The 57,671-nt window shown below is 43.1% G+C and carries 57 protein-coding genes, 1 tRNA gene and 1 rRNA gene (2 of these 59 running past the window's edge); 24 read left to right on the top strand and 35 right to left on the bottom strand.

Features of this window, described 5'->3' with window-relative positions; genetic code table 11:
* Window positions 1–303, bottom strand: a 16S ribosomal RNA gene (locus Q7U10_06835) (it extends 1,252 nt beyond the left edge of the window).
* Between the two features lie 375 nt (window positions 304–678).
* Here Q7U10_06835 and hrcA point away from each other — a divergent pair.
* From hrcA to Q7U10_06795, 8 genes are all read left to right on the top strand, one after another.
* Window positions 679–1,710 carry a heat-inducible transcriptional repressor HrcA gene (hrcA, locus tag Q7U10_06830; GenBank protein MDO8282324.1) on the top strand — a complete coding sequence of 344 codons (1,032 nt, stop codon included), beginning with the start codon at window positions 679–681 and terminating at the stop codon, window positions 1,708–1,710.
* A gap of 13 nt (window positions 1,711–1,723) precedes the next feature.
* Window positions 1,724–2,293, top strand: a complete 570-nt coding sequence (gene grpE, locus Q7U10_06825) for a nucleotide exchange factor GrpE (protein MDO8282323.1) — start codon at window positions 1,724–1,726, stop codon at window positions 2,291–2,293.
* A 36-nt stretch (window positions 2,294–2,329) separates the two neighbouring features.
* Window positions 2,330–4,255: a molecular chaperone DnaK gene (dnaK, locus tag Q7U10_06820; protein ID MDO8282322.1), complete on the top strand. Its 1,926-nt coding sequence runs from the start codon at window positions 2,330–2,332 to the stop codon at window positions 4,253–4,255.
* 12 nt (window positions 4,256–4,267) lie between these two features.
* Window positions 4,268–5,362, top strand: coding sequence for a molecular chaperone DnaJ (gene dnaJ / locus Q7U10_06815; protein ID MDO8282321.1), 1,095 nt, complete (start codon window positions 4,268–4,270; stop codon window positions 5,360–5,362).
* Between the two features lie 65 nt (window positions 5,363–5,427).
* Window positions 5,428–6,168, top strand: a complete 741-nt coding sequence (locus tag Q7U10_06810) for a 16S rRNA (uracil(1498)-N(3))-methyltransferase (GenBank protein ID MDO8282320.1) — start codon at window positions 5,428–5,430, stop codon at window positions 6,166–6,168.
* A 190-nt stretch (window positions 6,169–6,358) separates the two neighbouring features.
* Entirely contained in the window at window positions 6,359–6,931 is a 573-nt protein-coding gene (locus Q7U10_06805) for a YcbK family protein (GenBank protein ID MDO8282319.1), read from the top strand.
* A 142-nt stretch (window positions 6,932–7,073) separates the two neighbouring features.
* Window positions 7,074–8,084, top strand: a complete 1,011-nt coding sequence (locus Q7U10_06800) for a sensor domain-containing diguanylate cyclase (protein MDO8282318.1) — start codon at window positions 7,074–7,076, stop codon at window positions 8,082–8,084.
* 158 nt (window positions 8,085–8,242) lie between these two features.
* Window positions 8,243–8,443, top strand: coding sequence for a cold-shock protein (locus tag Q7U10_06795; protein MDO8282317.1), 201 nt, complete (start codon window positions 8,243–8,245; stop codon window positions 8,441–8,443).
* A 176-nt stretch (window positions 8,444–8,619) separates the two neighbouring features.
* Here Q7U10_06795 and rpsU read toward each other — a convergent pair whose 3' ends face one another.
* From rpsU to Q7U10_06780, 3 genes are all read right to left on the bottom strand, one after another.
* Window positions 8,620–8,817 (bottom strand): 30S ribosomal protein S21, encoded by a 198-nt coding sequence (gene rpsU, locus Q7U10_06790; protein ID MDO8282316.1) that lies wholly within the window; start codon window positions 8,815–8,817, stop codon window positions 8,620–8,622.
* 134 nt (window positions 8,818–8,951) lie between these two features.
* Entirely contained in the window at window positions 8,952–10,151 is a 1,200-nt protein-coding gene (locus Q7U10_06785) for a L,D-transpeptidase family protein (protein MDO8282315.1), read from the bottom strand.
* Between the two features lie 95 nt (window positions 10,152–10,246).
* A complete protein-coding gene (locus Q7U10_06780) occupies window positions 10,247–12,055 on the bottom strand; it encodes a LysM peptidoglycan-binding domain-containing protein (protein MDO8282314.1) in 1,809 nt (602 codons plus the stop codon).
* 184 nt (window positions 12,056–12,239) lie between these two features.
* Between Q7U10_06780 and Q7U10_06775 the strand changes: the two genes are divergently transcribed.
* The 3 genes from Q7U10_06775 (at window position 12,240) to Q7U10_06765 (ending at window position 15,088) form a co-directional block, all read left to right on the top strand.
* Window positions 12,240–12,734: a hypothetical protein gene (locus Q7U10_06775; protein ID MDO8282313.1), complete on the top strand. Its 495-nt coding sequence runs from the start codon at window positions 12,240–12,242 to the stop codon at window positions 12,732–12,734.
* Window positions 12,735–12,765: 31 nt separating this feature from the next.
* A complete protein-coding gene (locus Q7U10_06770) occupies window positions 12,766–13,341 on the top strand; it encodes a Maf family protein (protein MDO8282312.1) in 576 nt (191 codons plus the stop codon).
* 130 nt (window positions 13,342–13,471) lie between these two features.
* A complete protein-coding gene (locus tag Q7U10_06765) occupies window positions 13,472–15,088 on the top strand; it encodes a CFI-box-CTERM domain-containing protein (GenBank protein ID MDO8282311.1) in 1,617 nt (538 codons plus the stop codon).
* Window positions 15,089–15,106: 18 nt separating this feature from the next.
* On the opposite strand, the gene dusB is transcribed toward Q7U10_06765, so the two are convergent.
* Entirely contained in the window at window positions 15,107–16,102 is a 996-nt protein-coding gene (gene dusB, locus Q7U10_06760) for a tRNA dihydrouridine synthase DusB (GenBank protein MDO8282310.1), read from the bottom strand.
* A 46-nt stretch (window positions 16,103–16,148) separates the two neighbouring features.
* Window positions 16,149–18,008, bottom strand: coding sequence for an ATP-binding cassette domain-containing protein (locus Q7U10_06755; GenBank protein ID MDO8282309.1), 1,860 nt, complete (start codon window positions 18,006–18,008; stop codon window positions 16,149–16,151).
* Between the two features lie 106 nt (window positions 18,009–18,114).
* Here Q7U10_06755 and Q7U10_06750 point away from each other — a divergent pair, with 106 nt between their 5' ends.
* The 5 genes from Q7U10_06750 to Q7U10_06730 all read left to right on the top strand — a co-directional run bounded on the left by Q7U10_06750 (window position 18,115) and on the right by Q7U10_06730 (window position 22,012).
* Complete coding sequence (locus tag Q7U10_06750; GenBank protein MDO8282308.1) at window positions 18,115–18,714, top strand: DUF3786 domain-containing protein; 600 nt, start codon at window positions 18,115–18,117, stop codon at window positions 18,712–18,714.
* 129 nt (window positions 18,715–18,843) lie between these two features.
* Window positions 18,844–19,119, top strand: a complete 276-nt coding sequence (locus Q7U10_06745; protein MDO8282307.1) for a hypothetical protein — start codon at window positions 18,844–18,846, stop codon at window positions 19,117–19,119.
* 31 nt (window positions 19,120–19,150) lie between these two features.
* A complete protein-coding gene (locus tag Q7U10_06740) occupies window positions 19,151–19,795 on the top strand; it encodes a TIGR00730 family Rossman fold protein (GenBank protein MDO8282306.1) in 645 nt (214 codons plus the stop codon).
* Between the two features lie 59 nt (window positions 19,796–19,854).
* On the top strand, window positions 19,855–20,700 hold the full coding sequence (locus Q7U10_06735; protein MDO8282305.1) for a restriction endonuclease: 846 nt from the start codon (window positions 19,855–19,857) through the stop codon (window positions 20,698–20,700).
* Between the two features lie 67 nt (window positions 20,701–20,767).
* Entirely contained in the window at window positions 20,768–22,012 is a 1,245-nt protein-coding gene (locus Q7U10_06730) for a class I SAM-dependent RNA methyltransferase (protein ID MDO8282304.1), read from the top strand.
* An 11-nt stretch (window positions 22,013–22,023) separates the two neighbouring features.
* Here the strand turns inward: Q7U10_06730 and Q7U10_06725 are convergent, their stop codons facing one another.
* The gene (locus tag Q7U10_06725) at window positions 22,024–22,839 is read right to left on the bottom strand and encodes a YihY/virulence factor BrkB family protein (protein MDO8282303.1); all 816 of its coding nucleotides are present in this window, start codon (window positions 22,837–22,839) and stop codon (window positions 22,024–22,026) included.
* Window positions 22,839–24,161: a ribosome biogenesis GTPase Der gene (gene der / locus Q7U10_06720; GenBank protein ID MDO8282302.1), complete on the bottom strand. Its 1,323-nt coding sequence runs from the start codon at window positions 24,159–24,161 to the stop codon at window positions 22,839–22,841. Before der ends, Q7U10_06725 begins: the two co-directional genes overlap by 1 nt.
* A 137-nt stretch (window positions 24,162–24,298) precedes the next feature.
* On the opposite strand from der, the gene Q7U10_06715 reads away from it, so the two are divergent.
* From Q7U10_06715 to Q7U10_06700, 4 genes are read left to right on the top strand one after another with little or no spacing between them, the layout of a single operon-like run.
* Window positions 24,299–25,951, top strand: coding sequence for a CFI-box-CTERM domain-containing protein (locus Q7U10_06715; protein MDO8282301.1), 1,653 nt, complete (start codon window positions 24,299–24,301; stop codon window positions 25,949–25,951).
* A gap of 47 nt (window positions 25,952–25,998) precedes the next feature.
* A complete protein-coding gene (nadA, locus tag Q7U10_06710) occupies window positions 25,999–26,982 on the top strand; it encodes a quinolinate synthase (protein ID MDO8282300.1) in 984 nt (327 codons plus the stop codon).
* A 22-nt stretch (window positions 26,983–27,004) separates the two neighbouring features.
* A complete protein-coding gene (locus Q7U10_06705) occupies window positions 27,005–28,918 on the top strand; it encodes a diguanylate cyclase (GenBank protein ID MDO8282299.1) in 1,914 nt (637 codons plus the stop codon).
* Window positions 28,919–28,968: 50 nt separating this feature from the next.
* Window positions 28,969–30,096 carry an SAM-dependent methyltransferase gene (locus Q7U10_06700; GenBank protein MDO8282298.1) on the top strand — a complete coding sequence of 376 codons (1,128 nt, stop codon included), beginning with the start codon at window positions 28,969–28,971 and terminating at the stop codon, window positions 30,094–30,096.
* A 43-nt stretch (window positions 30,097–30,139) separates the two neighbouring features.
* Here the strand turns inward: Q7U10_06700 and Q7U10_06695 are convergent, their stop codons facing one another.
* Together Q7U10_06695 and Q7U10_06690 are read right to left on the bottom strand one after the other, a co-directional pair.
* A complete protein-coding gene (locus Q7U10_06695; protein MDO8282297.1) occupies window positions 30,140–30,928 on the bottom strand; it encodes a sugar phosphate isomerase/epimerase family protein in 789 nt (262 codons plus the stop codon).
* Window positions 30,929–30,935: 7 nt separating this feature from the next.
* Complete coding sequence (locus tag Q7U10_06690; protein MDO8282296.1) at window positions 30,936–31,220, bottom strand: zinc ribbon domain-containing protein; 285 nt, start codon at window positions 31,218–31,220, stop codon at window positions 30,936–30,938.
* A 123-nt stretch (window positions 31,221–31,343) separates the two neighbouring features.
* Between Q7U10_06690 and nifU the strand changes: the two genes are divergently transcribed.
* The 3 genes from nifU (at window position 31,344) to Q7U10_06675 (ending at window position 33,842) form a co-directional block, all read left to right on the top strand.
* Window positions 31,344–32,177 (top strand): Fe-S cluster assembly protein NifU, encoded by an 834-nt coding sequence (nifU, locus tag Q7U10_06685; GenBank protein ID MDO8282295.1) that lies wholly within the window; start codon window positions 31,344–31,346, stop codon window positions 32,175–32,177.
* Entirely contained in the window at window positions 32,174–33,331 is a 1,158-nt protein-coding gene (gene nifS, locus Q7U10_06680) for a cysteine desulfurase NifS (GenBank protein MDO8282294.1), read from the top strand. Before nifU ends, nifS begins: the two co-directional genes overlap by 4 nt.
* A gap of 91 nt (window positions 33,332–33,422) precedes the next feature.
* Complete coding sequence (locus tag Q7U10_06675; GenBank protein ID MDO8282293.1) at window positions 33,423–33,842, top strand: hypothetical protein; 420 nt, start codon at window positions 33,423–33,425, stop codon at window positions 33,840–33,842.
* 36 nt (window positions 33,843–33,878) lie between these two features.
* Here Q7U10_06675 and Q7U10_06670 read toward each other — a convergent pair whose 3' ends face one another.
* The 7 genes from Q7U10_06670 to Q7U10_06640 all read right to left on the bottom strand — a co-directional run bounded on the left by Q7U10_06670 (window position 33,879) and on the right by Q7U10_06640 (window position 42,623).
* Window positions 33,879–35,246: a sigma-54 dependent transcriptional regulator gene (locus Q7U10_06670; protein MDO8282292.1), complete on the bottom strand. Its 1,368-nt coding sequence runs from the start codon at window positions 35,244–35,246 to the stop codon at window positions 33,879–33,881.
* Window positions 35,247–36,677, bottom strand: a complete 1,431-nt coding sequence (locus Q7U10_06665; GenBank protein MDO8282291.1) for an ATP-binding protein — start codon at window positions 36,675–36,677, stop codon at window positions 35,247–35,249.
* A gap of 58 nt (window positions 36,678–36,735) precedes the next feature.
* The gene (locus tag Q7U10_06660; GenBank protein ID MDO8282290.1) at window positions 36,736–39,480 is read right to left on the bottom strand and encodes a transglycosylase domain-containing protein; all 2,745 of its coding nucleotides are present in this window, start codon (window positions 39,478–39,480) and stop codon (window positions 36,736–36,738) included.
* Between the two features lie 80 nt (window positions 39,481–39,560).
* Entirely contained in the window at window positions 39,561–40,229 is a 669-nt protein-coding gene (locus Q7U10_06655; protein MDO8282289.1) for a hypothetical protein, read from the bottom strand.
* Between the two features lies 1 nt (window position 40,230).
* Window positions 40,231–40,878, bottom strand: coding sequence for a L,D-transpeptidase (locus tag Q7U10_06650; GenBank protein ID MDO8282288.1), 648 nt, complete (start codon window positions 40,876–40,878; stop codon window positions 40,231–40,233).
* A 2-nt stretch (window positions 40,879–40,880) separates the two neighbouring features.
* Window positions 40,881–41,978, bottom strand: a complete 1,098-nt coding sequence (locus tag Q7U10_06645; protein ID MDO8282287.1) for a L,D-transpeptidase — start codon at window positions 41,976–41,978, stop codon at window positions 40,881–40,883.
* 48 nt (window positions 41,979–42,026) lie between these two features.
* Window positions 42,027–42,623: a hypothetical protein gene (locus Q7U10_06640; protein MDO8282286.1), complete on the bottom strand. Its 597-nt coding sequence runs from the start codon at window positions 42,621–42,623 to the stop codon at window positions 42,027–42,029.
* A 550-nt stretch (window positions 42,624–43,173) separates the two neighbouring features.
* Here Q7U10_06640 and Q7U10_06635 point away from each other — a divergent pair.
* Window positions 43,174–44,157, top strand: a complete 984-nt coding sequence (locus tag Q7U10_06635) for a D-alanyl-D-alanine carboxypeptidase family protein (GenBank protein MDO8282285.1) — start codon at window positions 43,174–43,176, stop codon at window positions 44,155–44,157.
* 32 nt (window positions 44,158–44,189) lie between these two features.
* Here Q7U10_06635 and Q7U10_06630 read toward each other — a convergent pair whose 3' ends face one another.
* The 18 genes from Q7U10_06630 to Q7U10_06545 form a co-directional block, all read right to left on the bottom strand.
* Window positions 44,190–45,785: an AAA family ATPase gene (locus Q7U10_06630; protein ID MDO8282284.1), complete on the bottom strand. Its 1,596-nt coding sequence runs from the start codon at window positions 45,783–45,785 to the stop codon at window positions 44,190–44,192.
* Window positions 45,786–45,819: 34 nt separating this feature from the next.
* The gene (locus Q7U10_06625; GenBank protein ID MDO8282283.1) at window positions 45,820–46,686 is read right to left on the bottom strand and encodes an RluA family pseudouridine synthase; all 867 of its coding nucleotides are present in this window, start codon (window positions 46,684–46,686) and stop codon (window positions 45,820–45,822) included.
* Window positions 46,687–46,792: 106 nt separating this feature from the next.
* Window positions 46,793–47,251: a CBS domain-containing protein gene (locus Q7U10_06620; protein MDO8282282.1), complete on the bottom strand. Its 459-nt coding sequence runs from the start codon at window positions 47,249–47,251 to the stop codon at window positions 46,793–46,795.
* Between the two features lie 240 nt (window positions 47,252–47,491).
* A complete protein-coding gene (locus Q7U10_06615; protein MDO8282281.1) occupies window positions 47,492–48,280 on the bottom strand; it encodes a prepilin peptidase in 789 nt (262 codons plus the stop codon).
* Window positions 48,280–48,594: a hypothetical protein gene (locus tag Q7U10_06610; GenBank protein MDO8282280.1), complete on the bottom strand. Its 315-nt coding sequence runs from the start codon at window positions 48,592–48,594 to the stop codon at window positions 48,280–48,282. The genes Q7U10_06615 and Q7U10_06610 overlap by 1 nt, the downstream gene beginning before the upstream one ends.
* Before the next feature lie 76 nt (window positions 48,595–48,670).
* Window positions 48,671–50,797 (bottom strand): ATP-dependent DNA helicase RecG, encoded by a 2,127-nt coding sequence (gene recG / locus Q7U10_06605; protein ID MDO8282279.1) that lies wholly within the window; start codon window positions 50,795–50,797, stop codon window positions 48,671–48,673.
* On the bottom strand, window positions 50,784–51,914 hold the full coding sequence (gene nusA, locus Q7U10_06600; protein MDO8282278.1) for a transcription termination factor NusA: 1,131 nt from the start codon (window positions 51,912–51,914) through the stop codon (window positions 50,784–50,786). The genes recG and nusA overlap by 14 nt, the downstream gene beginning before the upstream one ends.
* Window positions 51,914–52,381 (bottom strand): ribosome maturation factor RimP, encoded by a 468-nt coding sequence (gene rimP, locus Q7U10_06595; protein MDO8282277.1) that lies wholly within the window; start codon window positions 52,379–52,381, stop codon window positions 51,914–51,916. Before rimP ends, nusA begins: the two co-directional genes overlap by 1 nt.
* Window positions 52,382–52,534: 153 nt before the next feature.
* Window positions 52,535–52,611 (bottom strand) — tRNA-Pro (locus tag Q7U10_06590).
* 101 nt (window positions 52,612–52,712) lie between these two features.
* A complete protein-coding gene (locus Q7U10_06585) occupies window positions 52,713–53,054 on the bottom strand; it encodes a MerR family transcriptional regulator (GenBank protein ID MDO8282276.1) in 342 nt (113 codons plus the stop codon).
* Window positions 53,055–53,059: 5 nt separating this feature from the next.
* On the bottom strand, window positions 53,060–53,338 hold the full coding sequence (locus Q7U10_06580; GenBank protein MDO8282275.1) for an integration host factor subunit alpha: 279 nt from the start codon (window positions 53,336–53,338) through the stop codon (window positions 53,060–53,062).
* A gap of 80 nt (window positions 53,339–53,418) precedes the next feature.
* Window positions 53,419–54,444 carry a deoxyguanosinetriphosphate triphosphohydrolase gene (locus Q7U10_06575; GenBank protein ID MDO8282274.1) on the bottom strand — a complete coding sequence of 342 codons (1,026 nt, stop codon included), beginning with the start codon at window positions 54,442–54,444 and terminating at the stop codon, window positions 53,419–53,421.
* A gap of 6 nt (window positions 54,445–54,450) precedes the next feature.
* A complete protein-coding gene (locus Q7U10_06570; GenBank protein ID MDO8282273.1) occupies window positions 54,451–54,729 on the bottom strand; it encodes a hypothetical protein in 279 nt (92 codons plus the stop codon).
* 32 nt (window positions 54,730–54,761) lie between these two features.
* Window positions 54,762–56,018: a DNA recombination protein RmuC gene (rmuC, locus tag Q7U10_06565; GenBank protein ID MDO8282272.1), complete on the bottom strand. Its 1,257-nt coding sequence runs from the start codon at window positions 56,016–56,018 to the stop codon at window positions 54,762–54,764.
* Between the two features lie 81 nt (window positions 56,019–56,099).
* A complete protein-coding gene (gene sixA, locus Q7U10_06560; protein ID MDO8282271.1) occupies window positions 56,100–56,567 on the bottom strand; it encodes a phosphohistidine phosphatase SixA in 468 nt (155 codons plus the stop codon).
* A gap of 162 nt (window positions 56,568–56,729) precedes the next feature.
* Entirely contained in the window at window positions 56,730–57,404 is a 675-nt protein-coding gene (locus tag Q7U10_06555; GenBank protein ID MDO8282270.1) for an ABC transporter ATP-binding protein, read from the bottom strand.
* Window positions 57,405–57,428: 24 nt separating this feature from the next.
* Complete coding sequence (locus Q7U10_06550; protein MDO8282269.1) at window positions 57,429–57,605, bottom strand: hypothetical protein; 177 nt, start codon at window positions 57,603–57,605, stop codon at window positions 57,429–57,431.
* A 20-nt stretch (window positions 57,606–57,625) separates the two neighbouring features.
* Window positions 57,626–57,671, bottom strand: partial view of a lipoprotein-releasing ABC transporter permease subunit gene (locus tag Q7U10_06545; protein MDO8282268.1) — the final stretch only. 1,223 nt of this gene lie beyond the right edge of the window; only the last 46 of its 1,269 coding nucleotides appear in the window; its start codon lies beyond the right edge, outside the window; the stop codon is at window positions 57,626–57,628.

The following is a 57,671-nucleotide window of genomic DNA, read 5'->3' as shown; positions in this document are numbered from 1 at the left end:
GCCTTGGTGAGCCATTACCTCACCAACTAGCTGATAGGACACAGGCACATCCTCAGGCGCCACGATTGCTCGCAGCTTTGATTCCAAGGCATTTCACCTCGGAATCATATTCGGTATTGAGCCCGATTTCTCGGGAGTATCCCAATCCTAAGGGCAGATTTCCTATGCGTTACTCACCCGTTCGCCACTAGGTCATAGCGATCCACCAACCGAAGTCAGCTTTTCCCTATAACCCCGTTCGACTTGCATGTGTTAGGCGCGCCGCCAGCGTTCATTCTGAGCCAGGATCAAACTCTCATTAATTAATTGACTTGTAGACCTACTTTTTAAAGTTCTCAAAGAGCGGTCTGTCTTTTAGTGATACTCTTAAGACAGCTTAGTAATATAGCACATAAAAAAATTAACGTCAATGGCAAATAAAAAAAATATATTTAATTTAAAAAGTAGACAACAAATAAATGGAAAAATCAGACAATTCAAACAAGGCGGTGAACATCAACAATAAAACAAATTACTATAGAAACATTTACTTATTGCTTCTTATTATATAACTCAGGTATAAGTTTTTGCTTAATGTTAGGAAAGTTAATGGCAAAAAGACGGCCCCTGCACTTCTTGACACTCATTAATATTAGTTGTTATAATCTTAGCACTCTAACATAAAGAGTGCTAATCAATATGGACGAACTCAGCGAAAGAAGTAGAAAAATCCTCTGGGCAATTATACAAAGTTATACCACGTTAAATGCTCCTGTAGGTTCAATAAAAGTTACTCAGCAGTTCTCTTTTGGCCTTTCACCTGCCACTGTCAGGAGCATTATGGCATCTCTGGAAGATATGGGATATGTAAAACAGCCTCATACTTCAGCAGGCAGAATACCTACTGAAAGAGGATACAGACTTTATGTCAATTCATTACTAAAGGAACGCAAGTTAGCTGTAAGCAAGACTATATTTGATAACCTAACGAAGAGGCTTCTATTTATCCAAGATGATGCGACTCAACTCATCAAAGAAGCGGCAAAATCGCTATCATTATACTCCAGATACCTTTCCATTGCTACACAATCAATAGCAGAACAGCTGCTGATAAAACATATTAAACTTATCAAGTATGAGGACAACAAGGTCTTGTGCATTTTGATAGCAGATGATGAGAGCGTAAGAAGCAACTTCTTTAATTTCAGTGGACCACTCTCACAAAGTGACCTAGATGTATTATCAGGTTACCTAACTAACCTGATCAAAGGCCTTTCTTTCAGTAAGGCAAAAGAACAGTTATCATTACGACTAAAGGATGAAGAATCAAGGAATGAATATATTGAAGACATACTGACTCAGTGCAAAGATTTCATAAGCAATGAATCCGACAACCTTGACATAAATGAACTTGCTGGCACATCTTATCTGCCCGACTTCGCCAATCTGAAACAGATAAAAGAGATTCTGCAGGCTATTGAAGACAGACATCTGTTTTTAAAGATGCTGCAGAAGGTCAGCAATTCCGAAGGCGTCCAGGTGTTTGTCGGAATGGAGAGTGTTTTCCCAACTATGAAAGAGTTAAGCATGGTCGCTTCTACCTACAGAGATAATAAGGATACACTTGGTACCATTGGTATTATCGGCCCTACAAGTATGAATTACAAAAAACTGATACCTATGGTTGCCCATACAGCCAAAACACTGACAGAAATCATGTCTGACGCATAAGGAGAAACAATTCATGACTGAAGAAGAAAAGAAGGAACGCACTGAAAATACTGTATATAATAATGTTTACAACCCTGACACAGAAGGTTCTGAAGAAACGAGTATCCAGAAACTTGAGGAGTCACTTGCTGAATCGAATAACAAATATATCAGGCTATACGCTGATTTTGAAAACTATAAGAGGATTGCAGAAAGGAACAGGCAGGAGTTTCTCAAATACGCAAACGCAGGAATAATTGAAGACCTCCTCAGTGTTATTGACCATCTGGAACTTGCGCTTCAGCATTCATCAGATGAACAAAATTCACAATCACTGTCAAAAGGAGTAGAATTAACTTTAAAGGATTTAAAGACCATTTTAGAAAAGTTCGGGTTAACTGTTATCGAAGCAAAGAATAAACCTTTTGACCCAGCTGTTCACCATGCAATATCTCAGATAGAGACAGATGAGGTTGAGGAAAACATTGTGGTAAAAGAGCACAGAAAAGGGTATATGTTAAAAGACAGATTGCTTAGAGCATCATTAGTGGAAGTTTCGAAAAAACCTTCTCAAGCTAAAGAAACTGAGTTGAAACAAAAATAATCCAACAATATTAATAAACAGGAGGAGTAAAGAAAGATGGGAAAAGTAATAGGTATTGACCTTGGAACTACCAACTCGGCAGTAGCAGTTATGCAGGGCGGTGAGCCAACAATAATAGCAAACCAGGAAGGAAACAGGACAACACCGTCAATAGTCGCTTTCACAGATAAAGGAGAGAGGCTGATAGGCCAGATTGCAAAAAGGCAGGCAATAACAAACCCTGAAAATACCATATTCTCGATCAAAAGACTTATGGGAAGAAAGTTTGATTCCAACGAATCAAAACAGGCAATAAAAAAACTACCATATAAAATAGTCAAAGCATCAAACAATGATGCACATGTAGAGGCGCACGGAAAGACCTATTCCCCGCCTGAGATATCAGCCATGATCCTCCAGAAATTAAAACAGGCTGCTGAAGATTATCTTGGCGAAACAGTGACAGATGCGGTCATAACAGTTCCTGCATACTTTGACGACAGTCAGCGTCAGGCAACAAAAGATGCAGGAAAGATAGCAGGCCTGAATGTCCTTAGGATAATAAATGAACCTACCGCAGCAGCGCTTGCATATGGCATGGACAAAAAGAAAGAGGAGATGATCGCAGTCTATGATCTCGGTGGCGGAACGTTTGACGTATCTATCCTTGAGATCGGTGAAGGAGTTGTTGAGGTTAAATCCACTAACGGTGATACCTACCTTGGCGGTGATGACTTTGACCTGAAGATCATGGACTGGCTTGTTGATGAGTTTAAAAAAGACTCAGGGATCGACCTTCATAATGATAAGATGGCACTGCAAAGACTTAAAGAGAATGCTGAAAAAGCCAAGATTGAGCTTTCTACGGCTATGGAGACAGAAATAAACCTTCCGTTCATTACCGCCGATGCTAGCGGGCCGAAACATCTTGTAATAAAGCTGTCACGCGCCAAGCTTGAACAGCTTGTTGGTGACCTTATCGACAGAACGATAGGGCCTTGCAAAACCGCTCTTGCCGATGCCGGCCTTAAACCAAGCGACATACATGAAGTAATACTTGTCGGCGGGCAGACCAGAACTCCAAGAGTTCAGCAGATAGTCAAGGATTTCTTTGGAAAAGAGCCTTCAAAAGGTGTTAATCCTGATGAAGTAGTTGCTGCCGGAGCTGCTATTCAGGGAGGCGTGCTTAAGGGTGACGTAAAGGATGTGCTGCTCCTTGATGTAACCCCTCTTTCACTCGGCATTGAGACATTAGGAGGCGTATTTACTAAGCTCATTGAAAAAAATACCACCATCCCGGCAAAGAAGAGTCAGGTGTTCTCTACTGCGGCGGACAACCAGCCTGCTGTTTCGATAAAAATATGCCAGGGAGAGAGGGAGATGGCAAATGACAATAAGCTTATTGGTAATTTTGAGCTTGCTGGTATCCCCCCTGCCCCAAGAGGCGTTCCTCAGATAGAGGTAGCTTTTGACATAGATGCAAATGGAATACTGCATGTAGCTGCAAAAGACAAGGGCACCGGCAAGGAACAGTCTATCCGAATCACAGCCACAAGCGGATTATCTGAGGAAGAGATAAAGAAGATGACCGTTGACGCAGAATCTCATGCTGAAGAGGATAAAAAGAGGCGCGCACTTGCAGAGGCAAAGAACGAGGCTGATACACTTGTCTATTCTGTAGAGAAGTCAGTTAAAGAGCATGGGGACAAGATATCAGAGGAAGAGAAGAAGAAGCTTAATGACGCAATTGATAAATGTAAAAACCTGAAAGAGACTACGGATAACGCTGACAAGCTGAAGGAAGCGGTTGAAGAACTGACTAAGGCATCGCACAAACTTGCTGAAGAGATATATAAGACAACCTCTGCAGGAACAGAACAGGCAGGTGCTCAGCATGGAGGAAATCAGGAAGCTTCTTCAGATCAAGGGCAAAAAGATGATGTTGTTGACGCAGAATTTGAAGAAACTGATAAAGATAAATAAGGAAATTAACAATTGAGCGAAGACTACTACAGTATTTTAGAAGTTGAGAGAAGCGTATCAGCAGATGAATTAAAAAAAGCTTACAGGAGACTTGCGCTCAAGTACCATCCTGACAGAAACCCGGGTGACAATGCGAGCACAGAGAAGTTCAAGAAAATCAATGAGGCTTACTCATGCCTCAGTGATCAGAATAAGAGAGCCAATTATGACCAGTTCGGCTCAGCAGAGGGCATGGGTGGCGGTTTCAACGGATCGTCTGATTTTGGAGACATTTTTGGAGACATATTCGGAAGCTTTTTTGGCGGTACTGCAGGCGGAAGAACACGGCCTACAAAGGGACATGACCTTAGATATGACCTTGACTTGACCCTGCATGAAGCAGTATACGGTGTTGAGAAAGAGCTGAATCTGCCGAGATGGGAAACATGCCGGTCTTGTAATGGCTCCCGTTCTAAACCTGGAAAAAAACCTGAAACTTGCTCAACATGTAAAGGCACTGGAGAAACAAGAATTCAGCAGGGATTCTTCACAATGGCAAGGACATGCGGCCAATGTAAAGGCGAAGGATCGATCATCACAGACCCGTGTTCTGAATGCAAAGGCATCGGCAAGATAAAAAAGAAGAGCTCGATCAACCTGAAAGTGCCGGCAGGAGTGGATACAGGTATAAGGCTCAGAGTGTCAGGAGAGGGTGATCCGGGGATTCATGGAGGGCCTAACGGAGATCTTTATGTCATTATAAATGTAGAGCCCCACCCTTTCTTTAAGCGTAAAGGTAACGATCTCCATTGTGAGGTTCCCGTCTCATTTGTCAAGGCTGTTCTTGGCTCTGAAATAGAAGTGCCTACGATAGACGGTAAAGAGCAATTAAATATCCCTTCAGGAACACCTTCGGGCAAGATATTCCATTTGCGGGGAAAGGGTGTCCCAAAGCTGGGCGGTTACGGCAAAGGTGACCAGTACGTAACCATAGTAGTGGATGTGCCCAAGAAAATAACCAAACGGCAGAAAGAACTTCTTAAAGAGTTTGCAGAGATCAGCGGGGATGATATATCTAAAAAATTCATGGACAAAGTAAAAGATATCTTTGGCAAGCATCAGGCGTAAGAATAATTATCAATTATGGAAATATCTTTCCTAACTTATTCTTACTTTATTACTCATAATTAGTTATGGCTCGAATATTCCTCCCACCTGAACAGCTTCTCTCAAAAGAGATCATCATCACAGGGGAAAACGCAAGATATCTATCTCTTGTATTAAGAGCTAAACCAGGTGAATTTATTACCATTCTCAACGGAAATGGGAAGAGATATATCTGCAAGATTATAACTGTTCATAAAAAAGCAATAACTGTTGAAAATATCAAAGAAGAATTGTATTCATCAGAATCTCCAATCTCAATCACCCTTATCCAAGGGCTCCCTAAAGGGGACAAGATGGATCATATAATCCAGAAATCAACAGAACTTGGGGTAAACAAAATTGTTCCTCTGATTACCGAAAGGTCTCAGATAAGAACTAGCGACAAAGTCTCAAGATGGAGAAAGATCGCCCTGTCTGCTTCGCAGCAGTCAGGAAGAGAGATTGTCCCTGAGATTATTGAACCTATTGATTTTAATAAATTATGTGATACCCAACCTAACACTGCAGAAGATATCGGATCTTTAAAGCTTCTCTTCTCTGAATCTTTAGAAGAAAGAAATTTAAAACAAGTTTTGAATAATTGTCACAAAATTAAAAACATTACAATCCTTGTGGGGCCTGAAGGCGGGTTCTCAAAACAAGAGATATCTATCGTTGTTGCTAAAGGATTCACTGAGGTATCGCTTGGCCCAAGGACACTCCGGACTGAAACATCTCCAATAACGGCAATAAGCATAATCCAGTATGTCTTGGGGGATGTCGGCTGATGAATGATACTCAAATTATAATTAGCCTATAATTCAAGGAGTTACCATATTTACATCCTTAACGGGCAACTGTGCTTTCCATTTTTTGGTTGCATTTTAAATTATTTTTCTTTAAAATCTTAATACCATACTTTCAGCTAATTATAGCTAAACAATATTACAATTAAGCTAGTCCTTCTGGGAATCTGCTATGAAACCGGATAAATCATGTAACAATAATAGACTAAGCCGCAGAAGTTTTCTTGCTTTGGGGGCTGCAACAGTCACCGCAACTCTTTTTCCTTCATATGTTACAGCATCCCTTGAGGAAATGAAGGTTCCTGAAAGATCCCTATATTTTTATAACATCCATACTGACGAGAAGCTTAAGACTGTTTACTGGCAAAATGACGCGTATATCCCTGAATCACTTGCTGAGATAAATTTTATCTTGCGTGACTATCGTACAGGCGGTATAAAAGAGATTGACACCAAACTATTGGATCTTCTGTATGTCATTAACAAAAATATGAAAGCCAGACAGCCTTTTCATGTAACATCTGGATACCGGTCACCCGAGACAAACGCGATGCTAAGAAAGACAAGCAGAGGGGTTGGCAGTAACAGTTTTCATATCTATGGAATGGCTGTGGACATTAAGGTGCCCGGGCGTAGTATTGAATCTTTAAGGAATATCGCAAAAAAACTGAAGGCCGGCGGGGTAGGCTACTACCCTCGATCAAACTTTGTCCATGTTGATATCGGCAGTGTCAGATACTGGTAGCAGTTCCTCCGCTTTTTAATTTTATCTATTTAACTCCATGAGTTATGTCATAAGAGAGTAAATTTAACTCGTTACATTGAAATTTATAATATCTTTTTTTTGAGACAACAACTGCCGTTCAATAATTGCACGTAATAATAAGATGAAAGAGTTAAATGACAAACGCTTAAAGCAACTTAACACATTGATAGAGATGACCGCCCTTGTGACTTCATCGCTTGATTCTGCTGAAGTTAATAAATTGGCAGTTGAATCAGCCATAAAGCTTTTAGGCGTGGAAGCCGGGAGCCTTTTGCTACTTGATCAGGATTCTGATGAACTTTTTTTTGAGGTTGCTGTAGGTAATAAGTCTGATGAAATCAATTTGGTGAGGTTCAAAAAGGATCTTGGCATTGCAGGATGGGTTGCAACGAACAGCCAGCCTGTATTAATTCATGATGTGTCATCAGATAAACGGTTTTATATAGGAATAGACGAGATTAGCGGATTCAACACACGGAGCATGGTCTGTGTCCCTGTCAGAGATAAAGATAAGATTATCGGTGTACTTCAGCTTATCAACAAAATAGATGGCAATTTTGACAATGATGATGTGATGATACTGCAGACTTTTGCAAATCAGGTCGCTATTGCAATTGAGAATGCCAACCTGTATCAGGAAGCGGTTACTGACGGCCACACCGGACTGTATCATCAAAAGTATTTCAAATTAAGGCTTAAGGAGGAGATAGCCCGGTCATTGAGATATCATTATCCTATCTCCGTAATAATGATGGATATAGACTTTTTTAAAAAAGTAAACGATAGGTATGGCCATCCTGTAGGCAGTAAGGTTATCGAGGGAATTGCTGAGATAATTAAAAACATTACTAGGGTCACGGATATAGCTGCCAGATATGGCGGTGAGGAGTTTGCTCTGATACTCCCATATTCCTCCTATCAGTACGGTATGGAGATTGGAGAGAGGCTCAGGAGCACGATTGAAAGGTCAGATTTTGGTGAAATAAATATTACAGTTAGTGTTGGCATCGGATATTATGACGGGGGTGGCAGGGATATCAGATGTGAAGAACTCATAGGTATCGCAGACAGAGCACTGTATAATGCAAAAGAGAGCGGAAGGAATATGGTGAAGGGTTTTTCTTTTACATAACCATTGATTTAATAAATCCATTGACTTATTTTCTGAAAACATGTTATTTTACTCCGAAAGTTCTGGGGGCATTAGTAATCACATATTTTTTGCTATTGCTTACCAAGAACTTGAGTAGTTAAATCAAACAGAAACATCTATTTAAAGGAGGTACAGAAGTGGCTGAAGGAACAGTAAAATGGTTTAATGATTCCAAGGGGTTTGGCTTTATCACAAGTGAGGATGGCGGTGATGTATTTGTTCACCATACCTCAATACAGGGAGACGGTTACAAAACCCTGGCTGAGGGGCAGAGAGTGTCTTTTGATATTGAAGAAGGCGAAAAGGGCCCTAAAGCTATTAATGTTGTAAAAATCTAACTTTCTAACTTAAAAAACCCCTGCATTTAATGCAGGGGTTTTTTGTCTTTACTTAATCAATTTATCCCATTTCTTTTTTCCGCGCCTGAAATAATTTCTAACAACAAAAAAGACCGGCTCTGCTTTGCAGCGGAGCCGGTCTTTTTAAATAAAACTAAATGACAAAAACTAATTAGTTACTTTGTTTCGGTCCTCATTTTTAACGCCTTCATCCTCTTCTTTCTTGCTTCGATCCTCTTTCTCTTCTTCTTCTCTGAAGGCTTTTCGTAAAACTTTCTATTCTTAATCTCCCTGAAAAGTCCTTCTTTCTGAAGCTGGCGTTTCAAGATCTTTAACGCTTTTTCGATATCGCTTCCATGAACTTTAATATCCAAACAGTTTCAACTCCTTCCTCACCATAATTATACTAATAAACAACTACATCCCCACTTTCATATTTAGATTTTGAGAAAGTTAAATTATACATTAATTAATTTATTCTTTCCACGCCGTTAAATAAATCAGCTAATTATTGAGTTTTTAGATTTTTGTCAAGTTTCATGTCTCTATCATATATGTCGTTCCTGAACTGAATCTGACCCTCTTGATCAACCCATGCGGTCAGGTAAATAATATTAACATCAACTGATTCTGCAAGTTTCACATACCTCTCTTTTCCTTTACTTATTGCTTCCTGTATTTTTTCAGCCGGCCATTCAGGATCGTCTTTGAGCAAATACTCAACAAGTTCTATAGGCCTTTCAAGCCTTATGCAGCCATGGCTAAAACCACGTGTGTCATTTCTGAAATGCTCTTTAAAAGGGGTGTCGTGCATGTAAATATTAAACCTGTTGCGGAAAACAAATTTTACTCGGCCAAGAGGGTTTAAAGGCCCTGGCTTCTGTCGAAGATTATAGTGAAAGTTATCATCTGATACTTTTGACCAGTCAATGGAATCAGAGGCTATCTCCTGTGCATCATCCCCAAAACCGTCAAGAACAATTATATTCTGAGTCGTTAGATAATCTTTTTCCGATCTGATCTTTTGCAGCACCTCTTTTATTGCAATACTTGCCGGTATGTTCCATGAAGGGTTAAAAACAATATGGGTCATTTTTTCATCAAGAACTGGAGTCTTCCAGGAAGGTTTTCCAACAATAACCTTCATAGACATAACACTCCTGTTTTTTTCAATTACATCAAGCCTGAAATCAGCGATATTAACCATTACATAACGATTCAAAGAGGTGTTCCTGTTTAAAAGCAAGCGCTCCAGATTAAGCTCAATCTGCCGCACACGTGACTGGACTGAGACATTTAAAGCATTCCGCGTATTTTTGCCTACACGTCCATCTGCATTAAGGCCATGCCTCTTTTGAAACCTTATGACTGCTTCTTCAAGAGCCAGATCAAACAATACGTTACCATTAGCGTTATCAGGCTCAAGATCGCCTGATATAAGAAGCCTTTTCCTAAGAACAATAACACGTTTGTCAATTTTGCCTTTAGCAAGCAGAAGTCCCTGAGGCAATTCAGGCCATCCGCCCTTTTCAGCTATCGAATGGTATACAGCCAGTGCCTTCCTGAGCTCTGAATAACTTTCACCTGGAGGAAGCATTCCGGCAACGGGTACAGAGTTAGCCAGTTCAGCATTTGATGTGAGAATGGGAGATGCAAATAAGAGAATTAATACTGTGGCAAATATTATCGTAAATAAACTGTTCTTCATTGAGATAATTTTAGCTGAATAGTATCAGATTTAATATGAAAAAAAATAAAGAAGGTCACTCTTTTATAGAAAGGCCGACTAAGGATGCGTGATACTTATTTACCAATCTTAAGAACCTGTCCTACTTTCAGGCTTGTGCTTTGCAGATTATTGATACGCTGAAGCGCCTTTGTATCCGTATTAAATTTCTTAGCTATCAACGATAATGAATCGCCTTTTTTAACGCGATACTTACCATCAGATGCAACCTCAGTAAGTGACCCCGTCACCTTAATTACCTGGCCAACTTCAAGTTGCGTTGTGCTCATATTATTTATACGCTTAAGGGTATTAGTATCCGTATTGAATTTACTGGCTATCTTCCATAACGAATCTCCCTTTTTAACGCGATAAATCCCGTCCGAGGGAATCTCAACAGATACAGCGGTTACAGGGTTACCGGCTATTATTTCGCTTCCACTGGGAATCTTAAGCTTCTGCCCTACCTTGAGCTTCTTCCCTTTTAAATTATTAGTCCTGGCGATATTCTGCACACTTGTGCTGTATTTAGACGCTATCAATGATAATGTCTCGCCCTTTTTTACCTTATGATATACATAGACCTTCTCAGGAGGATACCATATCGGTATATTATCAAGTTTAGAGAGTAATATATTCTCCATTCCGGGCGGAACTCTTAATGGATATGGCTTGGAAGGAGTAGCCTGATTACGGAGTTCCGGATTCAGATCAGCAAGTTTTTCATATGGCACATCTAATACAGAAGCTAACGTCTTAAGCTGCAATATCTTCTCAACAGTCACCGTCTCATACACAGCAGGCTCATCCAGCTCCTCAAGTGTAAAACCAAATTTTTCAGGATTCTTTAATATATGAAGCGTGGCAAGAAACCTCGGAACATATCTAGCTGTCTCATTGGGAAGCTTCTCATAAAGATCCCAGAAATTATCAAGGTAATTTATGCTCTGGTCACGGATCAGCCGGAGCACCCTGCCCTCTCCGCAATTGTAAGCTGCCAGAACTGTAGTCCAGTCGCCGAATATATTATGAAGTTCGGTCATGTAAGCTATGGCAGCGGCAGTTGATTTTTCAGGGTCCATCCTCTCGTCTATCCAGTTATCCCTTTTCAGCCCGAACTTATAGCCGGTTGAAGGAATGAACTGCCACAGTCCAAGAGCTCTGGCACTTGAAAGCGCTCTCACCTTAAACCCGCTCTCAATTAGCGGCAGCCATGAAAGCTCTTCCGGCATGCCGGCTTCATTTAATGCCTTAACGATCTTCTCACGATACCTTCCCGAGCGCTTATATGATTCAATGAAAAAGTTCCGCTCATACCCCTGAAAAAGTTCGATCTCTCGCTGAACATGCTTGTTCAAGATCAGAGGAATGGCCTCATGTTCGCCATTGACTGCGGTGTATCGTGATGCATATATCTCAAGTATCCTCTTTGAGATCAAGAACCTGAGGTCTTCTTTCTGCTGGATAAGCGTGGGGTTGTTCTCAGTATCGACACTCAGCACCATGTTATATGCCTGATCCAAAGCCTCTATTGCCTCCTCAAAGTTGCCGTCTGCCCATGACTCCTGAGATGCATTGCAGAAATCAAGCGCAGTATCAAGCAGGTTTTGCCCGCTCTCCTCTTCTACCTCAGCCAAAGGAGATGCAATATTTTCTGTTAAAGCAGGTGTGATGGTTTCCGAAGTAATGTCGGCACGGATTTCCGGCGTTGAAAACATGGGGGACTCCACTTCATTATCACCAGGAAGATTTACGACAGATTTGGAAAGTTCCGAAGTTTTCAGGCTCTCATTGATCTCAGATGAATAATTACTGTTAGGCGTAACACAGCTAAGTATTAAAAGAGAGAAGATCACTAAAAGGTTTATGGGGGCAAAGTACTTCATAAATAGAAAATGTTTTATATATGATATACAGATATATGATAAATGGCAACCATAACGCTACAATAATTAGCGAAACTTATTGACATGTGATAGTAAAAATAGTAGATTACTGTTAATACGGTAAGAAAGAACATATCATACATACTTATTAATTCTTCCTTTTCTTGTCCTGGAGAAAGTTAACATGACAGAATGGTTAAAAGGTTTTATTGCAGGGATAACATCAGGCCTTGTACTGGCAATGCTCTGGGATACATTTAATATCCGAAGATTGGCCAGGCAGGGAGAAAGAAAGATATTATCTGCTGTGAAAGAAGAATTATCACATAATCTGGCAACGCTTCAAGCAAATAAGGAACTCCTTATAGAGGAACTGGACACCATCTTTGAAGAAAACAATATCATACATACTTTAATCCCCCTTCAGGCGAACATCAAAGATATGATAAAGGTCAATATTCCTAACGTAGTGATAAAAGTAGAGACCCTCACAAAACTCCGCCACACCACACATGCGGTAGATTCCATCAACGAGCAGATCCGAGGCAGAGAAACATACAGAAACAGTGAGCAGGATGTTTCTATTTACTATAGACACATCAAGAAATTTGACGAAAGAATTCTAAAAAACTCCGACAGCCTGACAAAGTCGCTGGAAGAACTGCAATCTCTCCTTTAAATAATTATTTTCAATCAAGGCCATCGCAATAATGAAGCAGATAATACTCGCGTCAAAATCCCCGAGAAGAAAAGAGATACTCAAGAACGCCGGGCTCAAATTCAGGATTGATGCCGGTGATTATGAAGAAGACCTCTCCCTGAAATTAAAGCCACACCAGCTTGCAAAGTTTCTTTCCCACGAAAAAGCAAAATCAGTTGCCGTGAGACATAGAGACGCGCTTATCATCGCTGCTGATACATTCATTCTTTATAAAAGTAAAATCCTCGGAAAACCTCACACAAAAACAGAATCAAAGAGGATGCTGGCGATGCTCAACAATAAAACCCACTCTGTTATCACCGGCTTTACGATCATCGATACCGCTACAGGCAAAAAGGTATCAAGGTCGGTCGAGACAAAAGTAACATTCAAAAAGCTCACTGCAAATGAGATAGACTGCTATATTGAAACAGGAGAACCTCTTGATAAGGCAGGCGCATACGCCATTCAGGGACTTGGGGCGCTCCTTGTGAAGAAGATAGAGGGTGATTACCTTAACGTGATCGGCCTGCCGCTTGCCGCCCTGGCTGATTGCCTCAGGAAGTTCGGAGTAGAGCTTCTGTAACGACATTTTTACATCTGTAAAATAAAGATTGACAAAAATATAGCCATCCACTAATATGTTCCTATACATCTGATCTTGCAGGCTTGATAATAATTTTAAGCTCTAAGATATCCAACCACATTTAGAGATAATGAAAAAGAAGATAATTTTTCTGACAGCATTATTACTGCTTCTTCCACTTCATCTTTCACATGCGGCAGTTATAAGCGTCACCCCTGCCTCAGACTTTAACTGCTCCGACCTCGACTGCGATCTTCAGAGCGCCCTTGACCTTGCCGCTAACAACCTTCAGAACGATACTATTAACATTGCTGCAGGAAACTACAACTTTTCTGAGACACTTTCTTATATCCCAACTACTGAAAATTATGCACTTACGATAAATGGCGCAGGTAATGATTCAACAATACTTAACACCGGCATAAACGACACAGTAATAAACTTAGACACTACTAACCTTGCTAATGACTCAAATTCACACATTACTATTCAGAATTTTACGGTTCATGGAACAGGCGACTTTTTAATAACTACAAATAATGGACTTATTACTTCTCTTGGTTCTGCATGTACTGATTCAAGTATTATTATAACTTTTCGTTCTAATTCCAATAGTTCTAATTCAAATATTACACTTTTCTCCATATGTCTTTTAGACATTTTCAACGATGACATAATTGGTACACCCGGTGATGAAATAATCGCCACACCTATAAGTGGCGGCAACGATATAATTGCCACCACTGGAGAGATAACAATAATCGGAGGCATTTCTATTGTTGGTTTAGAAGGTGAGGATGTTATCTTAAGCAACGGAGGTTCCTTAACTGATCCAAATTACCTGATCTCTGACACTGTACTAACAGCTATAGGTACGATATCAATTGTGCCGTTTGAAGCCACCATAGATTCTGACGGATTTCAGATTTCTGACGGAACCTTTCAGTTAGTAGATTCCATTACAAATGCAACTTCCGGTACCGGTTCAACTCTAATAACGACGGTAAATTCAGAAATAACAAACATAGTAAATTGTGACAACGACCTCAGGACATTCCGCAATATTGACCCAAATACCATTGAGGATACAGCAGGCAAACCGGATAATCTCATATTCGGTTTATTTGATATAGAAGTAGCAGTTCCTAACCATGGTGACCCAGCTACAGTGACTATCAACCTGCCTGAACCTGCTCCTGCCGGTTATGTCTGGTATAAATATAGCCCGGTTGATGGATGGCATGAGTTCATGTATGACGGGCAGACAGGCGCTGAGATAAACGGCAGCACCGTCACGCTCCATTTTATCGACGGCGGCCGTGGAGATGATGATGGTATTGCAAACGGTATAATTTCAGACCCGTCAGGGCTTGGTGAGAATTCATCCTCAGGTTCAGTAGTTTCAAATGCTGATAACAAGAGCGGATGCTTTATAGCTACTGCTGCTTACGGATCTCTTATGGAACCACATGTGAAGATACTCCGTAACTTCCGCGATAGGTTTTTGATAACAAATGAGATCGGCAATTCATTTGTACAGACTTATTATAAATACTCCCCGCCGATCGCCGACTTCATAGCAAAGCATGCAACACTGCGTGCAATGGTTCGCTGGAGCCTTCTGCCGCTTGTAGGCATGAGCTGGAGCTTGTTATATTTTGGGCCGCTTTTAACAATAATTTTCATACTATTATTGACAGCCTTCCTCATATCTTTTATAAGACACCGGCAGCACAACAAGTCATAACTCCATAATAACTAAATATCAATCAGGCATCTCAAGGGCATGAGTTGTTCTTTCAGAACTTTTAAGTTCCTCAATCAGCACCACAATGTCTTCTCGTGTGACCGCTTTAAATCCCCTCTCTCTTAGAGGTTTAATATTCCGCAGGCCTTTGAGATACCAGGCAAAGAACTTTCTGAATACCATTACACCTCTACTCTCGCCATAGAGATGGATCAGCATCTCCATGTGCCTTGATATGGCATCGGTTATCTCATCAATATCAGGACGCTGCAATATTGAGCCGTCTTTCAGGAATGCCTCAGCCTCCCTGAATATCCACGGGTTACCGAGCGCGCCCCTTGCGATCACAACTCCGTCGCAGCCGGTCTCGTCAAACATCTTCTTTACAAGCTCAGGAGAAAAGACATCACCGCTTCCGATGACCGGAATATCCAGCGCCTCTTTAACTTCTCTTATCACCTCATAGTCAACACTCCCGCTGTAACCCTGCTTCTTTGTCCTGCCGTGGATGAAGAGCCCGCTTATGCCGGCATCCTGAGCATGAAGAGCTACATCCCTGGCATTGACCAAATCTTTATCCCATCCGGCTCTTATCTTTACAGTGACCGGAACCCTGGAATTCCTGACAGCGATCTTAAGAAGCTCTCTTAATCCTTGAGGGTCTTTCATCATGCTTGCGCCTTTGCCGCTGCGTGTCACCTTGCCTGCAGGACATGCAGAGTTGATGTCAAGAAGAGGAAATTCATGCTTATTAATAATTTCAATCGCCTTTTCAATGTAATCTGGCTCACTGACAAGAAGCTGCACACCCAGAGGCCTGTCCTCAGGAATTGTTACAAGCATAGACTCCGTCTTTTTGCTCTTTTGAACAATAGCGTGAGCGCTGATCATCTCGGTAAACGCGAACTGGCAGCCGAAAGAACGGTTGATCATGCGGAAAGGCATGTCGCTTATTCCAGAGAGTGGAGCAAGGATGAGGTTTGAAGACAATTCGAGGTTTCCGATTTTAAGCATTATATTGTGATATTCAGGGCCTTGTCCCCTGAACCGGTTTCATGAACTATGACAGTTCGTTAAGCCTCTCTTCAAATTCTTTCAACCTTTTTTCGTGCTTCGCTGTAAGCTCATCAAGCTCGATAAAGAGCACCTCGATCCTGCCTTTTGAATTATCGATAGACTTCGAGAGGCGGCTTATAGAATCTCTATCACCCTTGTGCGATACATTGATAAGTTCCTGGCTCTCATCACTGACCTTCTTCTCAAGCTGCGTGATAGTTGATTCGATCTCAGCGATCCTCTTCTTCATCTCAACTGTGGCCTTTGACCTCTCTGTTACCAGCTCAGCCCTGAGACGGCGCATCTCTTTTTTATTGATCTGCTTAATAGGAGCAGCATCAGGCTTGCTTGCAGAGAGAGTTACCTCGCCCTCATCGCTCCAGCCCACGCGGTCGAGGAAGTCCTGATATGTGCCTTCAAAAAGGGTCACCTTCCCCCCATCATAAACCACCAGCCTTGTTGCCATGGCATGAAGAAGCATCTCATTATGAGTGACTATTATGACAGCGCCCTCAAAATCATTTATAGCCTCTGTAAGCGAGTCAACGGATTCCATGTCCAGGTGGTTGGTCGGCTCATCAAGCATAAGCATATTGGCAGGGCTGACAAGCAGTTTCGCAAGAAGCACCCTGCTCTTTTCACCTCCTGAAAGCACGTCTACCTTTTTTAAAGCATCGTCTCCGCTGAACATCATAAGGCCGCATATGCTGCGGACAGATGTCCTGTGATGTTCAGGCTGAACACTCGCAACCTCTTCCTCAACGGTCAGTTCAGGATTAAGCCGCTCAATATTTGCCTGGCCGAAGTAGGCAACCTTCATGGCAGGGTGAGGGCTGATATTCCCGCTCTGGGGCGAAAGTTCTCCGGCAAGAATGCTCAAAAGAGTGGTCTTCCCCTTACCGTTCTGGCCTATTATCGCTATACGGTCAAACTTGCCCACAGCGATACTGAAGTCCTCTATTAACGGCTTCGTGTCTTTGTCATATGAAAAGGAGAGATTCTGCACCTCAAGAAGCCTCTTCCCATTGAACGGCGCACTCTTGAACTGAAAATCCAGGTTCTTAATATGAGAAAGTTTTTCCAGGACTCCCTTCCTTTCGAGTGATTTCACCCTCGACTGCACGGCCTTTGCCTTCGTAGCCTTTGCCCTGAACCTGTTTATAAAATCCTCAGTCACTTTCCGTTTCTTTGCCTCATTCACCCTCGTCTGCTCATGTATCTCCTCTTCCATAAGGATCTGCTGATAGAGCTTATCAGTTGAACCGATCATCTTGCGCACCTTACACCTGTGAATGGCCATTGTATGAGTGATAACCGTATCCATAAAACTCCTGTCATGTGTGATAAGGATAAGTTCATTCTTCCAGTTGCTCAGAAACTTTTTTATCCAGCGGATAGATACGATATCAAGATAGTTTGTAGGCTCATCAAGCAGAAGGAGGTTCGGCTCAGAAACAAGTACCTTTGCAAGGCTCAGCCTTACCTGATACCCGCCTGAAAGGTCTTTCGGGTCAAGCTCTATGTCAGCCACAGAAAACCCAAGCCCATGAAGGACAGTCTCAACCTTGTATGTCTCATCAATGCCGTATTCATTCGGCTTAAGCCCGAGGCATGCCTCTTTCAAGACTGTCTTCTCTGTAAAGCGAAGATGCTGAGAAAGATGGCCTATGGAATAGTGGTCTGGTACATTGATGATGCCTGAGTCAGGATGATCTTCCCCGATCAGCATGCGGAAAAATGTGGACTTGCCGTGCCCGTTCCTGCCGACCAGCCCGATGCGTTCACCCGGAGCGATGGTAAAGCTTACATTGTCAAATAGTGTCTGCTTGCCGTACGACTTTTCTAAATTAGAGACCTGTATCATATTATTCCTTTAATCAAAAGAATCCTCGAAGCGCTGCTACGGGATAGTCAGTTTGACTGATATTCTATATCGAGGCGTTAAGAAACTTACTTTAGTATAATAAACCATGTCGTCAGGAGAAAAAAAGGGATGGGATGATCTGAGGCGCCTTTCGCCTGAAAATGTCTGCGAATCGGCCGGGGTGGTTTTTGATAATAGATCAGAAACCTATCATATGAAATCGTTTGGAACTGACATCACAGTCTTTCCCAAAGATGAGATGTTTTCCGGAAATTCCAATCTGAGCGAGATCATACTTCAGAGGCTTGGTTACTTTTCAAGGCTGTCTATGATCTCATATCTCGTTAACTTTAAGAACATACCGCTTTCAGGGGAACTACTGAAACCCTTAAACTTAAAAGGCGGAGATATCTTCTTCAGAGGGTCTCACCTGCTGCCTCTTGATAAACTTGCTGAAAGATACGGCAATGATGCTGACGCCTTTTTAAAGAAAGGGAAGGAACTTGGCGGTGAAGAACTAAAGTTTGGTGATGCGTCTCTTAAGCTCCACCCTTTTCCAAAATTCCCGGTCATACTGATATTATGGCAGGCAGATGAGGAGTTTCCCGCCCGCTTTGATCTTCTGCTTGATTCCAGCTCAGAACTTCAGCTGCCGATTGATATCATCTGGTCTATCGCCATGATGAGTTTGCTGATAATGATGTAACCCGCCGCTGCCGCAACGTATTTTAATTCCTATCATTCAAAGTGAAAAAATGCGCACCCTTATGTTATATTTCATTATATTACTTACCTCTATTAATCCTAAAACTGTAATACTTTAAAGGAGGCTGAAATGTCAGAAGAAAAAAAGGTGCATGTCCCCCTTCCAAAAGAGACCCGCGCGTTTGTATGCGCAAATTGCGGAGCTGTAGCGCTTGATCAAAACAATATCTGCAAAGTACAGGGTATGGTAAAGAAGGCTGACTGGTGCGGAAGTGCAGGTGTCCATCCGCCGTCATTCTGCCACAACAAAGTGCACACAGACAGGTACCAGTGCAAAAAATGCGGAAAGGTCGCGATCAATTCTGAACTGCTCTGCGAACCTCAGAAGCTTGAGATCCCAAAATAAAGCTCCATCGCTTTTAAACAAAAGGTATATTATGGATGATCTGAAAAATTCTGAACCCTGGCGCATCTTCAGGATACAGTCTGAACTTGTTGACGGCTTTGAGACCCTGCATGACCTTGGGCCGGCTGTAAGCATCTTCGGCAGCGCCAGGATGACGCCTGGATCATTTTATTACGAGATGGCGGTAGACCTCGGGAGAAAGCTCTCGGAAGAAGGTTTTGCAGTCATAACCGGCGGCGGGCCCGGCATAATGGAAGGCGCAAATAAAGGGGCAAAGGAAGGCATCGGCAAGTCGGTCGGCCTTAATATCGAGATAGCTGCAGAGCAGATACCGAATAAATACCAGGATATCTCGCTCTCATTCAGGTACTTCTTTGTAAGAAAACTTATGTTCATAAAGTATGCCAGCGCCTTTGTGATATTCCCGGGCGGTTTCGGGACTATGGATGAACTATTTGAAGCGCTGACTCTCTCACAGACACATAAGATAGGCACTTTCCCGATCGTCCTCGTCGGTAAGAATTACTGGGGCGGCCTCGTAGACTGGTTCAAAAATAATCTTGTCAAAAATAACGCTATCGATCCTGAAGACATGGGATTGATCTCTCTTGTCGATGATGTTGATGATGTCTGCAAGATACTGAAGGAACACAGAAAGCACTTCGAATCAAAATAGATCCATCAGCCTTCTTCAATATCCTTTTTATTGAGAATGTCTCCATTATAGAAATCGATATGTCAAAAACAGCAAACATAAAGGTCAAAAAAGCCTCAGGAGCTGTTGAAGACATCAACCTGGACAAGCTTCATGCTTCACTTGTACGCTCAGGCGCTGACAGTGAAAAGGCAAATGAGATAATTGACCTGATGCTTGATGAGATACCAGCAGTTACCAGCACCAGAAAGATCTACAGGCTTGCCAAAAAACATCTCCGCACCCTCAACCATTCGGCAGGGCTCAGATATTCTTTAAAAAACGCCATCTTCCGGCTGGGCCCTTCAGGATATCCTTTTGAGAAATATTTAGGCGCGGTCATGACGAATTACGGCTATAAGGTCAAGACCGGCGTTATCATTGAAGGCAATTGTATCGATCATGAAATAGATGTCTATGCCGTAAAAGAAGACGAGGTCTCACTCGTAGAGTGCAAATACAGAAACACCCCCGGCGGTACTACGGATGTAAAGACCGCGCTGTACGTGCACTCAAGGTTTCATGACCTCTGGCCGACCATGAAAGCGCTTTATCCTGATAAAACCTTCAAAGGCTGGCTTGTGACCAATACGCGCTGCACCACTACCGCTGTCACATACGCAAAGTGCATGGGCCTCAATATCAGAAGCTGGAGCTACCCTGACGGAGACAGCCTGCAGAAGATGATTGAGGATAAAAAACTCTACCCTGTCACAATTATTTCAGGGATCAAGTCCGGGATTATCAGCACACTTATCAAAGAAGACATCATCCTGCTTAAAGACCTCGCAGTGATGAGTGAGGGCAGGATTGCGAAGATGCTCTCCCTTACGCCCAGAAAAGCCGCAGCATTAAAGAAACAGGCTGATGATCTGTGCCTGTGTTAAAGACATTTTAAACCCTACTAAACTCTCATCCACCACTATCTACCGCACTTCCCGTATAATATCTGACATGACACCAGAAAAACTTACATTAAAGATCGAACGTCCGGTATACGGCAATGTATATATAGCGAAGCTTGAAGGCAAGGTAGTGATGGTCAGCGGACAGACCATGCCCGGCGAGACGGTTGAAGTTGTAGTGGATAAAGATAGAAAGGATTACATCACTGCTACTGTGTCAAAGATAATCGAGCCCTCCCCTGACAGAGTAAAGCCGGAGTGTGAATACTTTGGAATATGCGGAGGCTGTCATCTTCAGCATATACCATATGAGCAGCAGATAAAGATGAAAGAGGATATCCTCAGCAACTGCCTCAAGAGGATAGCAAAGACCGAGATCGGCCTCTCAGGGTCATTAGTGGGGAATAGTCCGTGGAAGTACAGGATCAGGGGACAGTTCAAGGTTGAGGGCGATGATTCAGGCTTTTACAAAGAGAATACGAGAGATGTGGTTAATATAAATAAGTGCCTGATCATGACAGATGACCTTGATCAGCATTTCCAAAAAGCAAGAGAACTGGTAAAAATGCATGGGATCAAAGAGCTGCATATAACATCAGGAGACAGGCCGGTCGCTCTTTTAAGGGTCTCAAGGGAATTCCCGCATAATGTAGACATGAACAGTTTGGTCTCAAAATTCACAGATGCCGGATTTCCCGGGCTCTCGATCGATACCGGAGAGACAATGGCATTGAATTTTGGAGACCCGTATCTTTCTCTGGAACTGGATGGCCTTAAATATTCTGTCTCCCCGATGAGCTTTCTCCAGAGCAACTGGGATGTGAACATAGCAATGATCAGGCTGATAAAAAAGGAGCTGCAACTCACAGGCAAAGAAAAGATCCTTGACCTCTACGCAGGCGCAGGCAATTTCTCTCTGCCATTGGCTGAAGGATGTGAAGTGACAGGAGTCGAGGAGAACCCGTATGCCATTGATGACGGGGCAAGGAATCTGGAGTTAAACAATATAACCCGCTACAGGTTTGTGAAGTCCAAGGCTGAAGAATTTCATACTGAAGAGAGACCTGACATACTGATACTTGACCCGCCGAGGCTCGGGCTTTCCAACAAGGTGACAGATAACGTCCTTCAGATGCTGCCGAAAAAGATCTTATACATATCCTGCAACCCGACGACATTTTCAAGGGACATCAAAAAACTCCTGACAAGATACGAGTTAAATTCGGTCAGGATGGTCGATCTCTTCCCTCAGACATTTCATATCGAATCAATGGCGGTCTTAAGTCTCAAGTAAGTGCGCCGGTTCTATTTCCTGTGTGTAGATGCCAGGCAGGAAACAAACTCTCCGCCGAGAAGAACGATGCATGATGAGTAATATACCCAGACCAGGGCGAAGATGAAGGTCGTAAGCGAACCGTATATCATGCCGAGATCAGCCACATTCTTCACATACCATGTAAAAAAGTTTTTCCCAATATCCCACAAGATAGCTACAAGCACAGATCCCAAAAATGCGTGCAGAGGACGCACCCTTGCCTTTGGAACTATCATGAATATCGCAGTGAAAACGGAAAGCACAAGCAAATAAGGGGCTATATATTTCAGGAAAATTCCCAGCTTTACACCAACCGCTATTCCAAAGATATTCATCGGATGGCCGTGAAAGATCACTGCAAAAGAGCTGAGCGTAAAGGCGAGTATTAAAGATAACATGACCAGCGTCACTATCAGGATGGACCACAGTATAGATATGAGAAAATGCCTCTTTTGCGGGACATCAAATATCACATTCATGGCATGCTCCATTGAGTAATAGAGCTGCAGCGAGAGGAAACAGTAGACCAGGAAGGTAAAAAAGCTTATCCCCCTGAATATGATCAGGTTCTGCAGTTCAGCCGTTACACTGCTTGTAACAGAAGGAAAAGCGCTTATAAGTCCGGCGAGGGCAAACTGATATAGATCCTGGCTCTCCCCGATAAAATACCCGAAGAGCGCGAGTATCATCAGGCTCAGAGGCACAATGGAAACGATAAGAAAATATGATATTGAGGCAGAGAGATATAAACAGTCGTCCTGAATGAAAGCATTCAGGCTCCTTCCAAAAGATCTGATGACATGCATTATGGCCTTTTCTTAACCTCGCTCTGTCTCACGAATATACTTAACGGAACACCCTTAAATCCGAATGACTCCCTCAAATGTTTTTCAATGAACCTGATATATTGAGGCTTCATACCCTCTTTATTATTTGTAAAGATGATAAATCCCGGAGGCTTCGTCTTGATCTGGGTTATGTATTTGATCTTGACACGCTTTCCCGCGTGCATCGGAGGCTCTTTAAGTTTGACCACCTTTTTAATAAAGAGATTAAGCTGGTTGGTGCTGATCCTCTTGGAACTCTCTGCAATGACCTCATCCACAAGGGAAAAGAGGTTAGTGACCCTCTGCCTGTTCAATGCGGATACCGTCAATATGGGGACATGCCTCATGAACCACATCTTCTGATATACTTCAGCCTCCATCTTTTTGAGCGACATCTCCTCCTTATCCACAAGGTCCCACTTGTTCAGGAGTATTATCGCGCCCCTGCCTGACTCAAATATCAAGCCTGCGATCTTCAGGTCGAGTTCAACAACACCTTCAGACGCGTCAAGGACCATCAGCACAACATCGCAGTTCTCAACATTCCTCACCGTCCTCATGAATGAATATTTTTCAAAGGTCTCTGCCATCTTGCCCTTTCTGCGGATACCGGCGGTATCAACAAGCACATAGTTCTTTTTGTAGTATGAGCATATTGAATCAACAGCATCCCTTGTCGTGCCGGGCACATCGCTGACTATCATCCTGTTTTTGCCCAGAAGGGAATTGACAAGCGTGGACTTTCCGACATTCGGGCGTCCCAGTATCGATATCCTCGGATATTCTGATTCCTCTTCATCAAAGTCAGGGATCAGCTCGGTAACCTTTTCCATAAAGTCATGGTAACCATAACCGTTCAGCGCTGAAACAGGGAATATATCAATACCCGCTGCATAGAAATCAGTCAGAAGGTTCTTCTCTTTATTTATGCCGTCGATCTTATTTACCGCGTAAAAGGTTTTTTTACTGTATCTCCTAAGAAGATTGATAAGCTCCATGTCAGCAGGCAGAAGGCCGCTCTCCGCATCCATCATCATGATCAGGATATCAGCCTCTTCCACCGCAACCAGCGCCTGCTCCCGCACCTCGCTATCCATATCCTTAGAAGGCTCTGTATGGATACCGCCCGTATCAATGACTATGAACCTCTTGTCATCGTATTTGGCTTCATCATACAGCCTGTCCCTTGTGATACCCGGGATATCCTCGATCACAGCACGCCTCTTGCCCACCATTTTGTTAAAAAGGGTGGATTTCCCTACATTCGGCCTTCCTACTATCGCAACGATCGGTTTCTTCATAATATTGATAGTAATTATAGCACAGGCAATGGAGGCTCCTTTCGCATAATGAACATAAATATTATTTTCATTGACAATAATGTTTGCTTTTGATTAAATGGAACGTTACCAATCTTCCAAATATCTAAGGAGACAAAATGCCAAAATTGAATTATATGAGTAAATTATATTTGATCGTTATTCTCTTTTTTGCCGGCTCTTTGCAAATTGCTGATGTTGTCTATGCGGTTCAGGGCGAGACCACACGTGTAAGCATTGATTCAGCCGGAGTGCAGGGTAACAGTCACAGTTGGTATCCTTCCATATCCGCTGACGGAAGGTATGTGGCATTTGAATCTGAAGCCAGCAACCTTGTCGCAGGCGATACAAACGGTCTTAATGACGTCTTTGTCCATGACCGCTTCACAGGAGAGACCAGCCGTGTAAGCATTGACTCATCCGGCGCGCAGGGTAACAATATCAGCGGGACACCCTCAATATCCGCAGACGGCAGGTATGCGGCATTTATCTCCGATGCCAGCAACCTTATTGCAGGAGATACAAACGGTTTTACCGATGTCTTTGTCCATGACCGCACCACAGGCCAAACCACCCGTGTAAGCATTGACTCATCCGGTGTGCAGGGTAACAATGAGAGCTGGTGGCCCTCCATATCAGCAGATGGCAGGTATGTGGCATTTGAATCCGATGCCACCAACCTTGTTGCAGGAGACACAAACGGTTTTACCGATGTCTTTGTCCATGACCGCACCACAGGCCAAACCACCCGTGTAAGCATTGACTCATCCGGTGTGCAGGGTAACAGGTATAGCTGGTCGCCCTCCATATCAGCAGACGGCAGGTATGTGGCATTTGAATCCGATGCTACATACCTTGTTGCAGGAGACACAAATGGAACTTTGGATGTCTTTGTCCATGACCGCACCACAGGCCTGACAACACGTGTGAGCATTGACTCATCTGGTGCGCAGAGTAACAGGTTCAGCTGGTCGACCTCCATATCAGCAGATGGGAGGTATATAGCAATTAACTCTGATGCCACCAACCTTGTTGCAGGAGACACAAACGGTTTTGCCGATGTATTTGTCCATGACCGCACCACAGGCCAGACCACACGTGTGAGTATTGACTCATCCGGAACGCAGGGTAACAGTCACAGTTGGTTTCCTTACATATCCTCTGACGGAAGGTATGTGGCATTTGGATCCGATGCCGACAACCTTGTTGAAGGCGATACAAATGGATTTACTGACATCCTTGTCCATGACCGCACAACAGGCCAGACCAGCCGTGTTAGTATTGACTCATCTGGAGCGCAAGGCAACAGTTTTAGCTGGTCTTACTCCATATCCGCAGACGGGAGATATATAGCAATTAACTCTGATGCCACCAACCTTGTCGCAGAAGATACAAATGGATCTGCTGACATCTTCGTCCATGACTTTCTTGGAGAAACACCCGGCAGCGGAGGAGGCAGTAGTGGATGTTTCATAGCAACTGCGGCATACGGCAGTTACTTTGAGCCGCATGTTAAGGTACTGAGAGACTTCAGAGACAAGGTGCTCTTAAAAAATTCTATCGGCAACGCCTTTGTGAAGTTCTACTACACAGGCTCGCCTCCGATAGCAGACCTTATCAGCAGGCACGAAAGCCTGCAGCTTGCGACACGCCTTGCACTCACGCCTCTGGTCTATGCAGTAAAATACCCAGGAGTTGCTGCTTTGACGCTATTGGGGCTTGTGATAACCCCTTTCATCAGGAAGAGAAAGCATGCGGGTAAGATATACTAGTTATAATTGACCTTAGATATATACGCATGTTATATTTGCAACTTACCATGACCGAACATAGCGCCATAATAGAAAAAATACTGCGGCTGAAAGAAAAAAGAAATGCCTTGATCATAGCGCATAATTACCAGCGTGACGAGGTTCAGGAGCTTGCCGACTTCACAGGCGACTCTCTGGAACTTTCCCGAAAGGCGGCATCAACTGACTGCGATGTTATCGTATTTTGCGGTGTGAATTTTATGGCGGAGAGTGCATCCATACTCTCTCCTGACAAGACGGTTCTTCTTCCCGAATTGACCGCCTTCTGCCCCATGGCTGACATGATAACTGTTGACGGGCCGAGAAATACGAGAACAGAATTCCCCGGGTATCAATATACTGACGCTTACACCTACCCCTCTGACTTCACACTGAAGGACATAAAAAAAGCGCATCCAGGCGTGCCTGTTGTCACTTATGTCAACACTACTGCAGCTGTAAAAGCAGAGAGCGACATATGCTGCACATCAGCCAACGCAGTCAAGGTGGTTGAATCACTCGCCTCCGACAGGGTCATATGCATCCCGGATAAAAACCTCTCCGCATGGATAGCAAAAAATACCAAAAAAGAGGTAATCGCATGGGACGGCTTCTGTCATACTCATGACAGGATCAGAAAAGAGGATGTTCAAAAGGCGAAGGCTGAACATCCCGGCGCCCTTGTCATGGCTCATCCTGAATGCAGGCTTGAGGTTCTTGAGGCTGCTGACCATGTTACAAGCACATCAGGAATGCTGAGATATGCCGCTGCGTCTGACGCAGATGAGTTTATCGTAGGCACTGAGATCGGACTTCTCTACAGGCTGAGGAAAGAGAATCCCGGCAAGACATTTTACACGTTAAGAAAAGATATGATATGCCCCAATATGAAGAAGACCACGCTTAACAGCGTGCTCAGGGCGCTTGAGACGATGACAAATGTTATTAAGGTGCCGGAAGAGATAAGGATACCCGCAAAGAGAGCTCTCGACAGGATGTTAGAAATTTATTAGGTTTTGCTTTATAATCTGAACTATGACCGCATTGGCTAGCGAACAGACAGGCAAAGTGAAGAAATTCATAAAGTTCATCACCTTTGTCAACATGCCTATTAAGGAAAAGTTCATATTCTTTTTCTTTGGCGTCCTCTTCTGGTTTATAGTTATGTTTGTCATTGGGATGGGAAGCAGCATCGTGATAGATTCCAAGACAGACAAGATAGTCAACCACCTGATCCCTCATGAAAGAGTCACCCAGAAGATCATACGAAATCTCCAGTCCCTCAGTATTGACATATCAGAAATTGAGGCAATGCCTGATACAGAAGGAATTGACAGGAAGATAGCGGTTTCGAATGCAAGGATAGCTGATATATTATCTTTCACTGAAATATTGTCCCACGGCGGACAAGCGCCCGATATCAACAGAGACAGCAACGCTCTTATAGATAATGTCTCGATCCCGGCTTCTGATCATGATCCAAACACAGAGACTTACACCCAGGCTATAAAGACAAACATCAATGCCATTGGATCAAAGATCTCACTGATAGCAGATATGAATAAAGGTGTACCTGCCAATATAGATCAAGATAAGGGCAGTCTTGATAATTCTATCGATGAAACAAAAAAGCTTCTTTTGGAATCCATATCTATATCTAATGCATACTCTGCCAGCGAAGCATCCAGTTACGCTGAAAACTCAGAGAGCATCAAAAATGTAACAAAGACCATGATATACACTTTCATAGGTGTGCTTTTCATGGCTACCACTCTCCTTATAATCTTTACTATCTCCATTTCAAGGTCGATAGCCCGGCCGGTCAAGGCAATAATTGAGCAGATAAGGTTAGTCGGAGAAGGAAGAGTGGATATTACAAACAAGATAAAGGTGAGCTCAAAAGATGAGATAGGGGTACTGACCCAGGACTTCAATGACCTGATGGAAGAGATCAATGACCTTGTCACCTTCAAACAGATCATAGAAGAGGACGACAGCCTGGAAGACGTATATTCACGGCTTGCTCATATCTTTGACAGGTTCGGGCTTGATGAATTCATAATCTATGAAATATCAAACAGCCAGAACAAGATGAAGACAGTATCCCCCATCATCCTGAATGAAAATGACATAAACTGTAATCCCGACATACTTCATGACTGCAGCCTGTGCAAAGTGAGAAAGACCGGACATATTATATCTTCCTTTGATTACCCCAAGGTATGCAAACAGTTCAGAACAGACATAGACAAGATACATGTCTGCATTCCTATGCTGATCTCAGGATCTGTGGGCGGCGTAGTTCAGCTGCTTTTCAATAAGAAGTACTTCAGCGGCAAAGATAGAAGGGTATATAAAGCTGAGCAGTATATAAACGAGGCTGTCCCTGTAATTGAAGCAAAGAGGCTGACTAATACGCTCAAAGAGTCAGCTCTGAAAGATGCGCTTACAGGCCTTTATAACAGGAGATTTCTGCAGGAATATACAGATACGCTCATAGCCGGTGTCCTGAGAAGAAAGAAGAATATCGGGCTTATAATGTGCGACCTCGATTACTTCAAACAGGTCAATGATATTTACGGCCATAATATCGGCGATGAGATCCTCAAAAAGACTTCAGAAGTCATAAGGCAATGCGTTAGAGGTTCGGATCTTGTGATACGGTTCGGAGGAGAGGAGTTCCTCTTGATAACGCTCGACATTGAAGAGAATGAAACAATGGAGATAGCTGAGAAGATCAGAAAGACCATGGAGGAGACCAAGATCAAGGTCTTTGACGGGGTAATAAAAAAGACCATCAGCCTCGGTATAAGCGAGTTCCCCAAAGACACTGACGCCTTCTGGCAGGCTATCAAGTATGCTGATGTGGCCCTTTACAAGGCAAAAGAGACCGGCAGGAACAAGGCAGTAAGGTTCACACAGGATATGTGGACGGAAAATGAGTTTTAGCCTGCCGCGCTCCTGAACTATAAATAACATCCCCTATCTTGAGTCGCGCTATGAACCCTCTTTCAAAACTTATAATTGAAAAGATAAATAAAGACGGCCCGATCACTTTTGAAAAGTTCATGGAGATGGCGCTCTACTATCCTGAACTCGGCTACTACTCAAACCCTGCGGTTGCTATAGGCCGTCAAGGCGATTTCTACACAAGCCCGCATCTCCACCCTGTATTCGGCGCGATGATAGCAAAGCAGTTAATCGAGATGTGGGAGATACTTGGCAAGCCGTCTGAATTCCATGCCATTGAGATAGGAGCAGGCGAAGGCTATCTCAGCAAAGATATCCTTGACCATCTGACCGGACGATCTCATGAGATTGTGAATTCATTAAAGTACGCTATCATTGAACCATTTGAGCACTTTGAGAAAAAACAGAGGGAGCTTCTTGCAGAGCATGAAGAAAGAGTAACGTGGTTTCAGTCACTTAAAAATATATCTGCCCAAATAAATGGCTGTATATTTTCCAACGAACTTCCTGACGCATTCCCGGTTCATATCGTTGAGATGGATAATGACTTAAAAGAGGTTTTTCTGATTTATGATGAAGGCGGTTTTGTTGAGATAAAACAGGATGCCAAGACTGACGGATTAATAGATTACATCGGACAGTTTGCCTCAAGATTTCCACAAGGCTATAGAACTGAGATCAATCTCAGGATAAGGGAATGGCTCCATGAAATAGCATCTATATTGTCGAACGGTTTTCTCATGACGATCGATTACGGTTACACTGCGAAAGAATATTACAATGAAGAAAGAAACAGAGGCACCCTCCTCTGCTATCACGATCATCAGATAAACGAAAACCCATATGAGCATGTAGGGGAGCAGGATATAACCGCTCATGTCAATTTTTCATCCGTTAAAAAATGGGGAGATGAGGTCGGCTTGAGAACATTGGGCTATACATCACAGGGAACGTACCTTGTCGCTTCCGGCATTGACGAAATGATCACGGAACTATATGCCGGCTCGCCTGATTATTCAGCAGAGATAAAAAAGATCAAGGGACTGATAATGCCTGAAGGAATGGGAGAATCACATATGGTCATGATCCAGTACAAAGGCGAAGGCAATCCTGAACTCAGAGGTTTTTCTTTAAGGAATCATGTCAGGAAGCTGTAACATAGTTATAAGTTAACAGAGATGAAATACAAGCGCTTAGAAATCACTCCCCACGCTTGGTAAAATACTCTTCAAGCCTCTTCAGGCTCTTCTTAACATCTTTGATACTGTGCGCCTCTAAAGTATAAACACAGTCAACCCCTTCAATCATCCTGAATAAGAGGTTGAAATCAAATATCCCGTCACCTATGGCAAGATGGTCATCGCCGAGCCTGCTGTTATCATGCAGATGAAGCTCGGCTATGTAGGGTTTAATAACCTCGATCCACTCTGTTAATGAGATCGATGAAAAGAGATTGAAATGCCCGGTATCAAAACATACTCCGAAATTCTTTGAATTCATCTCCCCCATCAGAAGCTTTAAGTTTGCAGGTTCTTCCTCAAAAATGTTCTCTATCGCGATCTTTATGCCCATATCAGCGGCCATATCATTTATAGGCTTCCAGGTCTCCATGCTCCTCTCAAGCCAGATGTCAACGCGTTTATCGTATTTCCACTTGTCATATCCTGAATGAAAGACAACGACATTGGGCTCAAGTAATTTAGAGTAATTAAGAACATCAACAAATCTTTGTATCGTAACTTCTCTCACCTTTGAATCAACTGCTCCGGGTGAAAGATCCATGAATGGGGCGTGTACCGATATCTCAGGCCCGTAATCCAGCTTCTTTTTAAGTCCGAGGATATCATCCCTGTTCAGCTCATCAGCCTGTTTGGAACCAAAGTATATCTCAAGGTTCAATTTCTCAGACCTGATGAACTTAAGATATTTATCTATCGCATCATAAGGGACATGAACATGAGGGCGTATCTTTCCTGATGGATATTTCATAATGCGGTCACTCTGTCTTTGCAGTCTCTTTCTTTTTTGAATCCTTCTTTTGATCGGCAGATGCCTCTTTTTTGCCGGCAGACTTCTTCGCCTTCATGGCCTTCTCTCTATTTTCAGAAGGATAATCAGTAACATACCATCCGCTTCCTTTCAGGACAAATGAGGTGTTTGTGATCATCTTTTTAAGCTTTCCGCCGCATTCATTGCATTTGGAAAGAGGCTCATCATTCATCTTCTGGATCACCTCAATAACTTCATTGCACTTTGTACATTTATATTCGTATATCGGCATAACTCCTCCTTACTAACCTTTGAACCTGAATACAAGATAGAATAACACAGCTGTCAGCACTATAAAAATTATCATATCACGTCTTTTCTTGACAAGGGCATGTCTCTGTGTTAATTACTCAATATGTGGGAATATACTGAAAAGGTCAATAAGCTTTTTTTGCACCCCCAAAATACCGGGGAGATCGAGAATCCTGACGCTGTAGGTGAGATAGGCAGCATAGTCTGCGGTGACGCGCTGAAGCTCACGCTGAAGATAGATAAAAAGACAGACACGATCATTGATGCAAAGTTTCAGACATTCGGATGCGCAAGCGCTATCGCCTCATCATCCGCGCTTACTGAACTGATAAAAGGAAAGACAGTTGATGAAGCATTGCAGGTCACAAATAAGGATATCGCTGAATACCTCGGTGGGCTTCCCAAAGAGAAGATGCACTGTTCTGTGATGGGACAGGAAGCGCTTGAGGCTGCTGTCGCCGATTACAGAGGAGAAGCGCACCCCGAAGTTGAGGAAGGAGAGATAGTCTGCAAGTGCTTCGGCGTGACCGACCAGAAGATAAGGCGTGTGATCAAGGAGAACGGCCTGCGTACTGTTGAGGACATAACCAATTTCACAAAGGCCGGAGGCGGCTGCGGTGACTGTATTCCAAAGATCGGAGATATCCTTCTTGATGTATTAGGTAAAGAGGCTGGGAGAAAGACAGCGAGTCCAAAGAAAGAGATGACCAATATCAAAAAGATAGCTATGATACAGGAAGTAATTGAGAAAGAGATAAGGCCGAGACTCCAGGCTGATGGAGGGGATATTGAACTCATAGATGTCCAGGGCAACAGGGTCATAATATCTTTAAGAGGAATGTGCACTGATTGTAAAATGTCCGGCATTACGATAGGGGATATCAATAAGACATTGAAGGAACTCATAAGCGATGAACTGGTTGTGGAGGCTCAGTGAAAGAGGTCTATCTCGACAATAACGCAACAACAAGGGTAGCTGATGAAGCAAGGGAGGCTATGCTTCCATACTTAACAGAGCTGTACGGCAATCCTTCAAGCATGCACCTCTTTGGAGGCCAGACCCACAGGAGGATAGAGGAGGCAAGAGCAGAGGTTGCTGCGCTCATCAATGCCGAGCCTGAAGAGATAATATTCACCAGCTGCGGCACAGAGAGCGACAACACAGCCGTCATGAGCGCTCTTGAAACCAGCCGGAAGAAGCATATCATTACTACAAGGGTCGAACACCCTGCTGTCCTGAACTTCTGCAAAACTATGGCAAGGAGGGGATTTAATATAACCATCGTGCCTGTGGACAAACTTGGAAGGATCGACCTTCGGAATCTGGAGAGGTCAATAACTGAGAACACCGCTGTTGTCTCCATAATGTACGCCAACAATGAAAGCGGTGTTATATTCCCGATTAAAAAGATATGCGAGATCGTGAAGCCTAAAGGCGTCATCCTGCATACAGATGCTGTGCAGGCTGTGGGGAAAATTCCTGTTGATGTGAAAAATCTACCTGTTGACATGATGTCTATCTCAGGACATAAGATACACGCGCCAAAGGGCATTGGAGCGCTTTATGTAAGAAAGGGCGTAAGGTTCTCTCCATATATTATCGGGGGGCATCAGGAGAGAGGCAGAAGGTCAGGCACAGAGAACGTTGCCTCAATAATCGCCTTTGGAAAAGCATGCGTGCTTGCCAAAGATAATATAGATATTGAAAACACAAAAGTGAAGAAACTCCGCGACCGGCTTGAAGATGGATTACTCAGCACATGCCCTGACGCAATGGTAAATGGCGATACAGAAAGCAGGCTGCCGAATACTGCAAATATCAGCTTTGAGTATGTCGAGGGTGAGGCCATTCTGCTGAGACTGAATGAATATAATATCTGCGCATCATCGGGCTCGGCATGTGCTTCAGGCTCGCTTGAGCCTTCGCACGTGCTGAGGGCCATGGGAGTTCCATTTACAGCCATTCACGGCTCGATCAGGTTCTCCCTGAGCAGATACACAACAGATGAAGAGATAGGCCTTGTCCTTCAAAAGATGCCGGAGATCATAAGAGACCTGCGCTCACTCAGTCCTTTTGGAAGAGAAACATAGATGCCCGAAAAACTCTTTTATCCTGATTTGTTTTTTTTCAGATTTTATTCTAATTTATTAATAATCACATTTAAAAAAGGAGTCTCCTGAAATGGCAACCATACCGGATCGCAAAGAAATACTTATAGAAGACATCATGAAGACGATGGAGAAGAGGGATACTGAAGACCTTAAGAATATATACAGCGGAAACGATGTCAACAAATATTCGGATGAGGCTTTTGAAGCTGTAGGCAGGCTTCTTACCCAGAGAGGCGAACAGCTGCCTGCCAGAGACATGGAGAAGGAAAGAGATACGCGCCCTCCCAGGCCGAAGACCTTCCTCTCTATAGGATGGAGAGGTTTGCTTATATCCCTAATAGCATGGATTCCTCCCCTCTCCTACTTCTCTTATAGATCAGGGATAGAACCGGTACTCTATGCAGAACCAATGTACCAGGGAATAGGTTTAGCGGTCTTTTTAGTTATGGCGATTATTGCGGAAAAACTGGCTTACTGGGTGAAAGATTGATCCAGATATAAAGACCGGAATGAAGCAAGCATCAGATCAAGAGGAAGTGCTTTCGATGTTATGCTTTTCTAACCTGTACAAAAATGTCTTATAGCTCATCCCCAATAGCTTTGCAGCCTTTGACGCCACCCCGCCTGCCCTATCCATGGCCTTGCTGATAAGCTCTTTTTCCATCTTTTCAAAATTTATCCCCTCAGGCGGAAGATCAAAAGCAACGGAGCTTTCTTTAGTATCAACAAACTCAAGTTCGCCCTTTATGTCTCTCAGATTGACAGATCCGGTATCGTTCATAAGCACAGCCCTTTCAATAACCGATTCTATCTGCCTTATATTGCCCGGCCATTGATAACGTGAAAAAGCATTGAGAACAGCGGGCTCAACAGATTTTATTCTCTTGCCGAATTCCTTGTTGTATTTCTTCAGGAAAAAATCTACAAGTTCAGGGATATCTTCGATCCTCTCCCTGAGAGGCGGAAGATAAATGGTTACAACCTTGAGCCTGTAATACATATCTTCCCTGAAGTTGCCGGCTGCGATCTCCTTTTCCATATCCTTGTTTGTCGCGGTTATTATCCTAACATCTATCTTTATGGTCACTTTACTGCCTATTCTGCGTATCTCCTTATCCTGAAATACCCTCAGCAGTTTTGACTGTGTCACAAGGGGCAGGTCCCCGATCTCATCAAGAAAGAGAGTGCCGCCGTTTGCAAGTTCAAAAAGGCCCTCTTTCCTCGTGTTGGCCCCTGTGAATGCGCCAGGTTCGTAGCCAAAGAGCTCACTTTCAAAAAGATTCTCAGGTATGGAAGCGCAGTTCAGGGCTATAAAAGGCTTTGTCTTTCGCAGGCTGTTGTAATGGATCGCCCTTGCCGCAAGCTCTTTGCCTGTACCGCTTTCACCCCTTATAAACACAGTTGCAGATGAAGGCGCGACTTTTTTTACTACCTCCATGGCCTTCTGCATCTTTTCCGACTTCCCGACAATGCCTTCGATCTTGAATTTGCTGAAAAGCTCTTTATGAAGGAGCATATTCTCCTTGAGCAGAGAGGCCCTCTCGACCGCTCTTCTGACAGTCAGAAGCAGGCTGTTCTTTTCTATCGGTTTTGTAAGGTAATCAAAGGCTCCTTTCCTGACAGCCTCAACAGCAGAAGATATAGTGCCGTGCGCGGTGATGATAATCACAGACGGTTTGAAAGGCTCCTGGGGAACAGCCTCCATGAACTCGATCCCATCCATGCCTTTCATTCTTAAGTCAGTGAGTATGACCTCAGGCTGAAACTTCTTAATAACCCCAAGCGCCTCTTCGCCGGAAGCAGCGGTATGCGCCTCATACCCCTCTGCTTCCAATATCGTCTTAAGGATATCCCGCTGAAGCGGCTCATCGTCAACAACAAGTATGACCGGCATTTAATACTCCTTCTCTACTGGAAGAATGAATGTCAAGGTACTGCCGACACCTTCTGTACTTTCAAAAGCAACCTTGCCGCCGTGCTCTTCAATAATCCTTTTTGTAAACGCAAGCCCAAGGCCAAGGCCTTTGCTCTTTGTAGTCAAAAAAGGTTCAAAGACCTTATCCATCATATCCTTGTTAACGCCTACCCCGGTGTCTTTCACAGCAAGGGAGAAATTTGAACCTGACATCCCTGCCATTATCGTAAGAATACCCCCGTTAGGCATCGCCTCAAGTGAATTGATAATGATATTGTAAATACATGTTTTGATAAATTCAGGGTCAACATGAAGTTCAGGTATCTTCCGGTACTCTTTATGTATCTGTATATTCTCCATCTGAGCCTTGACCGATACAAGCTCAACAACCTCATCTATAACTTTTTCCATTTTAGTTCTCCGGCGATTCAGCTCAAAGGGCCTGCCGTATTCAAGAAAACTTTCAGCAAACCTGCTCACACGCTGTATCTCACCCTTCATATTCGTAATAAGAGAATCAAACTTTTCCGCCTGAACGGGATCTGAAGGTTTTGCCGTCTCCCTCATATGGTCGATAGAAAGGTTAATGAAGTTCAAAGGGTTCTTGATCTCGTGTGCTATATTCTGGGCGAACTGGCCTATGCCGGCAAGATGCTCCGCCTTTCTCAGTTTTTCAGTCATCTCCCTCTGCTCCCGCAATTTCCCGACCATGTAGTTAAAGCTCCTTGCCAGTTCCCCTATTTCATCCTTTCTGCCTGTATGAAGCTCCTGATCAAGGTCGCCGAGCGCAACCCTCTGCGCCGCTGTAACAACTTCCTCTATCGGCTTTGTGTATCGCTTTGCAAAAAAAACAGCCAGAATAGCTCCTATCCCGAATATGATAGAGGCGGCTACTATCCTTCTGATCATACTGGTCTGGAGAAACACAGAGAAGTCCTCAGTATTCAATGTCAGATTGATATAGCCCATTTGTTTGTCGCCTGAAACAACCGGGATCATTACATTGTAACCCTGATCCTCTCCTGTGACAGGTTCCCCCAGCTCAGCCTTGAATATCAGCTCCTTTTTGCTCTTCGATATCCATTTGCCGACATCCTTCGGATTTGTACTGGAGATAATCTTGTCTGACGTGCTGATAACAGATATCTCTTTTACGCCTTTTGCATTAAGCTTGCTAAGAAAGCCCTGCAGGCGTTTTTCATCTGTTATGCCGCTGCTCGTGGCCTCCTCCATGCCGATCTGTATCGCCTTTGAAAGCTCTGCAGTCTGTCTTTCAAACTCATTGAATATCGCTTTCTCTGACTGTGAATAAAGAAAGATAAGTATTGATATCAGGCTCAGGCTTAGAAAGAGCATCATAGCCACGAGTTTTTTGTGAAGAGACGATTTAAACAATCTATCTTGTATCATAGGATTTATATTCTCACCATCATAATTATATAACTTTTATAAAATCAGAATCTTGGAATTATTGATCAGGCAGTATCATCGGCTTCAACCCTGGCGCCAATAGGCGCAGGATATTTACCGGCAGGGAACTGGTAAAAGAATAATCAGAGGCTTCCTCGCCTGGCATGAATGCCGTAATAACACCATAATGACGGTCTCCTATAAAAAAGACAAAGGTGGCTGTCCTGTTGACCACTCTTGAACTGATAAGCTTTCCGCCCTTTCCAAATGTTTCAAACCGATTGTCACCTGAACCGGTCTTGCCTCCAACGGTCAAAGGGCTGCCGTCAGTCCCTTTAAATGCGCCTGAAACAGCGCGAGCCGTGCCGCCTTCAACAACTCCTGCCAGAGCCTTCTTCAGGATCCCTGCGACTTCCACCGGCATGACCCTTTCACCCTCAGCCGTCTTTAAAAAAAGCTCGGTCTCATACGGAGTGTCCTTGGCAAAGTTAAGCGATGTCACCTTGAGCACGGGCATGCGCAGCCCGTCATTGACTATGATCCCCATAAGTTCCGCAAGCGCGCTTGGCCGGTCTGCCGAACTACCGATAGAAGTGGCATATGACGGGACCAGAGAGTCAAATGGATACCCGAGTTTTTGCCATCCCTTGTGTATCTCCCTGAATGCCATTTCTTCGATCAATATCCTCAACCTGATATCCTGGGCATGTTTGTTACGGGGTGAAAAAAGCCAGGCGCTGGATTGCTCTCTCTCAACTATACTGGCCTGCACTAACTCCTGCCATTGCGCCTGCGGGTGTGCCTCCAAATAACCTATCGTCCAGAGTTCAAGCGGATGTCTGTGTAGTTTTTTAATAGCCCGGTCAAGCGGTACATCTTTATATTTTTCTACGAATCTGGAAAGAAAATCACGGGACTCTTTGTCAGCTGCAATGGTGAGAAGCTCCTTGCGTTTTACATTATTCTGGTCTTTCATTACAGCTGCTGTATCAATATCCAGACGAGCCGCATGATATGAAACAATATCCCGCATCAGGCGTACAAAGACAAGATTGACGGATTTTTGAAGCCCTTCATAAACCGTCATTACCCTGCTGTTATCGTCTTTGTTGAAATTCTCAAACCTGTGCTGCCCTCCTCCGGTAAAAAACACCTCGGACGGATTGCCGGAATATCTTCTCACCATTGCAGCCTCAAGAATCTGCAACAGGGTCAGCCCGGGTTTCGATGAAAGCTCTTCCGCCATCCATCTGGAGATTGGGTCTTTATTCAAAGCTGGATCAGTCCTCAGCGTCTCATGACTCTGACCGGACATCTTTTCATATGCCTCAGATATTATCTGAAGATAATGAGCAAGAGTTCTCAACTTTGCCGTTGAACCAAGATCCAGTTTTACGCCTTCATTTATATCCAGAGGCTTGTCCAGATTGTCCGCCTGCACCCTGAGGGCGTTGCCGGAAGGAGTTTTTTCATATAGAAGAACACTGTAGATCATAGTTCTCAGGTCGCCGTGTTTCAGCATGCGCTCCTGAGACAGTCCTGCAGACATTACAAATTCCTTGTCAGAGAGCTGTTCAAGCATATTCACGACTTTTTTCTGAACATCGGCATCCAGAGTAGTATTAACGGTCAGGTCCAGACGGTCCAGATCATAAAAGCCGGGTAAGTTTAGCACCTTGAGAAGATGATATCTGACAGCGTTCGGAGCTTTGCTTTCGGCAAAAGGCGCCTTTGTCACATTCATCTTGCCTGTCCTGAATTCAAGAGGAAGAGATTTCAACGCATCATGAAATTCCGGGCTGATCTCGCCTTCCTCCAACATCAGGTCTGTGAAATGATCAATCCTCTGCAATAGTGCCTGCCTGTTTTTCACAAGGTAATCGGTCGGTGCCTTCACCGCAAGAAAGAGCGCTATGACTTTTTTGAATGTTTCTGTGCGCAATTTTAGATCAAGAAGGGAGCTTTCCTTTAAACGCAGGATATCGGATGCATCCCTGATATCGGTGCCAAACCATGCCAATAAGCCCTCCCCAAGTCCGTTGACCTCCCCATATCCGGCTACAGATGCCAGCGGCATCGTATTAATATAGTCAGTTACGATCTCCCTTCTGGAGACCGTAGTATCACGGCCTGACCTGTATGCTTTGATACTTGCTGAAGTGATCTGGAGTATCTTTTCTTTAGCCCCTGAGGTACGGCCGCCCTCGGAATGCTGATACTTCTCAAGCTGTGTCGCCAGAGTGCTTCCGCCTTCAACCGTTATCGGCAGGCCGATCTTATTCCCGACATATTGAATTCCGGCCTTTGCCATGCGGTTCCACTCAAAAACCGGATTCTGTGTATCCCCTGTCGGCTTTAAAAGCTCGCGGTTCTCAATAAAGAGCAGTATCTTAATAATGTCCTCGGGGATATCCTCAAAGCTCGCATATATCCTCTCGCGCGGGATGCTTTCATACAGCGGCATTCCCAGCCTGTCAAGTATGCTTAATCCAGCCACATTTTTTTCTTTATATGGAGGAGTTATCCCATCCCTGACAGCCCTTTCAAGGGCCGGGCTGAAGCGGGCCTGACGGGTTATTTCATAATTATTTTTTCTCAGATTAATGACAAATGCAGGGATGGTTACATAACCGCGTCTTTCGTCAAATGGGCCTTCCTCAGGAAAAACAATACTCGGGCTGGGGCCGGAACCAAGTGTGAATTGCAATTTCCTGGCATAGTTTGAATAAACCCATGATTGAATGAAAGATGTCCGCCATTCGTAAATTATCACTGAAAGAATAATTACAGCGAAGTAAACCAACAGACGGGACCGCCTTGAGCGCCTGAGATGGTCTTGCAACCTAATTGATGACATTTTGATAAGAATGTGCCCGGATCAAATTAATGGTTCTGCGGATTGTATATTAAAACCTCTGAGCCTTCATGGATTGACCAGTACAATGCTTGGGCATCCTTTGCATCCAAAACCAGATTTAATACTCTGTACGGCCTCTTTTTTACAGTATGCCATACTGTAAGCATCGGCTGGGATATATACCATTTTAATGAATTGAAAATTGAAGAAAGGGCTGGAATAGACCCCTTGCTGTCCGGGCTCACTGAGACGGTAAGGTCGTCACCAAGTTTAAGGTTGAAGCTTACAGGCATGTCATCCAGTTCAAGCGCTTTAAGGTCGACTACAGGAGTGGTTGTTGCCGGGACAGGAGCCTTTTCATCTTTTTTTATGTTTTCCGGTATGACCTCTTCTCTGAGAGGTTCTGAACGCGCAGCCTTCGCGGCCATGACATAGAGTTTTACAGTATCAGCCTGTCCCCAGAATCTCTTTTCCTTGATCTCCAGATCTCTTAATACAATCCCGCGGGCTTTAAAGTATATCCTGTTTTTTTCCAGATCGAGGATGAAATAGATATCAGTTTTCTGCGCGAGCAGCAGCTCTGACCGAAGCAGGCGTTCTTCCGCCTGACTTGGCAGTGTTTCTGAAACAGCTTCCGCACTTAAAAAGAGGACAAAGAAGATATGGATTAAAAAGACGGCTCGCCAGAAATTCATCCTAAAAAAGTATCACCTTCGAACCTATCGGCGTATTCTTGTAAACATATTCAAGATCCTCGTCCCCAACTCTGACGCATCCGTGGGTCACACTTCTGCCAAGCAGTCTTGTATATAAAGTGCCGTGGATCAGATAACCGTTGCCAATGGAAAGGGCATAATCCCCCAGCATCCCGGTTTCAACCCTGTCCCTGTTATCAGTAGGAATCTCCTCTCCTTCTTCAACAAAGGCCCAGTCAGGCTTCACCCAGGCCGGGTTAGTGATCTTTGACTTAACAGTACGTTCACCCCTTGGCGTGTCAAATACCCATTCTCTCTTGCCGGAAGGGTCTTTCAATATGCTGCCGCTGCCGGTTGATATCACAGCCTCACGCAATATTTCCTCGCCCTTTTTCATATAAAGCCGGTTTTTTGCAGTGTCAATAATTATATATACTCCTTTGGGAGAAAGAGAGCTGATCTTTTTTCTAATAGCGGCAGGATTGCCATTGAATGAAGCAGCCTTGGTTTCTTTAGAATTATCCTTCTTACCGTCAGTATCAACAGCAGCACTGCTCCGGCCGGCAAGATAATACCCTAGTCCCTCAAGAGAAAAGAAGACTGCAACAAGCAGCACTATAAATATCTGTACCGCTCTTTTAATGATCATTATTAAAGTCCCTTCATTGCAGATGAAATACTGTTATCATACTCAACAGAGCCTACAATAGCGATCGGAGTCCCGACATCAACTATTTTAAAAAGCTCATCCATATGGGAATTTTCCATAGCTATACAACCATAGGTCATTCCATTTTTTCCACCGCCGTGTATTTCAATAAGGCCGCCGATATTGGCTGTTTTAGGAATAATCCCTTTTCTTTTTAAGACAGAGAACTGTTGACGGTCCTCGTCATTAGGGTAGTTAATATGAAGTGCTTTATAGTAACGGCTATTGGATGTTTTCTTTGAAATACTGTACCTTCCTTCCGGTGTAGCTCTGTCTCCTGCATACATCTTGTCCTTTGAACCATTGATCCCGATGCCGACTTCATATGTCCTGAAAGGGAGACCTCTCTTATAGATAATCAGCTTCTTATCAATCTTGCTCACGACAATGGAATAAATCTCCCTGTCTTTTGATCCTTGAACGATTTCGTTGACCCATGAACGCCATTTTTTTATCTGGGCTTCATCAGAATAACGGCTAAGAATCGGCGACATAACTTTCAGAGCCAATTCAGTGAACTTGGAAACTTCCTTCAGCTTGTCTTCAGCAGCAAAGTAATCTCCCTTTTTAACCATCAGACGTGATTCGCTCAGCAGAATTTCAGCTCTTGTAAGGGATTGACATGAAATACGCCCCTCATTGATAAAAGAAGACAGCCTTCTCATGGTCCTTATTCTGTCATTTAAAAAAGCAGTTTTATCCGTTACAACTTTCGATATTTTGTCTTTTTCATCCTGGATTTTTCGTTCTACCTTTTCGCCGGTTACAATAATATTGCGGAATTTTTCCTGTACAGGTTCATAATCCCTGAATAATACAAACTTCGCATTTTCAGTTATAAGAAGCTCTCTCCCGTTTTTAAGGGCGGACATATAGCCCCTGTAATCCTCAGGCGCATATAATTCTGCACCAGCCTTCCAGAGGGTATGTTCCTGGGCCTTAGCCTTGGTAACCTCTGGAAGAACTGGTGCATCTTTACAGCCTGAGAGACTAATTAACGATAAGAAAATTAATAAATTTCTTATTAAAAATCTCTTCAAAATTAAAACTCTCCATTCATAATGATTCTATATTTTACTTCTTACCTTCTACTTTTTGCCTTTTTTCGCAAGTGCCTGATTAACTGCGTCAATAACGCCTACTGCGCTGGTCTTGATAACATTGGCTTTATCTGCTGCAACGAAGTATTCTTCTGTATCGATCAATGTCTGTACTTCAGCCATAGAAGCTTCAAGTCCGGTAACATCAGCCTTCATCATTTCAATATCTGCCATTGAACCCTTGCCTCTTGGTGCCTTTGCTAACAGAGCCTTTGCTTCTTCAATAGATGCCTTTGCAGAATCTGCAGCAGCCTGTGCAGCATCTTTAGCAGCTTGTTTGAGAGCTGGGATCTTTGCCTTAAGTGCCTCTGCTCCGCCGTTTACTTTAGCAAGCATCTCTTTTGTCTTGTCATAATTCTTGAATATCTTGCCTTCCTGGACCTTCATCTCATCCAATGCAGCCTGAAGCTCATCATTAAGACCCTTTGCTTCGTCTTTAGCGTACTTATTGGCTCCCTCTTCCATTGCAGCGGTCAATGCAGCCTGAGCGCTATTGAGTTCCATTTCCGGCTTCTTGGCACATCCGACAAATACCATTGCTACTATTAATAACATTACAATTTGCTTCATCATCTTCTTATTCATTTTTCTTTTCCCCTTTTAATATAAGTTGGTTTAGTTTTTGAACTGCCTGAATTCTTTCAAAAGCTTAAAAACATATGCTTTATCAGATTAACTGCTTCACTTCTAATTTTACTACAGTTCCACATTGTTTTACTTGCTCATTCTCACCTCCCCTTATTTAATTTGACCATCATATGTAATTTTATCGCTTAACCCTACAAAGCAAAATTCATGCCATATTAAAACATTTTAAAAATCAACTAGTTAGCTCAAGCAAGTATGGTATTTCAGGAAGATTATTCCTTATTTGAGGATTCATTGCATAAAAAAGGCATATGGGAATCTGAGGAAGTCCTCATTGATTTTGCCTAACATGTTTTCATAATCTTTGATATATTTTCTATTGCGGAGCACTGTTTAAAGATTGTTTTTCAACAAGCAGATACCAGCCTTCTGCTAATCATATTGATGATTGAGTGGTGAATATTATTCATCTTAAAAAAAAATCTTAAAATAAACCTTGTCTAATTACTCCATAATTCATATAATATTAAAAGTAAAAACAATGCCTATGAAAAAACATTCATTATTATTTTTTATCTCTGCATTTCTCATTGTTGCGTTTCTATGCACAATAACTTCTACATACGCTGCCAAGAAAAGCACCACAACTGTCAAGAAAAAACAGACAACCAGGAAAGCCAAAACAAAAGTATCCAAGTCTGGTTTACAAAAAATATCAAAAAATCCATATTTAGGCGCTATCGCAATTGATGCTGCTACAGGCAAAGTGCTTTTTGAAGACAATCCGGATGTTAAGGGCTACCCTGCAAGTATGGTCAAAATGATGAACCTTCTTGTTATTCTGGAGGCTATCGAAGCAAAACAGATAACCCTCCAGGATAAAGTCAAAATATCAGCCGAAGTAGCTAAAGTAGACGGCTCACAGGTTTATTTAAAAGAACGTGAAGTTCATACGGTGGATGATCTGATCTATGCCCTCATGATTCCGTCAGCTAATGATGCAGCAATGGCGCTTGCGCTTCATTACACAGGTGACAAGGAAAAATTTATCAGCCTCATGAACAAGCGGGCACAGGAACTCGGCATGACGGACACATTATTTAGTACCGTGAACGGTCTTCCTCCTGCTAAAGGCAAGCCGGATGTTTCTACCCCCAGAGATATAACAAAATTATGTCTGGAACTGCTTAAACATCCTGCTGCCTTGAGATATACTTCAACTAAAGAACGCCTTTTCCGCACAGACAGCCCAAAACCGCTTGTTATGCGAAACCACAATCATCTTGTTGGAAGTTTTGAAGGCTGTGACGGCTTTAAAACAGGGTACTTCAGAGCTGCCGGATTCTCCATTGCTGCAACAGTATCTAAAAACGGAGAACGGGTCATTGCAGTAATTTTTGGATCTGCTGACAGAAATGTGCGTGATTCGAGCGCAAAGAATATCCTCTCAAAAAGCTTTATGGAGTTAACAGCCAGTTTACCGACTTCTGTCTCTGATGCGCAGGAAATCACAGCATCTATATTAGAATAAGTCTGGCACTAATTTAGTTGTTGTTCTGCATATCAGTCAACAATCATCATCTCGAGAATCCTTTCTATGTGAAATACTCTGTCACCCTTTGCAATGGTGCAGAATGCCTTAAGCCCGGGGAATTTCCTGCCTTGATATTCCATTTCCCCGGCATATACCGGAATGATAGTTCTCTTTGATTTTTCGTCTTTTGTCTTCAGATATATTATCTCAAGCTTTTTCTTCCCCTGTATCGCCTTCTCAATGATGGCAAACCTATCTTCAAGCGAGAGATGCTTTTCAGCCTCTTTATACTGGTATCGTGTAACAAAACCCACGATCCTTCTGTCAAGCAGGATATTTTTTTTATTAATTAATCTGTTAAGGACAAGTCCGTCTAAAGTGGTGCACCGGCTCAATGCTACATAAAGCTGGCCATGTGAAAATGTGCCGCTTCCTAGGTCTATAATCACATTATCAAAAGTCATGCCCTGACATTTATGGATGGTTACTGCCCATGCTAGCCTGAGAGGATATTGAGTAAAAGATCCAATGTTTTCAGATAGTATCCTGGAGGTCTTTTTATCATATGAGAATTCGTACATCTCCCATTTGTAGGGGGTAACATCCACAACCTCGCCGTCAGAGAGTTCCACCCACATGACATCAGCAGCATCCCCGCCCTCCTCAACCTGTACGATCCTGCCAATACTGCCGTTTATCCAGCGTCCGAGTGAGTCATTGTTGAGAAGCATTACCTGTGAACCTTCTTTAATAATAAGATCCAAGGCAGTGGGAAGGGTCCTTCCTTTAAAATCCCCGTTAACATTGCCCTGATAATTAAGTTCTTTGCCTTTCAGCCCGGCAAGCTTGTTCATGTTAATTTTTTCTGCGAGGGCATTTGTTGTCGTAAGATAGATATAAAAATCACCCGGAATTTCGGCAAAATCCGGATCATACCTCTTGTTAATTTCTTTAATATCATCATCCGTGACAGTATCGTTCCTGATACTGTTGAGCACATCCAGAAATTTCTGATCTTTCTGCCGATAGACCTTTTCAAGCTCAATGAATTTCATTTCAAAAGGCGCATCCTTAACAGACATGCTGGAAAAAAGGTCGTCATCAAAAACCCTGGCGCTGAAGAAATATGGACTCTTGTAGTAATCCGTAAAAAGCGCCTTTTCTCTTGACGTCACAACCGGCGGCAGCTGATAAAGGTCTCCGATAAATATCATCTGTATCCCGCCGAACGGGAGTGACTTTTTTCTGCCGTGCTTTCTAAGGAATATATCCACACAATCCAGCAGGTCAGCCCTCACCATAGAAATCTCATCAATGACAATAGCATCGAGCTTCTTGTATATCTCTTTATTCCTCGGCTTTATCCTGCCGGCCGTGTCCGGGGTAACATCAATTCTAAAATTGAAGAATGAATGGATCGTCTGCCCCTTCACGTTCACTGCTGCAACGCCGGTCGACGCAAGTACTGCGATATTCTTTTTCGTGGACTCTCTGAAATACTGAAGCAAGGTGGATTTGCCCGTGCCCGCCCTTCCTGTGATAAAGACATTCATTTCAGAATCTTCAATGATACGCAGGGCATGAAGGAACTGATCATTAAGTTCAATGTTCTGTTTTGTTGTCATTCGTCTGGGGCAGGCCTCACACCTGATATGGTGCTCAGGTTAACTTTCCGAAGACTCCCGGAAGTTTACTCTCAAAACGCAATAGTGCCCCGGTAGCCGGGTGTTTGAATGAAAGGAGATAAGAATGAAGCCCGAGACGGCTGAATGGATTGGTTCTTGCCCCGTATTTTTTATCACCGACCACAGGATGGCCGATATCTGAGAGATGCACGCGTATCTGGTTCTTGCGTCCCGTTTCAAGCAATATTTCAAGAAGAGAATACTCGGGGCTCTTCTTTATGACCCGGTATTTTGTTATGGCAAGCTTCCCATCTTCTGAATGCCGGCTGCTATAGACCTTAAGCGATTTGGTCTCGCTCAGCCTGCTTCTGATCTCAGACCTTTCTTTCACAGGCGCACCCTCAACAATAGCGTAATACCGTTTATCAACCTGATCCCAATTCCCCTGGAGGGCCCTTTTGGTTGTCTCATTCTTTGCAAAGACAATAAGGCCTGATGTATCACGATCCAGCCGGTGTACGATGAATAACCTCTCATTTGTTCCCGGAGTCCTCTCCTTGAAGAATTCGTTCAACTGATAATAAGCTGTCTTTATCTTTTCTGAATCAGAGGCTATTGTCAGCAGGCCGGCAGGCTTTTCTATGACTATGAGATCATCGTCCTCATAAATGACCTTGATCCCCATTGAAGGAACAATTTTTATCTCCTTTTTCTCTTTCCTGTCTTTGCTGACCGAAACAGTATCTCCCTCAAGCAAAAGACGGCTGAGTATCTTCAGATCTTTACCATTCACCCCGATAGCCCTGTGTTTAAGCAGCTGCTTCACTTTGGTCTTCGTGTATCCGATATCCGCCAGAAAATCAACCAGACTGCTCTTTGTTTTTACTTTATAATCAGCCATAAGTTAAATAGTATAACATTCGAAAACAGCAAGCGATGGGTTAAGGAAGGAAGATATTTAAAAGTTAGATGAATTATCCTATTGCAAGACCAATGAGCAGTCCATATCAAACATCATGATCGAATGATACTGAATCGCAGCAGGAGAAGTAACTCTCCAAATCCTGGATCTTTACTTCCTGCTCAACAAGTAATGCATTTACGATATCGCCGAAGGTTATGACACCTATCAGTCTCTTGTTTTCAAAGACAGGCATATGGCGGATATGAGCTGTTGTCATAACACCCATACATTCTTCAACAGATTTGTCCGGAGTGATGCAGTATATATCCTTTGTCATTATTTTTTTGACAGAAACTTTTTTGGAGGATAGTTCTTTCAAAATTATCTTTCTGGCTAAATCTCTCTCAGAGACTATACCGACCACATTATCTTCATCAATAACTACCAATACACCGATATTCTTCTCTGCCATAAGTTCCATGGTCTTATAGGCAGAATCATCCGGGGAAACTGACCAGATAGCAGAACTTTTTGACTGCAATACATCTTTGATAGTTAACATTGCGTTTTAAACTCCGTATTATTACTTTCTCAGCCACAAAAAAAGGTCTGTGCGGTCAATGACTGAGATAAGTAAGGATAATTAACTTTTTTAGTATACATTTTCAAAAATAATATTGCGTGTACCCTATGAGCTAATAAAGATTTTAAATATATACGATGAAAGATATGTATTTTGAAGGGTTGGAATATGACAAAAAGCTGGAAACTCATAGTGCAGAAAACTGAGAATATGACGTATTTAAAAAACCCCGTACCAGACCAATATCTCCTGCCCCCAGAAGAGGCTGACAACAGCTCCAAGCGCAAGGTATGGGCCAAACGGTATCTGCGCTCCCCATTCCCTGCCTCTCCATACGATCAAGGCTATCCCTATGACTGCGCCGAAGAGGCTACCTAAAAAAGTAGTAAGGATCACACCCTTCCACCCGAGAAAACCGCCTATCATACCCATAAACTTTATATCTCCGCCGCCCATTGCATCCTTTCTAAAGACAAGTTTTCCTAAAACAGCTATCATGTAGAATCCTGCCCCGCCTGCAAGAAATCCAATGAAGGAAGTTTTAAATCCCATAAGTTCAGTCCTTAAAAAAGGGTCCGGCAGCAGGAAAGCTCCGAAGAGAATCCCGAGAGGAATACCTGTAAGGCTTATCACATCAGGGATGATCTGATAGTCAATATCGATAAATGTAATAACAATAAGAGCTGAAAGAAGGGCGCAATAAACTATCAGCGCCGGAAGTGAAGCAGTGCCAAATCTGCTTACAAGAATAAGGTATAACACAGCATTAAGAAACTCAACAAGCGGATACCTTGAAGATATACCTGCCTTACATGACCTGCATTTCCCACCGAGGAATATATAACTTAGCACAGGGATATTGTCATAGAACTTCACAGGATTGCCGCACGAAGGACAGAGTGATGAAGGCCTTACTACAGATAACCCTATAGGAATGCGATAGATACAAACATTAAGAAAAGAACCTACCAGTAGGCCATATGTGAAAAATATAAAATAGGTTAACATTATGTAATTTTCTTAAACTCCTCTTCTTTACCGCTGTAATCATCAATCTCTTTCCTCAGCGCCTTTATCTCATCAATCGTCTGAAGGATAATGAAATCCTTAAAAACATCTTTTTCCTCTTTCTCCTTGATCTCAAGCACCCGCTTGCCGACGTCTTTATAAAGTTCATCTATTCTGTTCTCAAGCCTGCTGCTTTCATAACGCAGTTTAAATATGGATGTCTCAGCCCTTGTACGCTCAGCAAGGAAATTAGCCAGCCACTTGAGATTCGCTACTCCGTCATTAAAACTCTTTCTGATCTTTTCTATCATCATATATCCTCCAAAAGAGTTGAATGCTAAGAGTTAGAAGTGAAGATTTATCAAACCGAAAATTATAAACTTTTCACTTTCAGCTTTTAACCAGTTCTAATCTTCCCGCCCATCTCTTATCTAAAGTTTCCTTAAGCAAAGGGTGCAGGTTCAGTCCGGGGTCGGCATCTGCAAGATTAAATGCCTCTCTCCGCGCCATCTCAAGAATTCCGATGTCCCTTATTATATCAGCAATCTTCAATTCCGGGATGCCTGACTGCTTTGTGCCGAAAAATTCTCCCGGGCCTCTTATTGCCAGGTCCTCCTCAGCTATCCTGAATCCGTCACCGGTTGACTCCATAACTTTAAGGCGCCTCTTTGCATCATCACTGCATGGCGGGTATGCCAGCAGCAGGCAGTATGATTCATAGTCACCCCTGCCGATCCGTCCCCTTAGTTGATGCAATTGTGCAAGCCCAAACCTTTCAGCATGGACGATAAGCATGAGAGAGGCATTCGGCACATCTATACCTACTTCGATAACAGTAGTTGAAACTAGTATATCTATATCCCCGGATTTGAAGCTGTTCATGACAGACTCTCTCTCATTGCGGTCTATCTTCCCGTGAACAAGGCCGATCCTTTTATCAGGAAATTTCATTTTAAGCGCCTCTGCGCCGTCTATGGCTGACTTGAGGTCTGACTTTTCAGACCCCTCAATTAAAGGGTAGACTATATATGCCTGCCTTCCCTTTGATATCTCAGCCTCTATACGAGAGTAAACATCATCCTTCTGGGAAGGGAACAGAATCTTTGTCATGATAGGTTTTCTGCCTGAAGGAAGTTCATCAATTATAGAGATATCAAGGTCACCGTAAAGCGTCAATGCAAGTGTTCTGGGTATCGGGGTTGCGGTCATGATGAGTATATCAGGGTTATTCCCTTTACGCCTTAGATCCGCCCTCTGAACAACACCGAACCTGTGCTGCTCATCTATAACTGCAAGGCCGAGCGCCTTGAACTCCACAGTTTCCTGAATAAGTGAATGAGTACCGATCACTATCTGAGCAGCCCCGCTTGCTATATCCTCACAAGGCCCGCCTTTGCTGCTTGATGTCAGAAGCGCTATCTTCAGGCTAAGCCCCTCTGCCATCTTTTTAATGTTTATGTAATGCTGTTCTGCAAGGAGTTCTGTAGGCGCCATCAGACATGCCTGATAACCGCTGTCAACCGCTATAAGCATAGCGGCAAACGCCACTACAGTCTTTCCGCAGCCTACATCACCATGAAGAAGGCGGTTCATTGGAACATCCTTCTTCATATCAGTACTTACCTGATCTATCACTCTCTTCTGAGCGCCGGTAAGCTCAAATGAGAGCCCATTAAAAAAACGGGTTACGAGATCGCTCTTGCCTTTTAAACTTATACCCTTCTCTATCGTCATCTTTTTCTTATTAAGGGCAAGGCCGAGTTCAAGCAGAAAAAATTCATCAAAAATAAGCCGCCTGTGCGCATGGCTCGCACCTCTATTTAACTCGCTCATATCAGATATGTCTTCAGGAAAGTGAGCCTCTTTTATGCTCCAATGGAGGGGCTTCAATCTGTTTCGTTCCAGGATATCTACGGGAAGATAATCCTGCAATATATCAAGATGTTTCTCGATAGTATTAAAGATCAAGGTTCGAAACTGTTTTGGTTTAAGGCCTTCTGTGGCGTTATGAAAAGGCACTATCCTGGAAGTATGAATAAATTTATCTTCTTTGCCTATCAGCTCAAAATCAGGATTCTCCATAAGACCTATAGCTGCATTATGGCTGCCCTTTACAACACCGCTGACAACAACCTCATAACCTTCTTTCAGATACTCTTTGAGATAAGGCTGGTTGAACCATTTACAGATTAGAATACCGGAATCATCCTTTAGAGTGGCCTCAAAGATCTTCATCCTGCTGCTCCGTGTATTGACGATTTCTGCGGATACGATCTGGCCTACGGTTGTTTCGTGGCTACCGTATTTGAGGTCAGATATTTTACTGAGGTTCTTTCTGTCTTCATACCGCCTTGGAAAGTGATACAGGAGGTCTTCAAGTGTCTTTAGATGAAGTTTTTCTAAAAGCCTGGCACGTGCAGGGCCGACGCCTTTAATGTACTGGACAGAGGTATCTTTTGTTATCTTTGTGAAAAATACAGAATCTCTTGCCTTGCCTGAATCCTTAGCTTTCTTCATCCTCAGAGGTTTTCTCCTCCTGGAACTCTCCTTCATTCTTCGAGGGTTCCTCAGATTCAGTAATTCCCGACCTCATCTTGTTATATTCTGACTCGCCGATTATCTCGATCTCCCAGCCTGTCAGCTGAGATGCCAGCCTGACGTTCTGCCCTTTTTTCCCTATAGCTATAGACAACTGCTGGTCGTTGACAACGACCATAGCGGATTTGCCTTCTTCATCCAGTCCGATACTTTCCACATGAGCAGGGCTGAGCGCTTTGGGTATCAGCGTGCGAGGGTCATCTGTCCAGGGGATAATATCGATCCTCTCTCCCTTCAGTTCCCTTACGATAGACTGAACCCTTGTGCCTTTCATGCCTACGCAGGCGCCGACAGGGTCTATCATGGAGTTTTTCGATATGACAGTAAGTTTTGTCCTGTCTCCGGCCTCACGCACAATATCTCTTATCTCAACAAGGCCATCATATATCTCAGGTATCTCCATCTTGAAGAGCTCAGCAACAAATCTCGGATGTGTTCTGGAAAGCAATATCAGAGGCGCCTTGTTCACGATCTTTACTTCCTCTATATAAGCCCTTATGGTTTCTCCCCTCTTGAGCGTCTCTGAAGGCAACGTTGACTTTTGAGGAAGCGTTGCTTCAGCTCTTCCAAGGGTTACGTAATAGTTTCCCTTTTCTCTGCGTATTACTACACCGCTGATGATCTGGCCGGCTTTGCCCTTAAACTCCTCAAATATAGCCTCTTTCTCAGCCTCTTTCACTCTCTGGAACAGGACCTGTTTTGCTGTCTGCGCCGCTATCCTGCCGAAATCAAAATTATCAAAAGAGATAGGTGTATCAACCTCGTCATCAATCTCTTTTGTGGGATCTATTTTTTTAGCATCCTTAAGAGAAATTTCTTCATCAGGCGCCACTACCTTTTTAACTACCTTCTTCTTTGCATTTATAGAGATGCCGCCTTTTTCTGTATTTATCTTAATATCTATCTCAGGCTTCAATCCTATCTTCTTCCTTACTGCCGACAAGATTGCTGATTCGAGAGTCAGGATGATGGATTCCTTGGGAATCCCCCTCTCCTTGCTCATATGCTCGATTATCTGTATTAATTCACGATTCATTATTCGACCTCCACTTCAAGTCTTGCCTTTGAGATATTCTCAAAAGGTATCTTCATTTCCTTATCCTTGGGTAAAAGCAAGACCACCCCAAGATCATCAGACTGTAAAATTTTTCCGACAAAAAAAGTCTGCTTATCTATAGAGTTGTTTATCACAACCCTTGCGATCTTACCTATATGTTTTCGGAAATCCGCCGCCCCTTTTAAAGGCCTGTCAAGCCCTGGTGAAGAGACCTCAAGAACATATGAGCCTGGGATCGGATCCTCGACATCAAGGATCGCCTCTATCTCCCTGCTCACATTCTCACAGTCGTCAATAGTAATGCCATTGTCCTTATCAATAAATACCCTCATCAGGTAGCTGCCATGCATCTTCCTGATCGAAAGACGGTCAAGCTCAATCCCAATCGAGTTAATAACAGGCTCGATAATATTTTTTACTTTATCTTCAAGTTCCTTTATATCCATTTCATATTCCAAAAAACAAAAGAGTGGGAGAACCCACTCTATAAAATAATGAGGCATGAAGTATACCCATTAAAAACCTCTTCTTTTTAATGGGGCAGTAACATAGTTACTATAACATTTTACTCACGAAATAAAAACAAGCTGACTGTTTAATGGTCGGGGCGAGAGGATTTGAACCTCCGACCCCTAGTCCCCCAGACTAGTACGCTACCAGACTGCGCCACGCCCCGATAAAAAACTGTATTCCTATCACCATACCTTAATAACCATATACCTGGTATCTGATGACTACAACTGCAACCTGGGAAAGTGCTGCAGGAACTTCTAAGTCTTATTTGAGAAGCTTAAGTATATCTTTAAGCTTCTTCTTAACACTCTGAATGGTATTTAATGATACGGAACTTTTCACATCTGACTGCTTGGCAAACTTATTTTTTACACCTGCTATTGTATATTTTTCTTTATATAAAAGGTTCTTTATTTTGAGTACTGTTTCAAGATCCTTCCTTGTATAGACTCTTTGACCGGCCTTATTCTTCCTGGGCTTAAGAAAAGGGAACTCAGATTCCCAGTATCTCAATACATAAGACTCTGTATCAGCGATGCTGCTGACCTCGCCTATTTTATAGAAGAGTTTGTCCGGAATCATCCTTTCCTGGACTAAAGGCGCCATAAGATCTATACCTTTTCAACAAGGGATTTAAACTGAAGGCTGGGCTTAAAAGTTACGACCCTTCTCTGTTCGATCTGCATCTCTTCCCCGGTCTTTGGATTTCTGCCTCTGCGGGCGCCTTTCTTTCTCACAAGAAATGTACCAAAACCGGTTATTTTTATTGACTCACCTTCAGAAAGGATATTTTTCATATTATCAAAAAGCAGTTCCACAATACCTGCTGCTTCTTTTTTGGAAAGACCTACTGTTTCATATATTTTATCGGCTAAATCAGCTTTTGTCATATTTATCCTCCAGACTTTTTCTTAATTATAAGGGGACATACAGACATTGTCAAGACAATCGGGTTTAAGTAACAGGCATATTAAAAGACCATCCACGGCTGCGGCATAAAGTGCCGCTCATACATCATCAGGGCAAACCTGTCAGTCATCCCGGCTATAAAGTCACAGACCATTCTCTTCTTATTCCTGGTCATATCTTTTGGATATTCATTAAAGACCTCTTCTGTATGCTCAATGTAATACTCGTAAAGGTCAAGCAGTATCTTCCGCGCCTTTTTGAACTCCTTTTTTGCTATCGCCCCTTCATAAACATTTTCATATAAAAAATCTCTTAATTCATAAGTGACCTTCTTGATTCCCGGACTCATCTCAATACATTCAAGACCTGAATCAAGCGATGAGTAAATCAGATCCTTCACCATGGTATCGATCCTTTTTGCCTGTGTATCGCCTATCTTCAGAAAGCTTGAAGGAATGCTGGAACGTTTCAAGACACCGGCCCTGACAGCATCATCAAGGTCATGGTTAACATATGCAATTATATCCGATACCCTGACTATCTGGCCTTCAAGTGTGCTTTTACTGCCAGGTGAGAATATATCCCCCATCCCCTTTGAGTGCTTTACTATTCCGTCCCTGACTTCATATGTAAGATTTAGTCCCTGCCCGTTGCGTTCAAGAACATCAACAACCCTGAGGCTCTGTTTGTAATGTTTGAACCCACCGGGATATATTTCACGCAGCACATCCTCACCTGCATGCCCGAAAGGAGTGTGCCCAAGATCGTGCCCAAGCGCTATCGCTTCAGTCAAGTCTTCATTGAGCCTGAGGGCTCTGGCAATTGTCCGGGCTATCTGAGAAACTTCAAGCGTGTGAGTAAGGCGTGTCCTGTAGTGGTCGCCTCTTGGAGCGAGAAAGACCTGCGTCTTGTGCTTCAGCCTTCTGAATGACTTGCAGTGGATTATCCTATCCCTGTCCCGCTGAAAGCATGTTCTGATCTCGCCTTCTCTCTCTTTCTTCTTCCTCCCCCTGCTCTTTGAACTCAGCATGGCCTTTGGATGGAGGACTTGTTTCTCTATATCTTCTGTCTGCTGGCGGATAGACATATTAGACTAAAGTCCCATCTTTTTGAGCGCCTCATCACCGATGTCCTTTGTAGGCGTAACATCTTCAGGCAGATACAGCATTACTCCGCCCTTAACAGGCCTGATAACGAGCTTCCCTTCCTTTGCAAGTTTATTGGTCTCCTCAACAGGATTGGCTCCCTCAAAATACTTCTTGAAAGCGTTGTTGAAACCTGAGTACACAGTGTGTATACCCTTGTAGCCCTCCTTTCTTAAACTTACAATAGCCTTTCTGATAAACTCTTCATGACTCAGTTTCTCCGACATGATGCCCTCCTTTGTTTAATTAAGGTTTGCGACTATGTAATTACCCCATCATTTTCGGCTTCATCATTATCTGATATTTCATCAGTGATTAATGAAGGTTCTTGCGAAGGAAGTTCCTGTACATTTTTTAATTTTCTCTCAATAGTGCGAGATTTTTTTGCAGCATCTTCTATTGTATTGCTGGCTTCTTGAAGTTTTTTCTGGGTTTTATCAAGAATAGTGCCGAACTTCCCAAATTCTGTTTTTACAGCTCCAAGCAAAGACCAAACTTCACTTGAACGCTTTTCAATAGTAAGTGTCCTAAACCCCATTTGAAGGCTGTTCAATAAAGCGGCTAAAGTTGTGGGGCCGGTAACTGATATCCGGTATTCTCTCTGTAAAAAATCGGAAAGACCTGGTCTTTTTATAACCTCAGCAAACAAGCCCTCTGTCGGCAAAAACATAATGCCAAAATCTGTAGTATGAGGAGGATCAAGGTATTTATCTTTAATCTCTTTAGCACTTGATTTAATCCTGACCTCCAGTTGTTTTGCTGCATCTTCTGCAAGCCCGGCATCAGCCTTCTCCTGTGCTTCAACAAGTCTTTCATAGTCTTCACGAGGAAATTTTGCATCAATAGGCAACCAAACCGGCTGGTCATCTTTATCATCATGCCCGGGCAGCTTAATAGCAAATTCAACTCTGTCATTACTTCCTTTTTTTGTGACGACGTTTTTTTCATATTGTTCACCGGATAATACTTGTTCCAATAGAGCACCAAGCTGAATTTCACCCCAAGTCCCTCTTGTTTTCACATTTGTCAGAACTTTCTTAAGGTCTCCTACTCCGGCAGCCAATGTTTGCATCTCACCAAGTCCCTGATGAACTTTTTCAAGCCTGTCGCTCACATGCTTAAAAGATTCCCCTAATCGTTTTTCAAGAGTAGCATGGAGTTTTTCATCAACAGTTTCTCTCATTTGGTCTAGTTTCTTTGTGTTATCATCCTGAAGAAGTTTCAGCCTGCCTTCAACAGTTTCTCTCATTTTATCTAGCTTCTGCTCATTACTTTGTGTCAATGTATCGAGTTTTTTTGAAAAACTATCAAACTGCTCTTGCTGAACATTGGATATTTTTGTCATACTGTTGACCATTTCTTCCCTGAGATTTCTTGAACTCTTTGACGTTTCTTCTCTATTTAGAGCGACCTCTTCTCTTAATGCCCTTTCGGTCCTTTCCTGGTTCCTCTCAAAGGAAGCAATATGGGATTCAAGCTGAGATAAATCAATTTTTGAACTTCGATTCAGAATCATTGTAAGCTGACCAACAGCAACAAGAACCAGAATTAATATAATCACTAACATAACATCAACCACAATAATCTCCTATTACCATCACTTCTGTATACTCTCCGGGCCTGTCTTCCACTTCAGCTCCCACCTGCAGTCTTTCGCCCTTTCAAAACAGGCAACCCCGCCGGTCTCAAATTCAACAAATCTATTATCCTGAGTACGGGAAAGAAGTAAGGCAGAAAGAATACTTAAATATGGAAGGTGTCCTACAAGCATAGCGTCGTAATTCATCTCGCATATGCGTTCATACCATATCCCCGGGTCATCCATCGGGGCAAGCCCGTCTGTTTCAGTGATGGGATAATCGGTCCCGACAGCATCTGCCATTATCTGAGCAGTCTGCGTCGCCCTTAATTTACCGCTGTGAAATATCCTCTCCACTCTCACATTTAAACCGGCAAGATGCCCTGCAACCCTCTTAATATCCGCAATCCCGTTATCTGAAAGTCCCCTTGAGGGATCTTCATTTTTGTTTTTTGCATCTCCATGACGCACAAGATAAAGGATCATAATTAATGCCAATTATTATAGATATATGGCTTATATATATACATATATACTAAACATTGAATTATAAATAATCTTTTTTGTCAAGCTTTATTTATAATTACGGCATAATTACAGATAAAAGCAGATGAAAATATCAGGGCAGAAGATAATCCGGAATAACTATTAAACAACAACGCCGTCACACATACTGATGATCCTTCCGCATCTTGATGCAAGGATCTCATTATGGGTAACAATGATGAACGTAATGCCTTTTTTGTTAAGTTCAATCAAGAGATTGAACAACTCCTCACCGGTCTGAGTGTCGAGATTGCCTGTCGGCTCATCGGCAAGAACAACCTTAGGGTCAAGCATAAGCGCTCTTGCAACTGCGACTCTCTGCTGCTCTCCACCAGACAGCTCTCCAGGTTTATGAAGCAGCCTTTTTGAGAGGCCCAGGGATCGTAAAACCTCCTCAGCTTTCACCCTTGCTGCTTCACGATTAAGCCCTGCGATCAGCGCCGGCATTATTACATTTTCAATACTGTTAAACTCCGGCAGGAGATGGTGAAACTGAAAGACAAAACCGACTGTTTTATTCCTAAAATGAGCTAATGCATCATTTGAAAGTGAAAGCATGTCAGCGCCTTCGAAATGCAGGCTCCCTGAAGTAGGCCTGTCCAACGCACCGAGTATATGAAGAAGTGTACTCTTGCCAGCGCCTGAAGGACCCATTATAGCGGTCATCTCGCCTTGCTTAACTTCAAAGCTGACATCCTTTAAAACAGTCAGGTCTCCGCCCGGCGCGGAAAATGTTTTTGATATGTTTTTTATCTTTATCAGTGGTTCAACAGCCATTTTCATCCCTCTATTCAGGATCTATTATCTTCTATGCAGAAACTCATCAACACTGTCTCCGATGCTTATAATCGATTTCCCTAAAACTATGATGTTTTCTCCAAGCCATCTGAAAGGATCACCGCCCTTCCAAAAAGCTATAACAGCGCATACTGCAAGCAGAAAAAAAATAAACAGGCCGACATTGATCAATATTCTCAATTGCTGCCTCCTTTAAATCTTTATTCATACCTGAGCGGTTCTACAGGGTGAAGCTTTGCTGCCTGC

The sequence above is a fragment of the Thermodesulfovibrionia bacterium genome, assembly GCA_030646035.1.
GTDB lineage: Bacteria > Nitrospirota > Thermodesulfovibrionia > UBA6902 > UBA6902 > JACQZG01.
Note: the sequence above shows the minus strand (reverse complement) of the source record. Positions and strands in the feature narration are given on the sequence as shown.

Coding starts and splice junctions, on each gene's coding strand:
- Q7U10_06580 (MDO8282275.1), bottom strand. CDS start 53,338: ATGACAAAAGCTGATTTAGCCGATAAAATATATGAAACAGTAGGTCTT.
- Q7U10_06665 (MDO8282291.1), bottom strand. CDS start 36,677: ATGATACAAGATAGATTGTTTAAATCGTCTCTTCACAAAAAACTCGTG.
- Q7U10_06805 (MDO8282319.1), top strand. CDS start 6,359: ATGAAACCGGATAAATCATGTAACAATAATAGACTAAGCCGCAGAAGT.
- Q7U10_06655 (MDO8282289.1), bottom strand. CDS start 40,229: ATGAATTTCTGGCGAGCCGTCTTTTTAATCCATATCTTCTTTGTCCTC.
- dusB (MDO8282310.1), bottom strand. CDS start 16,102: ATGCTTAAAATCGGAAACCTCGAATTGTCTTCAAACCTCATCCTTGCT.
- Q7U10_06770 (MDO8282312.1), top strand. CDS start 12,766: ATGAAGCAGATAATACTCGCGTCAAAATCCCCGAGAAGAAAAGAGATA.
- Q7U10_06765 (MDO8282311.1), top strand. CDS start 13,472: ATGAAAAAGAAGATAATTTTTCTGACAGCATTATTACTGCTTCTTCCA.
- hrcA (MDO8282324.1), top strand. CDS start 679: ATGGACGAACTCAGCGAAAGAAGTAGAAAAATCCTCTGGGCAATTATA.
- Q7U10_06785 (MDO8282315.1), bottom strand. CDS start 10,151: ATGAAGAACAGTTTATTTACGATAATATTTGCCACAGTATTAATTCTC.
- Q7U10_06810 (MDO8282320.1), top strand. CDS start 5,428: ATGGCTCGAATATTCCTCCCACCTGAACAGCTTCTCTCAAAAGAGATC.
- Q7U10_06670 (MDO8282292.1), bottom strand. CDS start 35,246: ATGCCGGTCATACTTGTTGTTGACGATGAGCCGCTTCAGCGGGATATC.
- Q7U10_06675 (MDO8282293.1), top strand. CDS start 33,423: ATGGCAACCATACCGGATCGCAAAGAAATACTTATAGAAGACATCATG.
- Q7U10_06775 (MDO8282313.1), top strand. CDS start 12,240: ATGACAGAATGGTTAAAAGGTTTTATTGCAGGGATAACATCAGGCCTT.
- Q7U10_06615 (MDO8282281.1), bottom strand. CDS start 48,280: ATGTTAACCTATTTTATATTTTTCACATATGGCCTACTGGTAGGTTCT.
- sixA (MDO8282271.1), bottom strand. CDS start 56,567: ATGATCCTTTATCTTGTGCGTCATGGAGATGCAAAAAACAAAAATGAA.
- Q7U10_06735 (MDO8282305.1), top strand. CDS start 19,855: ATGTCAAAAACAGCAAACATAAAGGTCAAAAAAGCCTCAGGAGCTGTT.
- grpE (MDO8282323.1), top strand. CDS start 1,724: ATGACTGAAGAAGAAAAGAAGGAACGCACTGAAAATACTGTATATAAT.
- der (MDO8282302.1), bottom strand. CDS start 24,161: ATGAAGAAACCGATCGTTGCGATAGTAGGAAGGCCGAATGTAGGGAAA.
- Q7U10_06715 (MDO8282301.1), top strand. CDS start 24,299: ATGCCAAAATTGAATTATATGAGTAAATTATATTTGATCGTTATTCTC.
- Q7U10_06635 (MDO8282285.1), top strand. CDS start 43,174: ATGAAAAAACATTCATTATTATTTTTTATCTCTGCATTTCTCATTGTT.
- nusA (MDO8282278.1), bottom strand. CDS start 51,914: ATGAATCGTGAATTAATACAGATAATCGAGCATATGAGCAAGGAGAGG.
- Q7U10_06555 (MDO8282270.1), bottom strand. CDS start 57,404: ATGGCTGTTGAACCACTGATAAAGATAAAAAACATATCAAAAACATTT.
- Q7U10_06630 (MDO8282284.1), bottom strand. CDS start 45,785: ATGACAACAAAACAGAACATTGAACTTAATGATCAGTTCCTTCATGCC.
- Q7U10_06780 (MDO8282314.1), bottom strand. CDS start 12,055: ATGAAGTACTTTGCCCCCATAAACCTTTTAGTGATCTTCTCTCTTTTA.
- rmuC (MDO8282272.1), bottom strand. CDS start 56,018: ATGATTCTGAATCGAAGTTCAAAAATTGATTTATCTCAGCTTGAATCC.
- Q7U10_06750 (MDO8282308.1), top strand. CDS start 18,115: ATGTCGTCAGGAGAAAAAAAGGGATGGGATGATCTGAGGCGCCTTTCG.
- Q7U10_06690 (MDO8282296.1), bottom strand. CDS start 31,220: ATGCCGATATACGAATATAAATGTACAAAGTGCAATGAAGTTATTGAG.
- Q7U10_06620 (MDO8282282.1), bottom strand. CDS start 47,251: ATGTTAACTATCAAAGATGTATTGCAGTCAAAAAGTTCTGCTATCTGG.
- Q7U10_06575 (MDO8282274.1), bottom strand. CDS start 54,444: ATGTCTATCCGCCAGCAGACAGAAGATATAGAGAAACAAGTCCTCCAT.
- Q7U10_06745 (MDO8282307.1), top strand. CDS start 18,844: ATGTCAGAAGAAAAAAAGGTGCATGTCCCCCTTCCAAAAGAGACCCGC.
- Q7U10_06640 (MDO8282286.1), bottom strand. CDS start 42,623: ATGAATAAGAAGATGATGAAGCAAATTGTAATGTTATTAATAGTAGCA.
- Q7U10_06610 (MDO8282280.1), bottom strand. CDS start 48,594: ATGATGATAGAAAAGATCAGAAAGAGTTTTAATGACGGAGTAGCGAAT.
- nifU (MDO8282295.1), top strand. CDS start 31,344: ATGTGGGAATATACTGAAAAGGTCAATAAGCTTTTTTTGCACCCCCAA.
- Q7U10_06725 (MDO8282303.1), bottom strand. CDS start 22,839: ATGCATGTCATCAGATCTTTTGGAAGGAGCCTGAATGCTTTCATTCAG.
- Q7U10_06730 (MDO8282304.1), top strand. CDS start 20,768: ATGACACCAGAAAAACTTACATTAAAGATCGAACGTCCGGTATACGGC.
- Q7U10_06585 (MDO8282276.1), bottom strand. CDS start 53,054: ATGGCGCCTTTAGTCCAGGAAAGGATGATTCCGGACAAACTCTTCTAT.
- rimP (MDO8282277.1), bottom strand. CDS start 52,381: ATGGATATAAAGGAACTTGAAGATAAAGTAAAAAATATTATCGAGCCT.
- Q7U10_06695 (MDO8282297.1), bottom strand. CDS start 30,928: ATGAAATATCCATCAGGAAAGATACGCCCTCATGTTCATGTCCCTTAT.
- dnaK (MDO8282322.1), top strand. CDS start 2,330: ATGGGAAAAGTAATAGGTATTGACCTTGGAACTACCAACTCGGCAGTA.
- Q7U10_06755 (MDO8282309.1), bottom strand. CDS start 18,008: ATGATACAGGTCTCTAATTTAGAAAAGTCGTACGGCAAGCAGACACTA.
- Q7U10_06625 (MDO8282283.1), bottom strand. CDS start 46,686: ATGGCTGATTATAAAGTAAAAACAAAGAGCAGTCTGGTTGATTTTCTG.
- Q7U10_06650 (MDO8282288.1), bottom strand. CDS start 40,878: ATGATCATTAAAAGAGCGGTACAGATATTTATAGTGCTGCTTGTTGCA.
- Q7U10_06705 (MDO8282299.1), top strand. CDS start 27,005: ATGACCGCATTGGCTAGCGAACAGACAGGCAAAGTGAAGAAATTCATA.
- Q7U10_06700 (MDO8282298.1), top strand. CDS start 28,969: ATGAACCCTCTTTCAAAACTTATAATTGAAAAGATAAATAAAGACGGC.
- recG (MDO8282279.1), bottom strand. CDS start 50,797: ATGAAGAAAGCTAAGGATTCAGGCAAGGCAAGAGATTCTGTATTTTTC.
- Q7U10_06800 (MDO8282318.1), top strand. CDS start 7,074: ATGAAAGAGTTAAATGACAAACGCTTAAAGCAACTTAACACATTGATA.
- Q7U10_06570 (MDO8282273.1), bottom strand. CDS start 54,729: ATGTCGGAGAAACTGAGTCATGAAGAGTTTATCAGAAAGGCTATTGTA.
- nadA (MDO8282300.1), top strand. CDS start 25,999: ATGACCGAACATAGCGCCATAATAGAAAAAATACTGCGGCTGAAAGAA.
- Q7U10_06740 (MDO8282306.1), top strand. CDS start 19,151: ATGGATGATCTGAAAAATTCTGAACCCTGGCGCATCTTCAGGATACAG.